Source organism: Acinetobacter sp. 102, assembly GCF_037028485.1.
Taxonomy (GTDB): domain Bacteria; phylum Pseudomonadota; class Gammaproteobacteria; order Pseudomonadales; family Moraxellaceae; genus Acinetobacter; species Acinetobacter higginsii.
Map to the genome: position 1 here is coordinate 1 of NZ_JAZEZK010000009.1, position 57,671 is coordinate 57,671.

Consider the following 57,671-nt stretch of genomic DNA (forward strand, 5'->3'; position numbering starts at 1 on the left):
CTTGAAAGTATGTCTTTAGTTGCTAGATTTTCTTCTACTAACATGAGAGGACCTTTTATCAACTTGGGTATTTAATAGTCTAGATAAAATATTTAAAATTTGTTAAATCCAAATATAATTATTATTAATAATCATATGTTTTAATATAACAAACGGTTAATTTTATATGAAATACAGAAGCTTGCTCGAGCGTTAAGGTTTTTTTAATAATTCTCTCAAAATATGTCGGAAGGTTTTGGCGTTTGTTTTTATTTTTATTGAATGTATTTTCTATTTAGGGAATATTTTATTTATGTCATCTAGCAGTTTTAACTTATTTTAGTCATGTGCTTAGATGTGTGTTGATTAAATTAAAGTTTATTTTTAAAAATCTTTATGGCGTAGTACAGTTTTCCAGTGCTATTTCAAATTTTTAATCATTTTTGTCTTATATCATTTTACTAAAATAGAAGTGTTCTCTGGTTTCTTGATATCCATACATATGCTTTGCTGCAGTAAAGAATTTAACTGTTTGAATTAGATATAAATCGAATCATCCAAATTTCAGCAAAGCTTAGCAAATAATAATATTTCATGTGAAATTTCAATCAGCATAGACTCATCCAAAGATAAATAACAACAACGTATTTATCAAAAGAATCAATTTTTCATTCGGATGTTTTCTTTGGATTGGCAGTATATACAGAGTGTGCTGCCGCAGTTCTATGCGGCCACCCTCATGACCTTAAAAATCTCCTTTATTGGTATCGTGTTATCTATTTTATTCGGGTTGATCTGTAGCGTAATCAGTACCTATCAGGTTCGGGTACTGAATAAAATTGTCAAAGTCTATATCGAGGTTTCCCGCAATACCCCCTTGCTCATTCAGCTGTTTTTTCTCTACTACGGTTTGCCCAAGATCGGCATCAAACTCGATGGATTCACCTGCGGTGTGATTGGTCTGACTTTTCTAGGTGGTAGCTATATGGCAGAAGCCTTTCGTGCAGGCTTACAGTCCGTTGCGCAAGGGCAGATTGATTCTGCTCGAAGTGTGGGTTTAAACGCCGTGCAAGTCTTTCAATATGTGGTATTTCCACAGGCATTGTCGCTGTCTATTCCTGCGATTGGAGCGAACTGCTTATTTCTCATTAAAGAAAGCTCGGTTTTGAGTGCAATAGCAGTGGTTGAATTACTGTTTGTGACTAAAGACTTGATTGGGATGGATTACAAAACCACAGAGGCTCTATTTCTATTAATCATGGCCTATCTGATTATCTTGTTACCTGTATCAGCTTTAACAAGTTATCTGGAATACCGCAGTCGGAAGGTGAGCCATGGGACTTGAGTATTTATTTCAACCGAGCCATGTCGAACGTTTGCTGTATGGCTTGCTGCAAACCATCGAAATTGCCTTTCTGTCCGTGTTTTTATCTGCCATTTTCGGGACAATTTTTGGGGTAATCATGACCTCAAAAAATGTGTTGGTCAAAATCCTGTGCCGTTTCTATCTGGAAACCATACGGATTGTGCCCATCCTCGTGCTTTTATTTGTCTTTTATTTTGGTTTCGCAACGTGGTTTAACTGGCAACTGTCATCATTTTGGGTCTGTATTTTTGTATTTACCTTGTGGGGAACTGCGGAAATGGGTGATCTGGTACGTGCTTCGATCACCTCAATTGATCAGCATCAACGGGATTCTGCCTATGCAGTAGGACTCAATCATCTACAAGCTTTAACTTATGTGATTTTCCCGCAAAGCTTAAAACGAGTGACCCCAGGAGCACTCAATTTGTTTACCCGCATGATCAAAACCAGTTCATTAGCGGTACTGATTGGGATGGTGGAAGTCTTAAAAGTAGGGCAGCAGATTATTGAAAACTCATTATTGACTGTGCCCAGCGCATCGCTGTGGATTTACGGTTTCATCTTTATTCTTTATTTCCTGATTTGTTATCCATTATCGCTTTTAGCAGCGCATTTAGAAAAAGTGTGGGAGAACGCATGACTTTGTTATCGATACAGCATTTACACAAGTTTTATAAACAAAGTCATATTTTGCATGGCATTGATTTAGACGTACAACAAGGTGAGGTAGTAGTGATTTTAGGACCATCGGGTTGTGGAAAAAGTACCTTGTTGCGCTGTATCAATGGGTTGGAACCGATTCAAGAAGGTGAAATTCACCTGAAAGATGTGGGTGTATTGGGGCAGGACTTATCGTGGGATAACGTGCGCCAACAGATCGGGATGGTGTTCCAGAACTATGAATTATTCAAGCACATGAATGTGATTGATAACATTCTGCTGGGTCCGCTAAAAGCGCAAAAACGTCAACGTGAGGAAGTAGAACAACTGGCAGATCAGTTGTTGCAGCGCGTAGGTTTACTGGATCGTAAATATGATTATCCCTCCAATTTATCGGGCGGTCAGAAACAGCGAATTGCCATCGTCCGAGCTTTAGTGATGAAACCGAAAGTGATTTTACTGGATGAAATTACTGCTGCCCTTGATCCTGAAATGGTGCGGGAAGTCCTAGATGTGGTGCTGAAACTGGCACAGGAAGGCATGACCATGTTGATTGTGACCCACGAAATGGGCTTTGCCCGCAAAGTGGCGGATCGCATTATTTTTATGGATAAGGGCAAGATCATTGAACAAAGCTCGCCAGAAGCATTTTTTCAGCATCCGCAGACAGAACGTGCGAGAACCTTTTTAAATATTTTGAATTATTAAAAGCTATAAGAGGACTTTATGAGATTGAATTTAGCAGTTGAGCAACAGCACTCTTTTTCAAAAATAAAAATGTTTGGTCTGGGCATCACCTGTGTACTGGTGGCAGGCGTGTTGACGGGCTGTAATCAACCAGCTCCCTCAGAACCCAAAGCTACGGCACAAGATACTTCACTGGAACAGATTCGGAAAAATGATGTCTTGCGAGTTGGTGTATTTGCCGACAATCCACCTTTTGGTTATGTCGATAGTGCGGGCAAAAATCAGGGCTTTGATGTGGCCTTAGCAAAGCGTGTCACTCAAGATTTACTGGGTGATGAAAATAAAATTCAGTTTGTGGTGGCAGAAGCAGCCAATCGGGTTGAGTTTTTAAAGTCAGATAAAGTCGATGTGGTTTTTGCCAGCTTTTCAGTGACGCCAGAACGGCAACAGGTGGTTGATTTTTCCGAGCCTTATTTAAAAGCCTCCTTAGGGATTGTTTCACCAAAAGCCAAAGTCATTACCGATGTTAAAAGTCTCGAAGGCAAAACTTTAATTGTGAATAAGGGCTCAAGCTCAGAGATCTATTTCAGTAAAAACTATCCCAAAATTAATTTATTGAAATTTGGACAAAATACCGATGCTTTCAATGCACTGATTGATGGTCGGGGTGATGCCATTTCCCAAGACAGTACCTATGCACTGGCATGGGCAGCCAAGAATCCGAATTATGTGGCGGGTATTCCACAAATTGGTAACGAGGATTTTATTGCAGCAGGCGTGAAGAAGGGCAATACCCAATTACTGCACTGGCTCAATGATGAAATCAAACAGCTCAGGGCGACAGGTGAAATTCAAAAGATTTATGACCAAACCTTGAAGCCGATTTATGGCGAAAAAGTGAATCCGAATATCTTTTTGGATGTCGATATTCCCAAGCAATAACAGATTTTTATAACGTTAAAAAATAGGTGAACTTATGCAAACAATAACATTTTCAAATATTCAAAAATTACTGTTGGCTTCTATATTTAGTTTAGGACTGACGGCATGTAATAAAAATCCACAGTCAGCAGAGAAATCGGCTGAGTCCTCAACGCAAGTCTCCAGCATTGAGCAGATCAAGAAAAATGGGGTGGTGCGTATTGGTGTGTTTAGCGATAAGCCACCGTTTGGTTATCTGGATGCACAAGGTAAAAATCAGGGCTTTGATGTTGAAATTGCCAAACATGTGGCCAAAGATTTATTGGGTGATGAAAATAAAGTCCAGTTCGTACTGACTGAGGCGGCCAATCGAGTTGAATATCTGAAAGCCAATAAAGTCGATATTATTTTTGCCAATTTCACTGTGACACCTGAACGTAAACAAGTGGTAGATTTTGCCAAGCCTTATTTAAAAGTCGCCTTGGGTGTGGTGTCCCCTAAAGACAAGCCGATTACCGATATTGCGCAGTTAAAAGATCAAACCTTATTGGTGAATAAGGGCACGACAGCGGACTCTTTCTTTAGCAAGCAACATCCAGAAATTAAGCTGCAAAAGTATGAGCAGAATACTGAAACTTTTGATGCCTTAAAAGATGGTCGTGGTACAGCGTTGGCCCATGACAATCTTTTAGTCTTAGCTTGGGCAAAAGAAAATCCAAATTATACCGTGGGTATTACCAATCTAGGTGAACAGGATTTAATTGCACCTGCAGTACAAAAAGGCAATAAAGAACTGTTGGATTGGTTAAATCAAGATTTGGAAAAACTCGCTAAACAAGGAGTCATCCATCAAGCTTATGAAAAGACTTTAAAACCTGTCTATGGCGATGGTATTCCTGCCAAAGACTTAATTATTGAATAATCATTTTCAATGAATCTGAAAGCCAAGCGAGGTTGAGTTTCGCTTGGTTTTTTTATGACTACAAATTGATGTGTATTACAAAGTATAGACAATGCTCAGAAAATCCGCCCCTTAGAATGAATAAAACACAGGGAACACATCAAATGCAAACCACAGAGATAGACTTTATCGTAAAAGATAGCATGACTGCATTGGCGTTTTATGAGCGGGTTTTTGAGGTCGAAAGAATTGAAGTCGGTGATTTTGTGCTTGGACAAAATAGTGTGATTATGAGTATTCATGGGGTTCATTTTCATATGCTGGATGAAAACCCAGATTTCCAATTGCTGGCACCTACCCAAGAAAGCTATATCCCGATTTGGTTTAATATTACCGTCACTGATATCGAGAAAACATTGCAGCAAGCGGTTGATGCGGGTGCAGCGGTGATTCAAGCAGTGCAGGTTATGCCTAAAATGGGCATCAAAAACGCGATGTTTAAAGATCCTTTTGGCTATATATGGTTATTACATCAGATACTTGAAGTCGTAGATTATGAGACTCGAGCTCAATTATTGGAGCAACAAGGTTTTCGGCGTAAATCTAGTTAATAAATCAGTTGATAAAAATGCGATGTCATACAGCAAGCCTCATATTTGTTGATGCTTGCTGTAGTTCGCTCATTTGATCTTTATTCTAAAAAGACTTGGTCAAGCTAAACACGGCGGCGGTTTTAACACCTTTTTTATTGCTATCGGAATAACCTATGTAATCTAGGTCGGTTCCAATCGCAGCCAGTTCCGCACTTAAGTTCATCGGTTTATAGCTATAATTTGCGCCAATTTTCCAGTCGAAGAAATGATCTTTTGCTTCTCCACCATAAATGGCTTGGTTGGCTTTGGAATAGCCTAAGTTTGCAACTGCACCAAAGTTGGTTTGTGCGATTGGAGTGGTATATAAAAGGTTAAAATACCAATTTTTGACATTTTCACCGACGCTTTGGCGAGTGGCTTTGCCTCCATATTGCGGGGTATAGCTCACACTTGGGCTAAAGCTATCATTATCGTTCAAAGCATTATTGATGATTAGTTTGAGATAATACTCATTATAATTTAAATCACTTTTACCGACATAATGATAACGCAGCATACCGATATCAAGAGTGGGTTGGAATTTCCCTAAGCTGATTGGAGTGGTATAGCCAATAAAAGGATCGAGTTCTAAGTGTGCTTCATCACCAAAATCGACATTCGAAGCAAAAGCCGTGGCATAGAATCCAGTGGAATGGTTTAAAAGAAAGTTGCCTTGCAACGCTGCATTACTTTTGGTTTGAGTTTGACCACGCCAGCGATATTCACTGGCCAAAGCGACATTCCCACTCAGCACTAAATTCGATGTTGCGGGCTGATCTGATGCTAACGCATCGTTTGAGGCTAAAACAGTTGTAAAAACCAGCACACAATGAAAACCTTTCATAACATCCTCAGCATATGAGTTAAATTTGATGTGATGTATATTAGGTTTTAATTAATTGATAAATAATAAATTGATCGTAAATTCTGCGTAAAGAAAGCATAAATTTTTAACGCATATTTTATAGGCTATAGATTCACTTTTAATACTTCTGTGGTACTGGTGCTTAAAAGATTTCCCTCATTTGAGGTGGGTAGCATCAATGGAACAGGTTTTCCTGTTGATTTTTCAATCAGGACAGAATGCGCTTCATTTTCCCCAAATAAATATTGTTCACCCCATTGGCGTAATGCAACCACAATCGGGAACAGCTGTTTTCCTTTATCCGTCAAAATATATTCTTGATAGGCTGTGCCATCAGACGCAGCTCGCAGTTCCAGAATTTCAGCATCAATTAATTTATGTAGTCTGTTGGACAAAATATTACGCGCAACACTCAGACTACGTTGTAGATCACCAAAGCGATGTATCCCATCCATCACATCTCGAATAATCAGCAATGACCAACGATCTCCAATCACATCAACACACCGTGCAACAGGGCAAGGTTCATCTACGGAAGTTTTATTTGGTGACATCGCATTCTCGGAACAGTTAGATCAGACTAGTTGCATTTTAAAACTAGATAGCTTATGGTTCAAGTAGTTTTAATTTGAAACTAGTTTGGCGCGACCATGAATAGTCCTTGCACGTCTGCTTTCTCACAAAATGAAAAGCAGTGTTTAATCCAGTCCAAAAAATTGCCGACTAGTTTGGTGTGGCTATTTGCCATTGCAAGTGGTCTGAGTGTTGCCAATGTTTATTATGCGCAACCATTGCTTGATGCAATTGCAACGGATTTGGAAATCAGTTATGCCGCTGTTGGCAGTGTCATTCTCGTGACTCAACTGGGTTGTGCGATCGCTTTATTGTTGTTAGTTCCATTGGGAGATCGAGTCGATCGTAGACGTTTAATGCTATTACAGCTATTTGGATTGGTGCTTGCATTGACCGCTGTAAGTATCACTAAAACGGCTGTAGGCATATTTGCAAGTATGTTTGCTGTTGGTATGTTAGGGACTGCCATGACGCAGGGACTGATTGCTTATGCTGCAAGTGTTGCTGAACTACATGAGCGTGGATATGTCGTAGGTATAGCACAAAGTGGCGTGTTTATTGGATTGTTATTATCACGTGTTTTTGCTGGAGGTGTGAGCGATTTAGCAGGATGGAGGAGCGTATATTTTTGTGCGGCAACACTGATGTTGATGATTGCATTCCCACTTTGGAAATCCTTGCCAGTACGGTCTAATACACAGAATACGTTGGCTTATCCTCGTTTGATTTTGTCGATGTTAAGTTTGCTTTATCACCATAAACTATTACAAATACGGGGCATATTGGCATTGCTGATGTTTGCAGTGTTTAATATTTTTTGGAGTGCATTGGCTTTATTGTTGAGTTCTCCTCCTTATCAGTATTCCCATACCGCGATTGGTGCATTTGGTTTGGTTGGGGTACTGGGTGCGTTAATGGCCACAAAAGCTGGGCAATGGTCAGATCAAGGCTTTGCACAAAGAACCAGTGCTTTTGCATTGCTTGTCATCTTATTGTCTTGGTTGGCATTCGCTCAAATGGAATACTCAATTGTGGCATTAATCATCGGTATTTTATTACTGGATCTGGGCGGGCAAGCTTTACATGTCACCAATCAAAGCATGATCTTACAAACTGGACAGGACAATCAAAGCCGCTTGATTGGGCTGTATATGTTGTTCTATGCCGCAGGCAGTGGATTAGGAGCAATCACAACAACCATCACCTATGCAAAAGCGGGATGGTATGGCGTTTGCCTACTGGGTGCCTGCGGAAGTCTAATGGCATTATTATTTTGGGGTTTAACACGGCATGTTAAATAGTCATTAGACACTGTGTAGAAATATAAGGTGAATTGAGAGATATTAATATCAGCATCAACATTATAGTAAATCACTCAATCCCGACTACAGTCGTGATATATGCAGTGGTCATTAAAATCACAAAGCCCAGAGACATTTCAAACAAAATCGCATAGCCCAATTGTTGTGCAAATTGAGGTTGCTGCAAACGAGGGGTGAAATACCATTTATTAAATGCAGCTAATAATAAAATGCTAAAAACAAATAACAGCTTAATAATAAAACCTTGTCCATATGGTGTAGCGATGAGGGCGTCAAAATCCTTAAACAAGAGCAGGGCAATGGTGATGCCGCATGCAATTAATATCGTAACAATAAAGGCTGCTATCCGCCCAAATAAATGCATCGATTGTTTTAATGGCAGCCCACTGATGCTGTGGCTGGTTTTCCAAAGCGGATATAAAGACCCCATCCATACAGACATGACCAGTACATGGATAATCAATAAGAACTGGGCAAAAATAGATAAATTGGTGACATGACCGAGTTGAGAAAAACTATACAGAATCAGTATAGTGGGTATCGCAAACAAGATGGTTTCAACGGTTTTGATTTCAGTACTTTTTTGATTGAGTTTAAATACGAGCAGCACGAGTATAAGGGCAAAGCTGATGATCCGAATTAGATGAATATGCCCAGTTGAGGTATTCAGTACAATATTGATATAGGTCGAATCGAACATACCCCATAGGCCTGTATTCGCAAAGCTACCAATTAAAAGTAACAAACCCAATGTGCTTGCGATCAATCCTAATACGGCACCGAGTGTCATATATTGGACAAGGCTACTTTTTATTGCCAAATAACGACCTAGCAGGAAGTAGCAGAAGGCTCCTCCGATGACCATAATCATGCCGAGGTAAAGGCTTACTTTGTTAAACCACGTTGCAAACATCCAATATGCAGACATTATTTTCTTCCTTTATATGAAAGGCTTGCCAACAGATCATGCTGACAAGCCGTTCATTTTTTTAATTGTATTTGGCTTATTTTAAAGTGAAGCTATATTCACCATTCATGTTATGGCCATCTTTTCCCATGGTGCTCCAAAGCACGGTATATTTGCCTTTTTTCAGTGTAGGGATGGCAATATCAAAGGTTTTTTTCAGGTCATGGCTGACTTTATAATTCAGCGGCAATTCTCGACGTTGTTCATCTAACACTTGAATTTTCATTAACATCACCTCATCAGCAAAATTAAGGCTTAGGTTTTTAGGTTGGGTTGAAACTGTGGTATTTGCAGCGGGTGTGGCACTGATCAAGCTCACATGTGCAAAGGCAGTTGATGTAGCGATGGTTAGGGTTGTGCCGACGATCAGGTTGCGCAACATGGTTTTACTGTTTTGCACAAAACTCATTTCTTATCCTCTTTGAAGCATGATGTATGGGAAATGGCACAATCCGCGCCATCTGGTTTTATGTTTGATTATCCAAGCAGCATCAGTACTTCTACGTGACAGGAAAATTACCTTTTTGTCATTTTGAAGGTTGTATGTTTGGCTTAAGGCTACGAATTACAATCGGCAGCGCAAGCAGATAAATCATGACTACGATCAGCCAGATTGCACCTGGCCATTTAGCTTGAAATTGAAAATACAGCGTAGAAAATAGCAGTGGTGCAAACATTGAGGCCAAACTGATTGTCGATGCAATAATGCCTTGAAACTGACCTTGTTGTTGTGGTGAGACTTTTTGTGAAACTAAGGCTTGTAAAGAGGGTGTACCGATACTGCCTAGGGCGAAAATTGGCATGATGGCAAAAATCATCCAACCTTGTTGAGCAAAGGCCATAACCCCTAAGGCAATACAGCTACAGCTCATACCAATGAAGATTGTATTTCGATTGCCGAAGTATCTTGAGGCATGCTGAGGAACAAAAGCCTGAACTAACATCTGACATAAACCAAACATTCCCAGAGAAAGACCGATCCAGAAACCATTCCATTGAAAGGCTGCATGTCCCCATAAAGCCCAGCAAACTGCATAGGCTTCACCTGTACCGCAAAATATAAAAAAGGTGGCAATCAAGGGCAGTACATTGGGGATAGATCGAAGTGAGATAAAAGCTTTAAATGGATTGAGTGTCATTGCAGATTCTTTCTGAGGGTGATCTGCTGTTTTTGATTCAGGTAGCGCCGAATAGGCCAATAAAAAGTTGAGACCTGTCAGTATGGCTGCAATCAAAAAGGGAAGTCTGAGCCAGTATGCGCTAAGCAAACCACCCAGGATTGGCCCAATAATAAAACCTGCGCCAAACATCGTGCTCATTAAGCCAAAATGTTTTGCACGCTGTTCTGGTTTTGAGATATCCACCAGATAAGCAGACGCAACAGACATATTGGCACTGCTCATGCCTGCAATGGTACGGCCGATCAATAACAGCATGAGGCTATGTGAAAAGGTTAATAATACATAGTTGATCGCTGAACCTGCCAGTGACAGCAGCAGAATTGGGCGCCGTCCAAACTTGTCACTTAATGTACCGAGCATGGGGGAAAAGATAAATTGCATGGCGGCATAGAGACTACCGAGCAGACCGATGTACAGCGCAGTTTGGTGAGTATGGCTAATATCTTGAACTAAGGCAGGTAAAATTGGAAAAATAAGCCCGATTCCGATTGCATCTAAAGCAATGGTCGAAAAGATAATAAATAGAGAGCGATTCATAAAGCGTCCTATCGAAAAAGCAGGTACAGCAATGCTGCGAAAACCTGTTAACGATGCCTGATAACAACTCAAGCCCTGATGAACGCTGACCGAATCTTAATGATAAGGATATGTGTCGATAAGATATTTTTAATGAAAAACTATCTGTATCAATTTTTCGCGGTTTTTTTTATCGTAACAATGAAGATGAATGAATATAACAATCCACACATCTGTTGAAAATTTTAGCACCTAACGGTGAAGATAAACAAGATCGTGCTTATTTATGGGAGCAAATGCAGCAGGCACGTTGGCATGCTGCATCTGCTGATGAAATAATTATTTTTTGGTATTCGGTAAAAATGCTGTCATAAAACCTAAGAGTGGTAGGAAAGAGCAGAGCTTATACACCCATACAATGCCATGGGTATCAGCCAAGTGACCGAGACCTGCTGCGCCAATTCCACCAATACCGAACATAAGACCAAACATCAAACCAGCAACCATACCGACACGACCGGGTACTGCTTCTTGTGCATAGACCACTAAGGCTGAAAAGGCTGAGGACATGACTAAACCAATAATAATGACCAGAATTGCCGTGCCAGTTAAGCCGACATAAGGCAACATCAGCGCAAATGGGGCAATGCCTAAGAATGACACCCAAATCACAGCTTTACGTCCAATACGGTCTCCAACTGGACCTCCAGCAAAAGTACCTAATGCTACTGCGCCTAAAAAAATAAATAGATACAGCTGAGAGGTCTGAATCGAAACATTAAAGCGTTCAATCAGGTAGAAAGTGAAATAATTGGTAATGGCCGCGATATAGATAAACTTGGCAAACATCAACACACAAATCACGGCCATGGCCTGAATCACTTGTTTACGGGTCAAGGTAGAAATGGCAGGTTGACTGGCAACACGCTGCACAGGTGTCTGCTTGACCACCCATTTGGTCACACGTAATAAAACAAATATGGCCAAAGCAGCAACCAAAACAAATAAACCAATCGCCCCTTGTCCATTCGGGATAATCACAGCCGCAGCCATTAATGGCCCAATCGCAGAACCAGTATTGCCGCCAACCTGAAACATGGATTGAGCTGTACCAAAACGCCCACCCGATGCGGTACGGGCGATGCGAGAGGCTTCTGGGTGGAAGGTTGATGAGCCTACCCCAATTAGTGCAGCAGCAAACAATAAGCCTTGAAAGCTTGCTGCAATTGCCATCAAACCAATACCAAGCAGTGTGGCTGCCATGCCTAAAGGCAATAAATAGGGCTTTGGATGCTTATCGGTATATAGGCCAATCCAAGGTTGTAATAAAGAGGCGGTGATTTGATAGACCAAGGCAATCCAGCCAATTTCAGCAAAACTTAAAGAGAATTCGGCCTTTAACATCGGATAACTTGCAGTCACCACGGCTTGAATCGAATCATTTAGCAGATGGGCAAACGCAACTGCGCCGACAACGCGTAATACGAACTTCTGGGGTTGATCATTGGGTGGAAATTGCGCTTGTGGAAATGCATTCTCAAGAGTGCCTGTATTGCTTGCCATGATTGCTCCAACACGTTGTATCAGCTTAAATGATGATGCTGAAAGAGGTTTGTTTTTCAGTGCATTTATCCTAAACTGAACAGAAATCGGCCCACAATCATATTTGGGACAGATAGTATCGAGTTCAGGCCATTTTCAGGGATGAGGGCAATGCGCAATATTCAGGTCAATGATTTTCAGGATGTGCCGCGGAATGTGATGGCAACGGGCAATGACTATCCCGATGGTCATCTTCTGCCGAGCCATCGACATCGCAGAGGCCAATGTCTATATGCCATTACTGGAGTACTTACGGTGATCACCCATAGGGGAAGTTGGGTGGTTCCCCCGAAGCGCGCCCTCTGGATTCCTGCAGGGATTGATCATGAAGTGCACATGGGCGGGATCACCAAAACACGCAGTGCCTATATTCTTCCACAAGCTGCAATGCAGGCAGATTTACCCAGCCATTGTGCAGTGATCAACGTATCGCCGTTATTGCATGAGCTACTGTCTACCGCAGTTGATCTCCCTGCGGAATATCAATTGGGTGGGCGAGATGATTATTTGATGCGTTTGATTATTGAAGAAATTGCACTGATGCCTGAACTGCCTTTAAATGCGCCCTTACCACAAGAGCCGCGTTTAGCTGCTTTGTGCCTGCAATTGTTGAAGACACCGAGCTTGGAGGATGATCTTGATCATATTGCAGCGCAGGTGGGGATGAGTCGCCGTAACTTCACCCGAATTTTTCGGCAGCAAACTGGGATGAGTTTTAGCAACTGGCGGCAGCAAGCCTGTTTACTCAATGCGTTGACCCGAATGGAATTGGGCCAATCCATTACCAGTGTGGCAATGGAGCTAGGTTATAGCAGCAGCAGTGCTTTTACTGCAGCCTTTAAACGTTCTTTAGGCGCGGCACCACGTTTTTATTTACAAGGAAAATAAGCAAGGAATTGGCAGGATTGTGTTAATTTAGTTTGAATAACGGCCATTATTTCACTTTCGTTCATCGTGGGTGGTGAACACTATTTATACGATAATATTATGATTTCATTATTAAAACGCTTAGCTTTATCTCATCAAGGTTTAGAACAAAATAATAAATTTGGTGAGGGCTTATCTGGAACACAACAAGCGATTGAACATCTGGGTTATGTGCAAATAGATACCATTTCCGTGGTGGAACGTGCCCATCATCATGTGTTGTGGAGTCGGGTGCCGAATTATCAATTGGGTCATTTAAATCAACTGGTACAAGATCAGCTTGTTTTTGAGCATTGGGCGCATGCGGCTTCTTATTTACCGATGCGAGATTATCGCTATGCCATGCTTTTGATGAATGCGGTGCGTAATGGGGAAAGTCGTTACTTCTCAAGAGGCGATCAGCAACTAATGCAGGAGATTCTGGCGCAGGTGAAAGCTGAAGGCAGAATCCGACTTAGAAATATGGAAAAAGGCAAACGGGAAGGTGCCGCAGGTTGGTGGAATGCAGGGCCAAGCCGCAAGGCGATTGAGCAGTTATTCATGCAAGGCGATTTAATGATCTGTGAACGCAATGGCATGGAAAAAGTCTATGATCTGACTGAACGTTGCATACCACAGGGCATTGATCTAAGCACACCGACTTTACAGGAATATGCACAGTATTTATTGGATACAGCTATACGTGCTCATGGCGTATTTACATGGAAGCAATTACTGCATTTGAAAACCAATAAGGATTTACGTGAAATTATGCGTAAATTACTTGATGAACAGATTGATGCTGGCGTGATCAAGCTGATTAAGCTTGAAAATGGACAACCGATTTATGTGGCCAGCGCCGTGTTAGCGCATGAACCGAACATCCAAGCAGAGGTCAAAATATTGTCTCCCTTCGATAATCTGGTGATTCATCGTGAGCGTTTAAGCGGCTTGTTTGGATTTGATTATCGCATTGAATGCTATGTGCCTGCAGCCAAAAGACAATACGGTTATTTCTGCTTACCGCTACTTTATGCAGATGATTTTGTGGGGCAAATTGATTGCAAAGTGCATCGTCGTGAAAAGCGATTAGAAGTGATTAGTTTGCATGTGCAAGAGGCTAAACTGCAGGATCGAGATTTATTTTTGCTTGCACTCAAACGAGAGTTACAACGTTTCGCTCAGTTTAATCAATGTACGAGTATTGACCTAGATAAGATCAAGATGGGATAGGGCGAGTCATCAATTCTTGATGCTCGCCGTTTTTTCTCAGTAGTCACTTCGCTTTAGAACGCTGCGAGTCCTGTTTGGGCACGACCTAAGATCAAAGCATGCACATCATGGGTGCCTTCATAAGTATTCACGACTTCAAGATTGACCAAATGACGGGCAACACCAAATTCATCACTAATTCCATTTCCGCCCAACATATCTCGTGCCAAACGGGCAATCTCCAAGGCCTTACCACAATTATTGCGTTTAATCAGAGAGGTCGCTTCCACTGAGGCAATACCGTCATCTTTCATTCGACCAAAGCGAAGGGCAAGCTGTAGGCCGAGCGCAATTTCTGTTTGCATATCGGCTAATTTTTTTTGAATCAGTTGGTTGGCAGCCAGTGCTTTACCAAATTGTTTTCGATCTAGGGTGTATTGGCGTGCAGTATGCCAGCAAAACTCGGCTGCACCCATGGCGCCCCAAGCAATACCATAACGGGCACTGTTCAAGCAGGTGAAAGGGCCTTTTAAGCCACGAACCTCTGGAAATGCATTTTCTTCAGGCACAAAGACTTGATCCATCACAATTTCACCCGTAATAGATGCTCTTAAGCCGACTTTACCGTGAATTGCAGGCGCAGAAAGCCCTTGCCAACCTTTTTCTAAAATAAAGCCACGAATCGGGCCGACATTTCCTTCAGGTGAAAGCTCTTTAGCCCACACCACAAATACATCCGCAATTGGACTGTTGGTAATCCACATTTTGGCGCCAGTTAAGCGGTAGCCACCTGCTACTTTTTTGGCGCGACAGGCCATACTGCCTGGATCTGAACCATGATCGGGTTCGGTTAGACCAAAACAGCCAATCCATTCACCTGTTGCAAGTTTGGGTAAATATTTTTGCTTTTGCTGTTCAGTCCCGAATTCATGAATGGGAACCATCACCAAAGAACTTTGCACACTGGCCATTGAGCGATAGCCAGAGTCCACGCGTTCAATTTCACGGGCAATCAGTCCATAACTCACATAATTTAATCCTGCACCACCATATTGTTCTGGGATGGTGGGTCCGAGCAGGCCTAATTCACCCATTTCTCTAAAGATATGCGGATCGGTTGTTTCATGGCGGAATTGATTTAGTACCCGTGGCATTAACTGGTCTTGGCAGAATGCATGAGCTGTATCACGGATCATGCGCTCTTCTTCGCTTAGTTGCTGCTCAATTAAAAATGGATCATCCCAGCGAAATTCAACACGGCTCATTCTTTATTCCTTCATCATTGTTCTAGCAAGTTCTTATCATTTTTCTCAGCTGAGCTGTTTGGTGAACTCAGCTTAAGTCGAAATACTTTAACGTATTTGGGATGTGCTGCAATTAAATTTTAATCAGCTGACCAAGCATCTCCTCAGAAATTGGATCTGCTCAGCCAGTGATTGATGGTACTTAGACTTTGTTGGTGAGATCGGCGGATAGCTCATCCCAACGTTGATTTGCGCTTTGCATCGCCTGCATTTTGATATGTCCAAAGCCACGGACTTCAGCCGGTAGTTCGGCAATCTGTTGTGCAACAGATAAATTATAGCTGTTTGGTGATGAGATCAGGGTTTCAACAAAGGCGATGTAGCGATCACGCCATGCATGTTCATGTTGACGTTCTTGTTGACGTGCAAATGGATCAAAGAAACTTTCGCGCAGCCACTGTAAACGCGCCAGCAACATCATTGGAAAGCGCATCCAGTAACCAAAGATACGTTTACGCACATTGGTTCCCAATGTCGGTGGAGCAAGATGATAAGAGAGACGTACACCACTTCCGAATTGCGACTCAATGGATTTTTTAAAGTTTGCACCTGTCAGTAAACGTGCCACTTCATATTCATCTTTATAGGCCATGACACGATACAGTTGAGTTGCGATGGTTTTTGCCAGTGCTTCAGGCAGTACTTTAGCAACCTGTTCCAATAACATACGATATTGATTGGCATAGGCTTCATTCCAATAGTCTTGCAAACGTATCGTGTGATCATAGATCAGTTCAGCCAGTGTTTGTGGCGCATTACTTTTTGGTAAGCTGTCGATTAAATGGGTGATTAGGCTTGGGTCACTGGCAAGGTGGCATCCAATACGGAAGGCTTCAAGGTTTTTATCAATCGCCGTGCCATTCAGTTGAATGGCTTTTTCAATACTTTCACGTAACAGTGGAATTTGCCCTGATTGCCATGCCATCCCTAAGAGCAGTTGATTGGCATAGATCGCATCACCTAAAAGCTGTGTTGCGATTCGTGCGGCAGGTAAGGAGAGTAGATTTTCTTTGTGGACACGACCACGCAGACGATCAATCAAATCATGAATCGGTGCATACCAGTCACGTTTGTTAATAAAGTCAGAGGTGGGTGAACCATCTTCATTGACGATCACCATCGCATCTTGTTTTAAACGTGATAGCGCGGCATTACTGCCCGCCACAATGGCATCGGCACCAATCAATAGATCACATTGATGTTCTGGAATTTTAGTTGAGGAAATTTGCGCATCATCTGCGGCAATTTGAATATAGGAATACACCGTACCGCCTTTTTGCGCCAGTCCCGCCATATCCATGACACGGGTGGCTTTGCCTTCCAAATGTGCGGCCATGCCCAGTAAAGCCCCAACAGTAACTACACCTGTACCGCCAATACCACCGACCATAATACGATTTGGTGTATCAGCCAGTTGAGGAATTAAGGGACGTTCAGGCCAACCTGTCGCAAAACCTTCAAACTTGGCAGGGCGTTTCATATCACGGGTATGCACGGTGACAAAGCTTGGGCAGAAGCCTTCCACACAGGTGAAGTCTTTATTACAGCTGCTTTGGTTAATTTGACGTTTGGTGCCCAAAGCGGTTTCTACTGGTTCAATTGAAAGACAATTTGATTTTTTAGAACAATCGCCACAACCTTCACAGATATCGCTATTGATATAAAGACGTTCAGCAGGGTCAGGATAAGCATCACGTTTACGGCGACGGCGTTTTTCACTGGCACAGGTTTGCACATAGATTAAAGCGGTGACACCCGAAATATCACGTAACTCACGTTGTACTGCATCAAGATCATTGCGATGGCGGATTTCGACATGCGGTGCAAGGTGTTCTTCGGCATGGATCAGCTCAGGTTCATCGGTCACGATAACCTGTTTTTTAATGCCTTCTGCATCGAGCTGGCGAGTCAGTTGCGCGACACTCAAATGTCCATCAACATGCTGACCACCGGTCATGGCAACCGCATCGTTATAGAGGATTTTATAGGTGATATTGATATTGGCTGCAATAGCTTGTCGAATCGCCAGATAGCCTGAATGGAAGTAGGTGCCATCACCGAGATTGGCAAAAATATGCTTTTCATTGGTGAAATGTGATGCACCCGCCCAACTCACACCTTCACCACCCATTTGCGAGAAGGTTTCGGTGCCGCGATCCAGTGACACTGCAATATAGTGGCAACCGATGCCACCCAGTGCACGACTGCCTTCTGGTACGACGGTTGAGGTATTATGTGGACAACCGCTACAGAAATACGGTTTACGCTCGGCCAAATCCAGTACGCGGCGTGATTCTTGCTCAGCTTTATGCAGTAAATCGACTCGACTCAGGATTTGCCGTCTTAAACTTTCAGGCAAATCTAACTGTAAAAACCGTGTTGCCAACATTTTAGCAATCGGTTCAGGTTGGAACTCGTAATGCCCAATCAGCGGTGCTTCTTCAAATGAGGTACTCCATTCACCTTTGCCATGGATCGCTTTGCCGATTACATGTGGACGTTGCTCATCAGGCAGAGAATATAATTCATCTTTAATTTGTGCTTCCAGAATCGGACGTTTTTCTTCGACCACAATCAGTTCTTGTAAACCATCAGCAAATTCACGCAGACCTTGTGGTTCCAAAGGCCAGATTAAACCGACTTGATAGACCCGCAGACCAAGTTGTTGCGCTGTTTCATTTTCAATGCCGAGAATGCGCAAGGCTTCAATGGTATCCAGATAACCCTTACCACTGGCTGCAATACCAATACGGGCATGCCCACACGGCCATGTGATCTGATTCAGTTGATTGGCACGCGCATAGGCCAATACCGCGGGTAAGCGATATTGATAGAGTCGTTGTTCTTGTTGGATGCCATGATCTGGCCAGCGAATATGGATGCCGTCGGCAGGCAGCTCGATTTCAGGTAAAACAGGTGTGACACGATCTAGGTCGACAATGACTGAAGCCGAAGTTTCAACAATTTCACTGACCAGTTTCATTGAGGTCCAAACCCCAGCAAAACGTGACATGGCAATCGCATGGACGCCCAAATCGAGAATATGTTGCACCGAAGTTGGATAGAAAATTGGAATGCCACAACCCATCATCACATGTTCAGATTGGTGTGGAACGGTGGATGATTTACAGGAATGGTCATCACCAAACAGGGCAACCACGCCACTATGTTCGGCAGTTCCTGCAAGGTTGGCATGGCGGAGTACATCGCCTGAGCGGTCTACACCTGGGCCTTTACCATACCACCATGCGCTCACACCATCATATTTGCCTTGATCTGCAAGGTTGGCTTGTTGCGTGCCCCAAATGGCAGTCGCTGCAAGGTCTTCATTGATACCAGGTTGAAAGACGACATGGTGATCTTTAAGCAGGCCTCCAATTTGCCAAAGAAAATTATCATAATTCCCGACAGGGGAACCGCGATAACCTGAAATAAAACCGGCAGTGTGCAACCCGTTCAATTCATCTCGGCGAGTCTGTGCTAGAGGTAACCGAACCAGTGCCTGAATGCCTGTCATGTAGGCCGAACCGTGATCACTGATATATTTATCATCCAGTGATACATCTTTAGTAGCGATCATTTTTGAAGTAACTTTTGTCGCTATATTCATTTATGTCTCCTTAGAATTGTGTGTAGTTTTGACTACTTTCTTTTTTCAACATCCGGTTGAATATTTGGAGTAAGTACATATTTTTAAAAAGACTGATCAGCGGCGTTCGCTAAAAAAAACTGCTCAATCAATGTACATATTTGTCATTGTGGTTGATCCAGACTGGTGCAACAATGCGTAATTTAGAAAAAGATATTTACGTTATGCGCAAAAATCTTGATGGTGGACTTTTACATGCAATGCATGCCTTCCTGAAAGTGATTGATAGTGGGAGTTTCACGGCTGCCGCTGAACAGATGGAACTGACAACTGCGCAAGTTTCGCGATTAATTAGCGAATTAGAAGGGCGTTTAGGTACAAAACTACTACAACGATCAACCCGCCAGCATGCCTTGACCGAAATTGGTGCAAACTATGCCGAGCAGTGTCGCCAAGTACTGGCGATGGTCGAGGAATCCGAAGCACAAGCCATGGGCATGGCCGCCAGACCGCAGGGTCGATTGCGGGTATTGAGTATGGCCAGTTTTGGTCATCATTATCTGGCACCGATGATGGCGGAGTTCTGTCAAACTTATCCTGAACTTACGGTTGAATATCGAACTTCGCAAAATGTGCCTGATTTGTTAGGTAAGGGCATTGATGTCAGCCTGTATCTCACCGAGTCATTGGCAGATTCACGGTTTGTGGCACGTCGAATCGGTACCATCTTCTCGGTGCTCTGTGCTTCGCCTGCATACTTGGAAAAGTATGGCGAACCTCAAACACTGGAAGATTTACAGAAGCATGCCTGCTTACGTTTGGTTAATCCGTCCATTACCCCACAATGGCATTTGGTCAGTGAAAATAGCTGTTCTTACCAGATTGATATCAATGGTCCCTTGATTGCTGATACCCCTGAGTTGTTGCTGGATGTGGTACAACAGGATATGGGCATTGCATTATTACCGACCTTCTCATCGATTGATGCGATTCGGGCAGGGCGACTGCGCCGTATTTTACCTGCTTGGCGCTCACCTGATATTGGAGTCTATACCTTATTGCCATCGCGTCATTTTGTGGATGCAAAAACACGGGCATGGCTGGAGTGGGTCGAGCAGCATATTTCGCCAAAAATACAGCAAGATACGGATTATTTTTTATAACTAATCTGAGAGAGCGTTAGAAAAAGAATAATAAGGATTAAAATAAAAAATGCTTCTTTAAAAGGAGGCATTTTGTACAGAGATAAACACTATATTTAAATAAATCGCATAGACGAGTCTCGTCCCACGATCGACATGGAACGAGAAAAAGGTGAGACCTAATCAGCTGAGCAAGCTTCATTGATTAAGCTTGTTGCTAAACGATGAGTGAATTCGAATCTAGGTATCACTAAGCACACTTTGTTTGCCAGTAGGCATTGCTGTAATTGGATAAGCTTTTTCGCTTTAAGACATGGCTAATATTTTGGCTGGCTTGCATCAGTTTTTCTAAATCAATCCCCGTTTCAAAGCCCATATGGGAGAGTAAATAAAACAGATCTTCAGTCGCAACATTGCCAGAAGCGCCTTTGGCATAAGGGCAGCCACCCAGTCCCGCAAGGGATGAATCAAACACACGAATGCCTTGTTGTAAGGACTGGTAAATATTGGCAATCGCCATGCCATAGGTATTGTGAAAATGACCCGCTAAAACGGTGCTATCAAGTTCAGCCAGACAGGCTTCCCAAACTTGCTTTACCCGATCTGGTGTGGCAGTCCCAATGGTTTCACCCAAAGAGACTTCATAGCAACCCATGTCATACAGTCGTTTAACCACGTTGACCACTTGCTCTGGTGCAATTGCACCTTCATAAGGACAATCGACGACACAAGAGACATAACCACGGACACGGATATGCTGCGCTTTGGCTGCACGTAGCACATCAGCGAATTTTTCAAAGCTCTCGTCGATTGAGCAGTTGATATTTTTACGGGTAAAGCTTTCAGAAGCTGCGGTAAATACCGCAACCTCCTTGCATCCCACTGCCTGAGCAGCTTCAAAACCTTTGATATTAGGGGTGAGCAGGCTTAAATTCAGATCGGTACCTTGTGGGAGCTGCTTAAACAGTTCATCGCTTTGTGCCATTTGCGGCACCCATTTAGCAGATACACAGGAACCCACTTCAATCGATTTTAGTCCAGCATTTATCAGATCATGAATGAAGTTTAGACGTTGTTCGACGGTCAACGCCTGTTTTTCATTTTGCAGACCGTCTCGGGGGCCAACTTCCACGATTTTGACAAACTCACTCATGCAACTTCCTCCTGTAAAGGCTGAAATTCCACCAGTTCATCGCCAGCTTTGACCTGATCACCAACCTGAAAATACGCATCAACAATCACGCCATCTTGTGGTGCACGGATGGTGTATTCCATTTTCATGGCTTCAAGCGTCATCAAGATATCGTCTTTTTTGACACTATGATTAGCACCGACCAGAACCTGTGTTACCACACCCGGCATGGGTGCTTTGAGATGGCCTTGATCTGCTTGGCTATCCTCTTGATGATAATCTTGGCGAATATAGGCAAATTTATGGCTTTGTCCCATATGGAATAGGGTAATGCCTTGTTGACTCTGGTTAAATGACAGCTTTTGTTGGGTACCATTGAGATGAATCACCGCTGTGTGTGCATCCAATAATTGTCCAGAAATCTGGTAACTTTCACCGTTATATTCAGCATTAAAACCGTGTTCTGCCGCACTTAGCTTGATTTGAATAGTCTGATCTAGATAGTTCAGTTTGATGGTTTGTTTAAAGGCAATATTTAAACGCCATAGCGGTTGTGCTTGCCATAACTGTTTTTGGCTAGAGCGGTTATGATTGAGTTTGCTTAAAAACTCGATAAAGGCTGTGGCGACCACCAATTCAGGTTTAATCTGTTCAGGCTGGAACAAGAAATCATGTTCACGTTGAATCAGATTGGTATCCAGTTTGGCTTGTTTAAATGAATCACAGCGTACAATTTTTTCCAAAAAGGCAATGTTATTCCCTAAACCATCGACGTGGAATTGACTGAGTGCATGTTGCATTTGGATCAAAGCCGCTTCACGGTTTTTGCCCCATACAATCAATTTGGCAATCATTGGGTCGTAATAGGTGGTGATTTCATCACCTTCAACAATGCCGCTGTCAACACGGACAGATTGGTTTTGCGTTGGGTAGTGTAGATAGTCAATTTTGCCGATGGCAGGTAAGAAGCCTTTTTCGGGTTCTTCGGCATAGATACGTGCTTCAAGCGCATGACCATGAATCTGTAATTGATGTTGCAGTTTTGGTAGTGGTTCACCATCGGCGACACGCAGTTGCCATTCCACCAGATCTTCACCGGTAATCATTTCGGTAACGGGATGTTCTACTTGTAGACGGGTATTCATTTCCATGAAATAGGCGGTGCCGTCCTGTTCCACAATAAACTCAACTGTACCCGCACCAACGTAATCCACTGCACGGGCAGCATCAATCGCAGCTTGACGCATGGCATCCAATTTTTCAGCAGGCATTTGTGGTGCAGGGGCTTCTTCTAGTACTTTTTGATGACGACGTTGTACTGAACAATCACGTTCAAACAGATGCACATAGTTACCATGCGTATCGCCAAAGACCTGTACTTCAATATGACGTGGCTGAATCACATAGCGTTCAATCAGGACATCATCGTTGCCAAAGCTGGATTTAGCTTCACGTTTACACGAGGCTAAGGACTGCAAGAAATCTTCACTGCGTTCGACCAAGCTCATGCCTTTACCGCCGCCGCCAGCACTGGCTTTGATCAGTACTGGATAGCCAATTGCATCGGCTTGCTGTTTCAAAAACTCAGCCTCTTGGTTGGTGCCGTGATAACCCGGTGTTAATGGCACACCTGCTTTTTCCATTAAGGCTTTAGAGGTGGCTTTGAGACCCATGGCTAAAATGGCATCCACGGGTGGGCCAATAAAGCAAATATTGTGTTGCTGGCAAGCGAGGGCAAATTGGTCATTTTCGGACAAGAAACCGTAACCCGGGTGAATCGCTTGGCTGCCCGTATTAATCGCCGCCTGAATAATACGATCGACTTGTAAATAACTTTGTGTGGCAGGGGATTGCCCAATATAAATCGCTTCATCGGCCAATTTAACATGCTGTGCATTGGCATCTGCATCTGAATACACCGCAACCGTTGCAATACCAAGTTTTTTTGCAGTACGAATCACACGGCAGGCAATCTCGCCACGGTTCGCAATTAAAATCTTTTCAAACATTGTGATCGTCCTGAATTGTTGTTATTGGGAGGTGGAAGTCCACACAGGTTGTTGTTTATTTAAAAAGGCATTCAAACCTTCTTTGGCTTCGCTGCCTTGACGAACTTGAGCAATATGCTGTGCAGTCTGCTGGAGTAAATCATCACTCATCGTTTGGTGGCTGACCATCTGAATTAACTGTTTCGATGCAGCCTGTGCCTGTGGTCCGCCGAGTAATAGTGCATCTATAATCTCTTGAACTTTCTGGTCTAAGTCTTCGGCATCAGCGACTTCATGGGCCAAGCCAATCTGTTTGGCGTCACGTGCTGAAATACGCTCTGCCGTCAAGAAGTAACGTGAAGCTTGCCGAGCACCAATGGCACGAATTACATAGGGACTGATGGTAGATGGTGCAAGGCCGAGTCGAACTTCTGAAGTCGCAAATTTGGCGTCAGTACTGGCAATACAAATATCACAGGCCGATGCCAAACCCATACCACCGCCAAAGGCAATGCCATGCACACGCGCAAGTGTCGGTTGCTTTAAGGTCGCGAGAGCATTTAGCATCTGTGCAAGTTTGAGCGCATCGGCTTCGTTTTCTGCTGAAGAGGCTTGACCCGCCTGTTTCATCCAGTTCAGGTCGGCACCTGCTGAAAAGCTTTTGCCACGTCCAGCCAAGACCACCACACGCACATCATCACGCTGATTTAAGCTGGTAAAGCAGGCATGTAATTCTTCAATCACCGTAGTATTAAAGGCATTGTGCAGTTCAGGTCGGTTTAGCCAAACATAGGCCACTTGACCGTGTTGTTCCAGTTGTAAAAATTGATAGCTCATAGACACCTCTTACATGCGGAACACGCCGAACTTGGTCGGCTGAATTGGTGCATTCAGCGCAGCAGCAAGGCTCAGCCCCAGCACATGACGGGTTTGAGCAGGGTCAATCACGCCGTCATCCCAAAGGCGGGCAGAGGCATAATATGGATGCCCTTGATGCTCATATTGTTCACGAATCGGTTGTTTAAATTGATCTTCTTCCTGTGCTGACCATTGCGCGCCTTTTTGTTCAATCTGATCACGTTTTAAGGTTGATAGCACGCTGGCAGCCTGTTCGCCACCCATCACCGAAATACGCGAGTTCGGCCATGTCCATAAAAAGCGTGGGGAATAGGCACGTCCACACATGCCATAGTTACCTGCACCAAAAGAACCCCCAATAATCAGGGTGAGTTTTGGTACATTGGCTGTCGCTACCGCCATCACCAACTTGGCACCATTTTTGGCAATGCCTTCATTCTCATATTGACGACCGACCATAAAGCCAGTGATGTTTTGGATAAATAGCAATGGGATATTACGTTGAGTACATAGCTCGATAAAGTGTGCGCCTTTTTGTGCAGATTCAGAAAAGAGAATGCCGTTATTGGCAATGATGCCGACAGGCATGCCGTAAAGTGAAGCAAAACCTGTAATTAAAGTGGAACCAAAACGTGCTTTAAATTCATCAAAACGTGAACCATCAACAATACGTGCAATCACTTCACGTACATCGAAAGGTTTACGCGCATCACTTGGCACAACGCCATAGAGTTCGTTGGCATCAAATAGCGGTTCATCAATCTGCTTGTTTAATTCATTTGGCTTTTTATTCAGATTGGCAACGATATTACGGGCAATCGCAAGCGCGTGTTCATCATTTTCCGCCAAATGATCGGCAACCCCTGATAGGCGGGTATGTACATCACCACCACCCAAATCTTCACTGCTGACCACTTCACCCGTTGCGGCTTTGACCAATGGCGGGCCACCGAGGAAAATCGTACCTTGATTACGTACAATAATCGTTTCATCCGACATGGCAGGGACATAAGCACCACCAGCGGTACAGCTGCCCATCACTACCGCAATTTGGGCGATACCTTGGCTCGACATACGTGCCTGATTATAGAAAATACGCCCGAAATGATCTCGGTCAGGAAACACCTCATCTTGCATCGGTAAGAATGCACCGCCCGAATCCACCAGATAAATACACGGCAAGTGATTTTGCTCAGCAATTTCCTGCGCACGTAAATGCTTTTTCACCGTCAATGGATAATAGGTACCACCTTTGACGGTTGCATCATTGGCGACAATCATGCAGGTCACACCATTGACTTGGCCAATACCAGCGATCACACCCGCAGCAGGAATATCATCTTCATACACCTTGTAAGCAGCCAATTGACCAATTTCTAAAAAAGCAGTGCCGGCATCAATCAATTGATCAATACGATCACGTGGTAAAAGTTTGCCTCTGGCCAAATGTTTTTGGCGGGCATTTTCGCCACCACCGAGTGCGACTTTTTGAGCCACTTGTTTCAGATCGCTGACCAATGTTTGCATGGCATGTTGATTGGTTTTGAAGTCTTCACTTCGAACATTAATTTTGCTGTGTAATTGGTTCATAAGCTGCATCCTGAATTATGGTTATTATTTGGTTTCATTAAACAGTTCGCGGCCGATCAGCATGCGGCGAATTTCCGAAGTTCCTGCACCAATTTCATAAAGTTTGGCATCACGCCATAAACGACCAGCCGAAAATTCATTGATATAACCATTACCACCGAGAGTTTGAATGGTTTCACCTGCCATCCATGTGGCTTTTTCTGCTGCATATAAAATCGCACTGGCTGCATCTTTGCGTAAGCTACGGTCATGGTCGGCTTTGTCACAGGCCGCACCAACCGCATAAACTAAGGCTTTACAAGCCAACCAAGTGGAATACATATCCGCCAGTTTGCCTTGCATCAATTGAAATTCACCCAAAGCTTGCCCAAATTGTTCACGTTCATGCAGGTAGGGAATCACCACATCCAGACAGGCATCCATAATCCCGAGTGGGCCAGCGCTGAGCACCGCACGCTCATAATCCAGACCGCTCATCAGTACTTTGGCACCGTTGCCAACGCCACCAAGTACGTTTTCAGCAGGCACTTCTACATTGTCAAAAAATAGTGGATAGGTATTAGAGCCACGCATCCCGAGTTTGTCTAAATGCTTACCATGACTAAAGCCAGGCATGTCTTTTTCGATCAGGAAGGCAGTCATGCCTTTGGCACCAGCATGTGGATCTGTTTTGGCATACACCACCAGTACATCAGCATCACCGCCATTGGTGATCCACATTTTTGAACCATTGAGAACAAAGTGATCGCCTTTTTGTTCAGCACGTAGTTTCATACTGACCACATCCGAACCTGCATTGGGTTCAGACATCGCCAAAGCACCGACAAAGTCACCTGAAATCAGCTTGGGTAAATATTTCTGCTTTTGTTGCTCACTGCCATTACGGTTGATCTGGTTAATACACAAGTTAGAATGCGCACCGTAAGAAAGACCAATAGAGGCGGATGCACGTGAAATTTCTTGCAACACGATGATATGTGCTAGATAGCCTAGATTGGTGCCGCCATATTCTTCAGAAACGGTTAAGCCCATCAATCCCATATCTCCAAATTTTTTCCAGAGATGGGCAGGGAATACATTGTCCTGATCGACTTGTTGTGCAATAGGTGCAATTTCCTTTGCACAAAATGCAGCAACTGAATCTTGTAGAGCAATTAACGTTTCATCCAGACCAAAGTTCAAGCTACGTAGGTTCATTATGTTGTCATCCCAGTGATTATATTTGTTGTTCCATTAAGCGTTGTTGTGTGTGCTTAGGAACTACCTTACAATGAATTTTTAAAAAAGTGAATAGTGATTCATAAAATGATTTACAATTCACTTTATTTGTTAGAGAATAAAATTTATGAGCTATAAACGATCAACTTTAATGCAGGAGCGGATGGAGCAAAATCGTAAATCGATTTTGAGTTCAGCCAGAAAATTAATTTCAGAGGGAGGGTTCAAAGACGCACAGATACAAACCATTGCTGAGCAAGCAGGGGTCTCAAGTGGTCTGGTGTATCGCTACTTTGACAATAAAAGTCAGGTGTTAATTGAGGTCTTGTCAGAAGCCATCAATACCGAACTGTTGGTGATTGATGCCATCACAGAAAGTGATCTGACCGCACAACAAAAATTGCACAAGGCAGTCGCGACCTTTGTAAAACGGGCCTTGAACAGTCCGCAGCTGGCATATGCACTCATGTTTGAACCAGTGGATTCAACTGTTGAACATGAGCGTTTTCGGGTAAAGCAGTTGATTAAACAAAGTATTAAAAAAATCCTTGCAGATGGAAATGCAAGTGGCGAGTTTGTTCTGGATGACTTAAACACAACAGCCATGTGTGTGGTCGGGGCAATGACCTATGTGGTGGTTGAACCGTTGGATCCAGCACAAAATACCAAGTTTGATCATGCGCACAAAGACTATTTTTCCAAACAGATTGCTGATTTTTGTGTGGATGCAGTACAGAAAAAGTAGGGCAGACAAAACGGTTTAACATCACAACAACAGGCAGTTTGAAGAGTAGTTGCAGTTACAACAATTAGATCAGGTAAGAACAGAATTAAAAAAGAATCAAGGAGAATGATTCAATGCAACATGTACGGTTAAGCTATGCCTCTGGAACCAGCTCGCAGCCCCTGTTGGGGATGACGATTGGAGATAAATTTGATCAAGTCTGCCAGCAATATGCTGAGCAAGAGGCGATTGTCAGTTCACATCAGAACCGACGCTTAAGCTACAAAGAACTACAGCATGAAGTGAATGCATTTGCCTGTAGTCTGCTCAAGCTGGGTTTGAAAAAAGGCGATCGCTTGGCGATCTGGTCGCCGAATTGTGTGGAATGGACCGTGACTCAATTTGCCGCATTTAAAGCAGGCATTATTTTGGTGAATCTAAATACTGCTTATAAAAGTCATGAACTGGAATATGTACTCAATAAAGTCTCCTGCAAAGGCTTGATTATTGCCTCACAATTTAAGACCACAGATTATCAAGAATTGTTGACTAAGATTGCACCTGAACTCGCATCCAGCCTCGATAAGGTATTGAATGCAGCGCGGTTACCGCATTTAAAATATGTCATTAAAATTGATGAGCAGCAGCACACCGGTATTCATCGTTTTAGCGATTTACTCGACGTCCCAAATCAATCTCAGCTCGATGAATTACAACGCTTAGCCAAGCAGTTGCAGTTTGATGAAACCATTAATATCCAATTTACCTCAGGCACAACAGGCAATCCGAAAGGGACCATGTTGACGCATCATAACATCCTGAATAATGGCTATTTTGTCGGTGAAGGCATTGGTTTAACCCCCCAAGATCGAGTCTGTATCTCGGTGCCTTTATTCCATTGTTTTGGCATGGTGATGGGCAATCTGGCCTGTATTACTCATGGTGCAACCATGGTTTATCCTGCTTCAGTCTTTAATCCATTAGAAACCTTAAAAACCATTGAGCAGGAAAAATGTACGGCAGCCTATGGTGTGCCGACCATGTTTATTGCCATTTTGGAACATGAGCAATTTGCCGAATTTGATTTGAGCAGTTTAAGAACGGGCATTATGGCAGGCAGTCCATGTCCGAGAGAAATTATGCAGCGTGTGATTGACCGTATGCATATGTCCGAAATCACCATCTGTTATGGCATGACTGAAACCTCTCCAGTTAGTGTGCAGAGTTATATTGATGATTCAATTGATAAACGCGTTAGTACGGTTGGGCATGTTCATCCACATTTGGAAGTCAAAATTGTCGATTTAGAAGGCGAAATTGTGCCGCAAGGAACACTGGGTGAACTTTGCGTACGTGGTTATTCGGTCATGGCGGGATATTGGGATGAGCCTGAAAAAACCAAAGAAGTCATCGACACAGCGGGCTGGATGCATACGGGTGATATTGCTGAAATGGACAGTGAGGGCTTTGTCAAAATCAAAGGTCGGATTAAAGATGTCGTCATTCGCGGTGGTGAAAACCTGTTTCCTAAAGAAATTGAAGACTTTTTATATACCCATCCCGATGTCTGTGATGTGCAAGTGATTGGTTTACCCGACATGCGTTATGGTGAAGAGCTCTGTGCCTGCATCATTTTACACGAGCACCATCAAAGCAATGAAGACAGTATTCGTAGTTTTTGCAAAGAGCATATTTCACATAATAAAGTGCCACGTTACGTTAAGTTTTTTGATGAGTTCCCAATGACAGCATCAGGAAAAGCTCAGAAATTTAAATTGCAGGAAATCATGCGGGTAGAGCTGAATTTGACTGCTGAAATATTTGATTAAAACCGTATTCCTCCTCTGTGTCTTGCAACTGAGGAGGAGCTTTGATGTCGTGGTTGTTCTCTAAACATAGGATGTCAGGATCAATAAATGAAGATTAGAAATGATTGGTCACGTGCAGAAATACAGGCTTTTTATGAGCAGCCATTGTTAGATTTGCTGTTTCAGGCACAACAGTTACACCGACAATATTTTGCTGCGAATACGATTCAGGTCAGTATTTTGCTGTCTATTAAAACTGGTAAATGCCCAGAAGATTGTAAGTATTGTTCGCAATCGGCGCGTTATGATTCAAAACTGGAAGCAAAAAAACGCATTGCCGTCGAGAAAGTCATTCAAGAGGCACAAAAGTCCAAAGCCTCAGGTGCATCTCGTTTTTGTATGGGTGCTGCATGGCGCAATCCGCATGAGCGCGATATGCCTTATGTACTGGACATGGTACGCGAAGTCAAAGCTTTGGGACTGGAAACCTGTATGACGTTGGGTATGTTGAATGCCTCTCAGGCGGAGCGTTTAAAAGAGGCTGGTCTGGATTATTACAACCATAATCTGGATACCTCGCGGGAATATTATTCCCACATTATCAGCACCCGAACTTTTGATGATCGACTGGATACACTAGACCATGTTCGTCAGGCAGGCTTGAAAGTCTGTAGTGGTGGGATTGTCGGTTTAGGTGAAAGCCGAGAGGATCGGATTGGTCTTTTACACGAGTTAGCAACTTTGCCGCTACATCCCGAGTCTGTACCGATCAATATGCTCGTGCCGATAGAAGGGACTCCACTGGCTCAAGTAGAGAAACTGGATGTGATTGAATGGATTCGGACCATTGCGGTGGCACGATTAATCATGCCGCAAAGTTACATTCGACTCTCCGCAGGCCGTGAAGCATTAACCGATTCAGATCAAGCTCTGGCATTTATGGCAGGTGCCAATTCGATCTTCTCAGGTGAAAAGCTGTTAACCACTGCCAATGCGGGTGAAAATCGTGATCACGCTTTATTTCAAAAATTGGGCTTAAGTATCGAAGCGAGCAAACCTTCTATAAAGCCGTTATCCGTTGATGCGATGCTGACCGTTTAAGGCTTTTAAAAATAGAGGATCAAATGGCGAAAGATTTTAATAGTCAAAAAGTAGTGGAACGCTATGACGATCATATCCGTCGTCTGATTCCAGGTTATGAGCTGATGCATCAACAAGTGGATGCGATTTTACAATCCGCTTTAAGTGCAGACGCGCAGATTTTAATTGTTGGTTGTGGCACAGGCTATGAGCTTGAATATTTATTGAAACGGCATCCGACGTGGACTTTTACGGCTGTTGATCCTTCTTTGAGTATGTTGCAGAAAGCACAAGCCCTCATTCAGGCACTGGGTCAGTCCGAGCGGGTGCAATTTATTCATGGCGAAACAGCAGCATTGCCTACACAGCCAAAATTTGATGCGGCCTTGTCAATTTTAGTGGCACATTTTGTACCGCATGCGCTTAAACCGAGTTTCTTTGCTGAAATATCACAGCGATTAAAAGCGGATGGATTGCTCATGACTTATGACCTGATGGCCTGTGAAGAACCTCAACAATTGAAAGCATTGCCACTGCTGTGTCAGAGCAATGGTCTGAGTGCCGAGCAGAGCCATGCCATGATGGAGCGTTTAGCACAAGACTTTTTCACGCTCACTTTTGACGCCTATCGGCAACTTCTTTGCAGTACTGGTTTTCAACAAGTGCATTGCTTTAGCCAAGTTTTAACTTATCAGGGACTGATTGCCCAGAAAAAACAGGAGGAGATTTTGACCTCGGAACTTTCTGGCAAGGCTGTTTTCACTCAACAAGGAATTCAACATTAAAACAGCAACTTAATTTTTAGCTTCTAACCGATGTTTTTTAACAGTGGCTGAACTTGCCGCTGCAAGGTTCTGTTGTCTTTAAGAAAAGTGGCTACTCACTTAGATAGGAGGTGAAGTTTAAATAAATCAATGGTTTGAATTTTTAGAATAAAAAATGTGATGTGGTACATCTGTGCGACAAAGGAAAAACACAAACAAAGAATGATCTTAAACCGGGTTTTAAGATCAGCCGAAAAGGAAATTGATTTTAATGAAAAAGTTTATTTTAACGGTACAAAAAAGCATATTGGCAACGGCGGTTTTAACGGCCATGTCCTCTGCTTATTCGGGAACTGAGAGTGCTGAAATTGCACAACTCAGACAAGAAGTTCAAGAGTTGCGCGCCATGCTGCAACAGTATGTAAAACAACCTGCTCAGACACAATCGACAGCTCCAGTTGCCGTAGCTGCTGCGCCACAGGTGACGGAAGCACAAGCTCCAAAACTGAATATCAGCAAAGGCGGGGCTGAAGTCAATTTATATGGTTATCTCCGTGCCGATGCTTCTTATCAGGCCAAGGGTGCATCGACCATGTATAACAATATCAGTGGCGTACCACTGGAACATACTGCCGAGGAAGCTCAACAAAAAGACCGCTTGCACTCAACCGTCAATGTCACCCGTTTGGGTTTAAATTTTAAAACACCTACAACTGTAGGTGATGTTGGTGGCAAGCTGGAAATGGATTTTTTTGGCGGCAGCACACGTGATCAATTCCGTATTCGTCATGCCTATTTAACCTTTGATAAATGGTTGATCGGTCAGACTTGGTCAACCTTTATTGCACCTGAATATTATCCAGAAACCATTGATGCGGGAACCTATGTCGGTGGGGCATTACAACGTTCACCTTTGGTACGTTATAGCGATAATTTATCGGCCAATACCAGTTTTGCTGTCGCGATTGAAGATCCTAAATATACCGCAACCTCTGACCCTGATAATGAAATGCGTTTGCCTGCTTTAGTTGGGCGGTTGAACCATAAATTTGCCAATGGTTCACTGTTGTCAGGTCGTACTTTTATGGCCGAGAAAAAAACCAGCAATGATGAGGAATGGGCATGGGGTGTAGGGCTCGGCGGTAAATATCAGCTGACACCACAAACTTTCTTAAAAGCCGATTATTACCATGTTAAAGGTGATGGCCGCTTCCTGCTTTGGACCAATAACAGCTATGTAATTGATGATAAAAATCATATTCAGAGCAATGAATTCGATACCATTTCTGCCGGTCTGACCCATCAGTTTAATTCGAAGCTTCGCTCAACCTTGGGCTACGGCTATATGAAAGCCAAGGATGACAATACTTTCGCTGAAATTCAAAAAAATAATGCAACTCAAAACAAGGAACTTTGGCAGGGCTGGATCAATGCCATGTACAACCCGTATAAACCCATCACCTTGGGGGTGGAATATGTCTATGGTGAGCGTGAAACCTTTGACGGCAGTAACGGGATCGATAACCGCTTCAATATGATGGCGAGTTATGACTTTTAAGTAAGACCTTGAATAATCTGTTTTTTCTTTAGGGTGCAGTATGTCGTTTTAAAAATGAACAAGAATTTATCTCATAGAGGAGATGATTAAATGGCAACATCGACGTTGAATGTCAATGCAATTATTGACCAAGCAAAATTTACGCCTTTTCACTGGAGCATTTTGCTTTGGTGCTTATTGATTATTATTTTTGATGGTTATGACCTGGTTATTTATGGTGTGGTTTTACCCGTATTGATGCAGGAGTGGTCACTGACAGCAGTGCAGGCGGGTATGTTGGCCAGTACTGCTTTATGTGGAATGATGTTTGGAGCCATGCTATTCGGGGCGCTGGCAGATAAAATCGGTCGCAAAAATGTGATCTTGATTTGTGTGACTTTTTTTAGTGGTTTTACCTTTTGGGGTGCATTTGCATCGACGCCTTTTGAGTTTGGGATTTTAAGATTTTTAGCTGGTTTAGGCATTGGCGGGGTGATGCCGAATCTGGTGGCTTTGACCTCTGAATACGCACCGAAACGGATACGTAGTACCTTGGTTGGGAGCATGTTTAGTGGCTATGCCATTGGTGGAATTATTTCGGCATTGTTGGGCAGTTATTTAGTCGAAAGCCAAGGCTGGCAAATCATGTTCTTGATCGCAGGTATTCCATTATTGTTGTTACCGATTTTATGGAAGTTCTTACCTGAGTCACTGACCTTTTTAGTGAAAAGCGGTAAGACTGAACAAGCCCATGCCATCATTCAAAAAATTGCACCAGAGCAGGCATTAAGCAGTGAGACACGCTTATGCTTGAATGACGATCATCTGGATACAGGCAGTTCTGCCAAAGCTTTATTTCAACATGGTCGTGCTTTAAGTACGCTGATGTTCTGGCTATTATTCTTTATGTGCTTGTTGATGGTTTATGCATTGAGTAGTTGGTTGCCAAAACTGATGCTGGCAGCAGGCTATTCTTTGGGTAAAAGTATCTTATTCCTATTGGCTTTGAATGTCGGGGCCATGCTTGGGGCAATTTTTGGTGGGATACTGTCAGATAAATTCCACTTAAAGCCTGTGATTTTAACCATGTTTGTGGCAGGAGTCTTTGCCTTGGTCGGACTAGGTTATAACTCGCCAGCCTATATTTTATATGGTTTGGTGACGATTGCGGGTGCTGCAACTATTGGTACATCCATCTTACTTTATAGTTATGTAGCGCAATTCTATCCATTGAGTGTGCGCTCGACAGGGATTGGTTGTGCATCTGCAGTTGGTCGAATTGGTGCTATTGTCGGGCCGATTCTAACAGGGATGCTGCTGACCTTAGGTCTACCGCATAAGCTGAACTTTGTGATGATTGCCATCCCTGCGATTATTGCAATTTTTGCGGTGCTGGTGCTGAAACGGCATGAGTCAGACAGTGGAAGTAAAAGCACAGTCAATCCAGCGACAAACATCGCTGAAACAGGTGAAGCATAGCAATGCATCCTGATTGATAAAACAAAGTCGATGCGCCCAACGCATCGACTTTTGTATTCTGCCTTTGCTTAAGTCAACGGCATGATTCTGGTTTTCAGGATATCCATAAAGGTTTTTAAAATCATATTGTAGTTTTTGCCTTTATGGGTGATCAGACAGATCGGGGTACTGTAATGCATCACGTCCTGTAAAATAGGCTGCATAAAACCATCTTGCACCCATTTCCTTGCATAATGATCAGGTAAAAAACCGAGAAATTTTCCGGTTAAGATCAGAAATGCGATCCCTTCACGGTCACTGGCGGTTGCTGAACAATCCAGAAGTTGATGTAATTTTGTTGCCTCTGCTGTCGTTGCATAATTGGGCAATACCGCATGCCACTGTTTTAAGTCCGCTGTTTGTATGTCACCTAAATGTTGAAATAGCGGGTGATTTTTACCACAGTAGAGCAAAGACTTTTCGCTATATAAATCAAAATAATCTAAGCCAGATAATGGCGTGACCAAAGGGATTGCACCTGCATGTAAGCGATTGTCCAAGACACGACATTCAATATCGGACAAGGTACTCATACTGATGTTAATCACCACTTCTGGATTTTCATCCGCCAATAGCGCAAGGGTATTGGTGATATAGGCGCTAGGCATGGTGACTAAATTATTAATAATCCCAATATTAAATTCACCTTTGAGTTGATTATGCATTTGATTGATTTTGGCTCGAAAGTCTTCAATCGAAGCATTCAACACTTCAATATATTCCAGAATTTCACGACCATCATCGGTCAGGGCAAAGCCCGCTCGACCTCTTTGACACAGCCGAATTCCGAGCCGATTTTCCAGATCACTCATATGCAGACTAATCGCAGAACGACTGATGCCAAGTAGACTTTCCGCAGCGCTAAAGCTGTGGCAGTCACACACCGTTTTAAAAATTTTGAGCAGTTTTATATCAAAATCAGTCACTTGATTTAATTTTTTAGGCTTCATTTAGTTTTGCTTTTTTATATCTAAACTCAAGACAATTTGAATTTATCAAAACTATAACGCGCTGTACACTCCAAACATAAACCCAAAACAAGAAGAGTGATTATGTTTGATATCGACACCACAAATGACCGTGATGATGCATTGGAAGCTAGTCCGTCAGACGTTGCTATAAAGTTAAATTATCAAGCACATTGGATGCCGTTTACCGCCAATCGTAACTTTCATCAAGACCCACGCATTATCGTGGCTGCCAAAGGTTCGTCTTTGATTGACAGTACAGGACGTGAGATTTATGACTCATTGTCAGGTTTGTGGACCTGCGGTGCGGGGCATAGCTTGCCTGAAATCCAGCAAGCCGTAACTCGTCAATTGGCAAAACTGGATTATTCACCTGCATTTCAATTCGGACACCCATTATCTTTTCAATTGGCTGAAAAAATTGTGCAGCACATGCCTGAAAAGCTACAGCATGTATTTTTTACCGATTCTGGCTCTGAGTCAGCAGATACTGCGATCAAAATGGCAAGAGCTTATTGGCGGATTAAAGGTCAACCGAGCAAAACCAAATTGATTGGACGGGCACGTGGCTACCATGGTGTCAACGTGGCAGGCACCAGTCTGGGCGGTATTGGTGGCAATCGTAAAATGTTTGGTCAATTGATGGATGTAGATCATTTACCGCATACCTTGCAACCGCATCTGAGTTTTAGCAAAGGTTGTGCCGAAACGGGTGGAATTGAGCTGGCTGATGAAATGCTCAAGTTGATTGAGCTACATGATGCATCGAATATTGCCGCAGTGATTGTTGAACCTGTTTCTGGTTCGGCGGGTTGTATTGTGCCACCGACAGGTTATTTAAAACGCCTGCGAGAAATCTGTGATCAACACAATATCCTGCTGATCTTTGATGAAGTAATTACGGGCTTTGGCCGTATGGGCACATGGACAGCAGCAGAATATTTCGATGTAATACCTGATCTGCTGACTTTTGCCAAACAAATTACCAATGGTGCCATTCCATTAGGCGGCGTTGTCGCAAGTCGCGAAATCTATGATGCCTTTATGCAACAAGACTTGCCTGAACATGCGGTTGAATTTACCCACGGCTATACCTATTCAGGGCACCCCGTTGCCTGTGCGGCTGCTTTAGCCACTTTAGATGTATTGGAAAATCAAAATCTGATTACTCAATCTGCGGCTTTGGCTCCAAGTTTTGAAAAACTGATTCATGAATTAAAAGGTGTACCGAATGTGATTGATATTCGCAATTGCGGTTTGATTGGGGCGCTACAGCTTGCGCCACGAGATGGAGATACCACCATTCGTGGATTTGAAATCGGTATGAAGTTGTGGAAAGCCGGTTTCTATGTGCGTTTTGGCGGAGACACCATTCAATTTGGTCCAATGTTTAACAGCACCGAAGCGCAATTATCAGGCTTGATCAATGCTGTAGGTGAAACCCTTTATCAAGTGAAATAAAGCTTGGCTGAGTACCCGCCAAAAGCAAACGGAAAATAAGATACAGAGACAAGGAATACAGATGAATAATTTAGAACATTTTAATGCCAATGCGTTCAGCAATACGGATTCAGCTCCAGCCTCAACCCCTCAATTGATTGGGCATTTTATTCAAGGTGGTTTGGTCACCAAATCCAGTCGAAAACAAGCGGTCTATAATCCTGCAACCGGTGAGATCAGCAAAGAAGTGGCATTGGCGGATACAGCGCTAGTGAATCAGGTGGTGCAGGTTGCAGAACAGGCATTCCCTGCATGGCGCGATACACCCGTGATCAAACGGGCGCGGGTGATGTTTAAGTTCAAACAATTACTTGAAGAAAATGCTGAAACCCTGTGTGAATTGATCGGGCAAGAGCATGGCAAGATTTGCCATGATGCCAAAGGTGAATTGCAGCGTGGCATTGAAAATGTGGAATATGCCTGTGGTGCACCTGAGTTTTTAAAAGGCGAATATTCTAAGAATGTTGGTCCAGATATTGATTCTTGGAGTGAGTTTCAACCTTTAGGTGTGGTTGCAGGGATTACCCCTTTTAATTTCCCTGCAATGGTGCCGTTGTGGATGTTCCCGATGGCGATTGTGTGTGGCAATTGCTTTATTTTAAAGCCTTCGGAAAAGGCTCCTTCAGCCGCACTCTATTTGGCTGAGTTACTTAAACAGGCGGGCTTGCCAGATGGCGTGTTTAATGTGGTCAATGGTGATAAAGAAGCCGTCGATGCTTTACTGCATCATCCCAAAATCCAAGCCATCAGTTTTGTGGGGTCAACGCCAATTGCAGAATATATTTATCGGACTGCCACCTCGACAGGAAAACGCTGTCAGGCCTTAGGTGGTGCAAAAAACCACGCCATTATTATGCCCGATGCCGATATTGATAATGTGGTGACCTCCTTATTAGGTGCAGCCTTTGGTTCATCGGGTGAGCGTTGTATGGCCTTGTCTGTTGCGGTGGCCATTGGCGATGAAGTGGCCGATGTGGTGATTGCCAAGCTCAAACAAGAAATGCAGCAATTGAAGTTTGGTCATTATGCCGATGCCAGTAATGACTTTGGACCGCTCATTTCGCAAGCACATAAACAGAAGGTACAAGCTTATATCCAAAGTGCAGAGCAACAAGGTGCTAAAATTGTGGTGGATGGACGTGACGCCAAACCTGTCGGTTATGAACATGGATTCTTTGTCGGGCCGACCCTGATTGATCAAATTTCAGCAGAGATGACCAGCTATCAGCAAGAAATTTTTGGGCCTGTATTACAGGTGATCCGTGTCGAGAGCATGCAAGAAGCCATGCAGTTGATCAATGACCATGAATATGGCAATGGCACCTGTATTTATACTCGCGATGGCGAAGCGGCGCGTTATTTTAGCAATAATATCGAAGTGGGCATGGTCGGGATCAATGTGCCATTACCTGTACCTGTTGCCTATCACAGTTTTGGCGGCTGGAAGCGTTCACTGTTTGGTGATTTATATGCCTATGGGCCAGATGGCGTGCGTTTCTATACCCGCCGTAAAACCATCACCCAACGTTGGCCATCCGCACAGATTCGTGAGGCGAAACAATTTGCCATGCCAACTTTAAATTAATTTTTGCTCAAGGGGAGACCATTGGTTTTCCCTTTTTATTTTTATAGGAATTTAAACATGTAATTAACGGTTTTTTAAGACGTATTTTTAAGGAATAAAATATGAATAGCGCAAAAACAACAAAATTAGGTGAAGGACTTTCGAACCGCCATGTCACTATGATCAGTATTGGTGGTGTGATTGGTGCAGGTTTATTTGTCGGTTCATCCGCTGCAATTGCCAAAGCAGGTCCCGCTGCTGTACTAGCTTATATTATTACCAGTATTCTGGTTTTTTTAGTCATGCGTATGCTCGGTGAAATGGCCGTTGCACAGCCTGACACAGGTTCATTTTCAACGTATGCCCGTAAAGCAATTGGTCCTTGGGCAGGTTTTAGTGTGGGCTGGCTGTATTGGTGGTTCTGGGTTTTGGTGATTCCAATTGAAGCCATTGCAGGTGCCGAAATTCTGCATGCTTGGTTTCCACAGGTATCCAGTGCCATTTATGCCTTTGCATTTATTATCTTACTGAGTTTAGCCAACTTCTTTAGCACCAAAAGTTTTGGCGAGTTTGAGTTTTGGTTTGCGCTGATTAAAGTGATTGCGATACTTGTATTTATTGTGATTGGTGCATCTGCCGTATTTGGACTGTGGCCTTTAGCCAAAGATGTCAGTGGTGTGGGCAATCTTTTTTCAAATGGCGGCTTTATGCCACATGGTATGGGCGGTGTGCTATCTGCGATTTTGATCTCGGCATTTTCCTTCTTTGGCATTGAAATTCTTTCGATTGCTGCGGCGGAGTCTAAAAATCCTGAAGAGAAAATCAAACGGGCAACCAATTTAGTCCTGTATCGGATTATCTTATTCTTCGTGGTTTCAATTTTCCTCGCGGTTGCCTTGGTCGATTGGCGTTCACCTGACTTACAAAAATTAGGCACCTTTCAGTATGTCTTGGTCAGTTTGAATATTCCTCAAACCAAGTTAATTATGGATACTGTGGTATTTATTGCCGTGGCGAGTTGTATGAATGCGGCTGTCTATACCTCTTCTCGTATGCTATTTGCATTGGGTGCCCGTCAAGAAGCACCCCAAATGGTCACCAAAATTAATGCAGCTGGTGTCCCGACCATCGCGGTATTTGCTTCGACATTGATTGGATTGATTTGTTGTGCAGTCAATTATTTATTTCCTGGACAAGTATTTGGATTTCTGCTGTCAACCACAGGTTCGATTGCATTGGTGGTTTACTTGGTGATTGCGGTATCACAGCTCCGTTTGCGTACTCAATTAGACAAAGTTGGGGCTGCTGTGCCTTTTAAAATGTGGTTATTTCCATGGCTGACTTGGTTTGTGATTGTGGTGATTATGAGTGTACTGGGTTATATGTTCCTGTCACCTCAATATAGCTATGAAACCACTTTATCTTTGAGCGTAACCTTCATTGTCGTGATCTGTGGACTGATCGTGACCCGAAAGAAGAAAAGTAGTCGAACAGTAGCGTTGCACCTAGACTGATCGAACAGCATGACAAGGCCTATGCGTTGAAGTTTAGGCCTTATTATTTTTATAGGAGAAATAGGAGCAACCCGCACACGAGAGCATGATGATGGCAATGCCCGTGATTTGATACGGGTTGAGATGTTCTTTTAAGATCAGCCAACCAGCAAGGGCACTGACCGCAGGAGAGGCACTTAGTAAAATTCCAAATACTTTCGGTTCGAGTTTTTTCATTGCAAAAATATCTAGCAAAAATGGAATGGTACTGGAAAGTAGCGATACCAAAACACAGAGCAGCAAAATCCAATAAGAATGGAACAGCTGATTCAGATCAGAGATGCCAAAGGGTAGCGCAAATAGAGTTGCTACCAACATGCCTATCGCCACCGTATTGCTGCCGCCTTTGGCGACTTTAGTACCGTAAATGATATACATGCCCCAACAGAATGCTGCGGCAAGCGCATAAAACATGCCGATATAACTGAAATTCTGATTGGCACTACCCAAAGGTAATAACATCAGACCCATAAATGACAAGATACCCCAGAGTAAATCCTGTTTCTGTTTTGACATGATAATGGCAACGGTGAGTGGACCCAAGACTTCAATTGAAATGGCAATACCAATCGACAAATGGGAAAATGCCTTATAGATCAAAAGATTCATTAAACTCAGAATCAGCCCATAAATGATCAGGTTTTTCCAATCCATCTGGGAATGCAAGCTACGCCAAGGTTTGAAAATCATCCATAACAATAGTGCCGAGAAACTTAAACGAATCAGGGCAACTCCTTCAGCACCAAAGATCGGAAATAGAATTTTTGCAATCGCAGCCCCAATTTGTACCGAGGCAAGTGATAGGCATGCTGCAGCCAAAGCAAATTCTTGTTTATTCTGAACAGACGCACGCATGTCGATGACCTAGAGCTTGATCATGAGATTTTAGTTCTTGAAGGATGATTAAATTGCGCTTATTGATTGAAGTCTGTGGGTTATTCACTCTATTATCGAAGAAAAATGAGGAATTAATTCATGGCAGAACTTTCACTCGATCACTTTGATTATGCAATTTTAAGAATATTGCAGCAGGACAATAAAACTTCACATCGGCAGATTTCGGAACAGATTGGTCTATCTCAGGCATCGGTACAACGGCGTATTGTTCGAATGGAACAGGAAGCCATTATTGAAAAGAATTGTGCGGTACTGAATCCAAAGCGATTTGGAGAGAAGGTGACATCGATCATTGAAGTCCGTTTAAGCGAGGATCGTTCCGTGGTGATGGATCGGGCCAAGCAATACTTTGCTAGTGTAGACGAGATTCAGCAATGTTATTTCGTCAATGGCGGGGTGTCTTTTATCATGATTATGCTCTCCAATAACCTATCTCATTTTGAAGCCTTAGTCAGAAAGCATTTTGCCGATAATCAAGATGTAAAAACCTATCGGACCTTAATCGTTTTAGATCGGGTCAAAGTCAGTTTAGATCTTTGTTTTTAGTTCAGATTAAACTGCTGATTCAGTGTCACTTGGTTGAGGTGTGAATCCATACAAGAGTGTTGCCTAGACCTTCTAAACCAAGTGCTATTTTACTGTGATCAACGGTTCTGTGGAAAAAGCTCAACAGCATTTTCAATCAAGCATTGACGTAAAATACTAAAAGCAAAAGTCATGTCCTGTTCTTGCACACAGGCAAATCCAAGCAATAGGCCCGATTGAACTGGGGTATCGACACCTGAATAATATTGTGACAATGGACGAACATTCACCCCGCGCGACAGTGCCAGTGCAGATATTTCAACATCATTGGCGTGATCAGGTAATTTGAGTACCAGATGCAGTCCAGCATCATGATTAAACGCATGTACAAACACATCGCCGAGATAGCGGTGAATCAGTTCAATCAGAAACTTCCGTCTTTTACTATACAGCAGACGCATCCGGCGGATATGTGCTGCATAATGTCCTTCACGAATAAATTCGGCTAAGGCGCGTTGAGTGAGTAAGTGACCGCCTCGATACAGTTCAGCCGAAATTGTGCGTAAGGGCTGTACCAGTTGTTTCGGAACGACCATATAGCCAATACGCAAGGCAGGGTAAATAGTTTTACTAAAGGTTCCAATATAAATCACAGGCGGATTGTCTTCCAAGCCCTGTAACGATGGATAAGGCTGACCTGAAAAACGGAACTCACTGTCGTAGTCATCTTCAATAATCCAGCTACCATGCTGTTGAGCCAAATCCAGCAATTTTCTACGTCTAGGTAAACTGAGATGCGAACCCAAAGGATATTGATGAGACGGGGTGACGAAAATCAGGCGCGGTGGGGTAGCTGGATGTTCTTCTGGAATAATGCCTTCGGCATCGACAGGCATTGGAACAATATTGAGGCCATTGATACGCAGAATATTCTTGGCACCCCAATAGCCCGGATTTTCAATCCAGACATGATCATTTAAATCACATAAAGCGCGTGACACCAGATCAACCGCCTGATGGATACCTTCGGTAATAATAATCTGGTCTGTTTCACAATTGACTGAACGGGCAATGCGCAAATAATCCGCCAATGCATGGCGTAATTCCATACATCCTCCAGCATTGCTGTAGATCAAATTGGCAATTTCAGGCTGGCGACTGAGACGCGATTTGATCCGATTAAATTCGGCATGTGGAAATTCGGTGACATCAGGCGCACCGGGGACAAAGGCACCCCACTGATACGGGGAGGCAGCGGCATGTTGCAGCAAACTCGCCCCACGCTGAGGAAGCGTTCGTGTTGTATCTTCTGTGCTTGCAGCAGCATAGCTTGGTGTAGTGCTGACCTGAATATAACTTTCAGGTAGTGTCTCTGAGACCCAAGTGCCTCGACCGGTATGCGCTTGAATATAACCTTCAGCACGTAATTGCTCATAGGCATTGAGCACGGTATTACGTGAAACGTGCAGCTCATTGGCCAAATCACGTGATGCTGGAAGACGAGTATTGGGTGCAAGAATGCCTTCCAAAATGGCATCTCTTAAACAATGAAAAACCCGAGCGGGTAAAGTCCCTTCACTGGCCTGTTGTAAATGCTGTAACAGGTAGTCTCCTAACAGGGTACGCAATTGGCTCTCTCCTTTAGTCCAAAAGTGGCTCTCGTCTATTCCTTATAAAAGGTACACATTAAGTACCCATAGCGCATTTTAGCCTTGTTTCAGCAATACATTGCCATGAAGCAATTTAAATGCCCAAAAAGATTATTGTTTTGTCGTATAGAGGTAACAAAATGGATGCAAAGCATATTGCAATAAATGCTCGTAAACAGCAAGCAACCCCACGCGGTGTTGGCGTGATGTGCCAATGGTATGCTGAACGTGCGAGCAATGCGACTTTGTGGGATACGGAAGGAAACGAATATATTGATTTTGCCGGTGGAATTGCAGTTTTAAATACGGGGCATCGCCATCCAAAAGTCATCACAGCAGTGGCTGAACAACTGAATAAATTTACCCATACGGCCTATCAAATTGTACCGTATGAAAGTTATGTGTCTTTAGCCGAGCGGATCAATGCCCGTGCGCCGATTGAAGGCCCTGCCAAAACAGCATTTTTTACCACAGGCGCTGAAGCTGTTGAAAATGCAGTGAAGATTGCGCGTGCTGCAACGGGTCGTCATGGCATTATCACCTTTGGTGGTGGTTTCCACGGTCGTACTTTTATGACTATGGCGATGACAGGCAAAACAGCCCCTTATAAACGTGACTTTGGTGTCATGACCGCAGGCGTATTCCATGCCCGTTATCCAGTGGCGTCTAAAGGAATCTCTGTGAATGATGCCTTGATTAGCCTGGAAGAAATTTTTAGTGAAGATATTGCGGCACATGATGTGGCTGCAATTGTGCTAGAGCCTGTACAAGGTGAAGGCGGATTTAATGTTGCACCAGTTGAGTTTATGCAGCAACTGCGCAAGATTTGTGATGAACACGGTATTTTGTTAATTGCAGATGAAGTACAAACCGGTTTTGCGCGCACTGGGCAGCTGTTTGCGATGCAGCATTATCCAGTCAAAGCAGATTTGATTACCATGGCAAAAAGCTTGGGTGGTGGTTTTCCACTGTCGGGTGTGGTCGGTCGTGCTGAGGTGATGGATGCACCGAACCCAGGCGGTTTAGGCGGTACTTATGCGGGTAACCCACTTGCCATTGCCGCAGCCAATGCCGTGATCGATGTGATTGAAGATGAACAGTTATGTGAACGTGCCAATGTACTCGGTGATGAATTAGTAGAAATGCTCAAAGCGGCACAAAAATATTCAAATGATATTATTGATATTCGTGCATTGGGTTCGATGGTGGCGGTTGAGTTTGGTGATCATGTCACGGGGCAACCGAAACCAGAAGTGGCGAAAGCCATTCAGCAATATGCCATGGAGCAGGGCTTGTTGCTTTTAACCTGTGGCAAGCATGGCAACGTGATTCGTTTCTTATATCCATTGACGATTCCTGTGGTTCAGTTCAATCAAGCGCTGGTGATTATTCAAGATGCAATTGCAGCGCAACAACCTGCTTTACAAAAGCTCGCAGGAGCTGAAGCATGATTGATCTCAACTTGCAGGCTCTATTAAAGCATCCAGATATTCGTTTTGATGCGGCGCCAACTGAACATTATTTTGTAGTGGATGATGCGGCGACAGGACAAGCTTTGGCTTGGGTCAAAGCATCTGACCCAGCCGACGTTGAAGCCGCGATTGCGCGTTCAGCCATCGCTCAAGCTCAATGGCAGCAGCAGACTGCTTTGGTACGTGCTGATATTCTACTGGTGTGGTATCAGCTGATTTTGCAACAGCGTGAAGCTTTGGCACAAATCTTAACCGCAGAACAAGGAAAATCACTGGCAGAAGCACGTGGCGAAATTACTTATGCTGCTTCGTTCATTCGTTGGTTTGCAGAGCAGGCGCGTCGTGTCGATGGTTCCGTGTTAACACCTGTCCAATCGCAACAGCGTTTGATTGTACTTAAGCAAGCGATTGGAGTGACCGCAGCGATTACGCCGTGGAATTTCCCAGCCGCAATGATCACTCGCAAAATTGCACCTGCTTTGGCTGCGGGATGTTCGATGTTGGTCAAACCAGCGGAACAGACTCCGTTAACTGCCTATGCTTTGGCGGTACTGGCAGAGCAGGCAGGTTTACCTGCTGATCTATTTATTTTGATCAGTGGTGATGCGGTGGCTGTCGGGCAAACTTTATGTGCAAGTGATACGGTTCGTAAACTCAGCTTTACAGGTTCAACCGATGTTGGTCGTATTTTGATGAAACAATGTGCACCGACCATCAAAAAGCTTTCTTTAGAGCTGGGTGGTAATGCCCCTGTAATTATTTTTGATGATGCAGATGTTGAGCGCGCGGTGCAGGGCATTATGGTCAGCAAGTTCCGTAACAGCGGACAAACCTGTGTCTGTGCCAACCGTATCTATGTTCAGGACGGGATTTATGATGCGATTTGTGAGCGCTTAAAAATCGCCGTTGAACAGCAACTTCGTGTCGGCGATGGACGTGAAGAAGGGGTGACGCAGGGGCCATTGATTGATCAAGACGCAGTTGAAAAAGTGCAATCACATATTGCCGATGCGGTGAGTCAGGGTGCTTCGGTTGTTATCGGTGGCCAAGCGCATGCCTTGGGGAAAACCTTCTTTGAACCGACCATCTTAAGAGATGTTACTCAGCAGATGAAAGTTGCCAAAGAAGAAACCTTTGGTCCATTAGCGCCGTTATTCCGCTTTAATGATGAAGCTGAGGCGGTTGCAATGGCCAATGATACGGAGTTTGGCTTGGCGAGTTATATTTTTACCCAAGACATGGCACGCCAATGGCGGGTAGGTGAAGCACTGCAATATGGTATGGTCGGTGTGAATACAGGACTGATTTCCAATGAGGTTGCACCTTTTGGTGGAATTAAACAGTCCGGCTTAGGTCGTGAAGGTTCACAATTTGGGATTGAGGAATATCTGGAACTGAAATATATGTGTGTCGATATTTCTTAATTGAAAATGGTTGATGGTCTGAACGAGCGTACTCCTTTCTTCAGACCTTTTTATCCATTCAAGCACTTCAGCGATGAGGTGCTTTTTGTATTGAAAATGCGGGGTAATTTTTGAGATCTATTGCATCTCGATTTTCATGCTTATTTAAATGGTACCTATGTTTTCAACCAAATTGGTTCTCGGTTTTATTCAAAAATCACAGACAATGAAAAGTGCAAAAATAAATATGGATAATGGAATAACGGACTTATGAAAAAGAAATTATGGTTAGGACTCAGCGTTTGTATGATGACCTTCGGGACTCAGGCACAAACACCACAAGCGGATATCATTGTGATGAATGCAGATATCCGAACTTCAAATCCAGCCAAACCGAAAGCACAAGCATTTGCAATTAAAGATGGCAAGTTTCTGGCTGTTGGTAATAATGCCTTTATTCAAAATATGGCAAGTCCAAAAACACAGGTGATTGATGCCCAAGGCAAAACAGTCCTACCTGGTTTGACCGATGCACATACTCATTTATTAGGTGGTCTGGAACTTTGGGAAGGTGTGGATCTATTTGGGATCACCGATCGGCAAGAATGGTTTAAATTGATTGCCAAACGAGATAAAGAACTTGCGAAAGATGCGTGGTTGGTCGGTGGGCGTTGGGATGTTAGCGCCATGAAGGACAATCGTATGCCAACACGTCAGGAGCTGGATGCAATTGTGCCTGATCGACCTGTGGTGTTACAGGATATTGATTATCATACCGTTTGGGTAAACAGCAAGGCGATGCAATTGCTGGGAATCGATAAAAATACCAAAGCACCAGAAGGCGGCGAGATTGTTAAAGATCCACAAACAGGCGAGCCGACAGGAATCTTTAAAGAAACGGCAGCCAATCAACTGATCTTAGCCAGCCCGCAATATACAAAAGCATTACTCTCAGGCAAAGCCGCAATCCCAGTGGTTGAAAAAATCGTTGCTCATTTTAACAGCTTGGGAATAACCTCCGTACATGATATGTGGGCTGAACTCGCTACGGTATATCCTGCTTTACTTGAGTCACAGAAACAGTTACCGATGCGTATTCGTTTTGGATTAATGGCTGGGGAAGATCAGGCAACGCTGGCACAACTGCAAAGCTATGCCAAACAACGGGATCAACTGAATCAACGTTTTATCCAAAAAGAGCAGCAGTGGCAGAAAGGGCCGCAGTTTCGTTTTGGTTATATGAAATATTTTGTTGATGGTACGCTAATGAGCTATACCGCTGCACTGAATGAACCTTATGCTGATCGACACCATTTCAACATCGAGCCCATTACCTCACAACCAAAATTGAATGATATCGTGAAAAATGCCAATGACGTGGGCTTTCCTGTGGCGATCCATGCCATCGGTGATAAAAGTGTAGATATGGCATTGAATGCGATTGAAAACAGCCCGAAACATCGCCAACTGCTGAATCGGATTGAACATATTGAAGTTACCACTAAAACGGCAATTCCTCGTTTTGCTGAATTAGGCGTTGTTGCTTCCATGCAGCCAGACCATGCGATTGCTGGTAATTATCAGGAGTCGCGTCTCGGTGAAGCACGAATGCCGTATAGCTATGCTTGGCAGTCGTTATTGAGTAGTGGTGCATCGATGGTGTTGGGCAGCGACTGGCCAACGGCCCCTGAAAATCCAATGCTACAGTTAAGTGATGTCGTGTTCCGCGAATATAACGGCAAGACCCGTTATAGCGATAATGCCTTGAGTTTAGATGAAGCCTTGTATGCCTATACCCAAGCACCCGCCAATGTTGCAGGCTGGGGCAATGAAATTGGCAGTATTAGTGTAGGAAAGTGGGCAGATTTTGTGGTTTTACAAGGGGCTTTGCAAACGCCATTAAATAAAGACATTAAGGATTGGAAAGTGGCTCAAACTTGGTTTGCGGGTGAAAAAGTTTATGACGGCAAGCTGAACAGTAAATAATAAATTGAGTGAAATAAAAAAAGCCTGCGGGCTTTTTTTTTATTTTTAGCGACTTGATTTTAAATCATGGCTAAACGCATTTTGCTTAAAAAATAAATGGTTCCTATATTTTTATTTAAATTGGTTCTCGGTTTTATTTCAAAATTAAAGACAATGAAAATTCAAGAATAATCATGTACTAATGGAATAAGTGAATGATAAAAAATACAGTGCTGCTAGGGATTTTCACATCAGCAATATTTTCAACAATCAATGTGCAAGCCGCAGAACCTAAAGCGTTTAAGGATCAGTTTGCTGTGAGTGGTTCGCTGGCATTTCTAACGGAATACTACTGGCGCGGCACAACCCAGACGCAGGGTAAGCCTGCTGTTCAGGGGACTTTAAGAGCAGATCATGATTCAGGTTTATACGCACAGCTTTTTGCCTCGAATATACAACTCGATATCGGTAGCAGTGTCGAGTTCGACTATTACCTTGGCTATGATTACCAATTCAATGATCATTTAAAGTTGAATCTCCAATATTTGGATGTCAATTACCCCGGTGAAGATAAAACCTTACCACGGGTTGATTTTGAGGAGTATTCAATTGGGTTGTTTGCATCAGGGCTATTGAATCAACAAGATCAACTGAATCTCTCATTTTATTATTCACCAGACTACACCCTAGAAACAGGGAAGATGCTGCGTTATGAGGTCGGTTATCGCTATCCTGTTGCTGACCAATGGCATGCTTATGCACAGGCTGCCTATAACCAGTTCTCAAGTAACGAGGCCTATGAATTATTGTGGGCGACTGATGAAAAGAAACATTTTTATGATTATAAAATAGGCGTCGATTTTAACTATCAAGATTTTATTTTTGATCTGTATTATGCCGATGGCAATGTGAATAAGGCCTTGAAAAATGCCGATTCAACTGTGGTGTTTAGCTTGACGAGAACATTCTAATTGATCACTTTAAGATTTATAAAATCTACTTCTGTAAAATAAACAGCCTTAGGTCCAATGTTTTGAAAATATAGATGAACTCATCTTTTTTTTAGCATAGACCTGAGGCTTTTTTTATTATGATGAGAAGAGAAAATAATAAAGTCATCATCATATTTTTCCACCTAATAAGACCAACATGTTTTACCTATAAAACAGAAAAATAAGGGTAGGAGCCAATTCAAATTTAAAGCTGATTTACAGTGGTTTAATAATAGGCAATTGAGCACTTTAAAAAATATAATTTTATTCTTTTTTGTGTTGTTTATTTAATTGAAAAATAATGCTTTTTAAAGTTTTACTGAGTCGCTGTGAAATTGGTTCCTAAAGCAGTGCTGAAATTGGTACTCGTCTTTTCTTGAATTATTTATCAAAGTGGAAGATATAGAGGAAGACTCCAAAAGATATTTAAAAAAGGATGTATAAGACAATGAGAGTGAATGCAGAACGGTTGTGGCAGATGCTCATGGAGATGGCAAAAATTGGTGCGACTGATCAGGGTGGCAATACCCGTTTAGCACTCAGTGATGAAGATATTGCAGGTCGAGCCTTACTGCTGGAATGGGCAGAAAAAATCAATCTTTCAGTTCATTATGATGAAGTCGGAAATCTGATTTTACGCCGTGCGGGTCGAAATGAAAGTGCGTTACCGATAGTGATGGGGAGTCATCTTGATACACAACCTAAAGGCGGTCGCTTTGATGGAATTTATGGCGTGCTGGCAGGTATGGAGGTTTTACAGCGTTTAGCCGAAGAAAAAATAAGTACGGAACATCCATTTGAGCTTGTGGTTTGGATGAATGAAGAGGGTGCACGTTTTACCCCAGCGATGATGGGTTCAGCGGCTTTCGCGGGTGTTATTCCCAAGCAACAAATTTATGACAGCACAGATAAGCAAGGTGTTTCCGTTTTTTCGGAACTGGTGCGTACAGGACAACTTGGCAATTACCCATTGGCTCGTCCATTCCAAGCCTATTACGAAGCGCATATCGAGCAAGGCCCTGTACTGGAAAAAAATGAGATTTCGATTGGTGTGGTGACGGGTGGACAAGCGATTCTCTGGCTGGATGTTGAAACCAAAGGTCGTGCTGCACACGCAGGCACTACGCCAATGAATCTGCGTAAAGACACCATGGTCGGGACTGCTGAAATGATTGTGGCTTTAGAGCAATGCATTTTGGAGCAATTCCCAGAAGGTTTGGTGACTTTTGGTGAAATGCAGGTCGCGAATTCGTCACGTAATACCATTCCTGGTCAAATCCAGTGGACCATTGACTTACGTAATCCAGATGATGCCCAGCTCAAAGCGATGGAACAAGCAACGCATCAGCTATTGCATTCCCTCGCAGCACAACGAGATTTAGAGATCAGCATTTCACAACATTGGTTAAGCCCAGCGACTTATTTTGATCGTACTTGTGTTGCAACTGTACAAGATGCTGTGGACAGTTTGGGATATAGCAATCAGACCATTGTCAGCGGCGCAGGCCATGATGCAATCAACATTGCCAAACACTGCCCGACGACCATGATTTTTATTCCATGTATCAATGGACTCAGCCATAACGAAGCAGAAGACATTTATGCGAATGACGCTGCACAAGGTGCTGATGTATTGCTGAATGCCATTCTAAATTATGACAAACAACATGCTGCTCAAGCTTCATCAGCGCATGCAGCAACCATTTAACGATTATAGCCAAGAGCAAAATGTAGGAAATGCAGGCTTCTAAAAGAAGTACTGCGAATATTGAGGACGGACAACGATGAACTCTAAATTACCAGTAGAAATTGATATTCAAGATATCTGGCAAAAAGATAAAGACCATGTGATTCACCCATGGACAGATTTTTCGACATTTAAAGACGAAGGCTCTTTAATTATGTCTAAAGGCGAAAATGTCTATGTCTATGATGCACATGGCAATAAATACCTAGATGGTATCGGTGGCTTATGGTGTGTCAATGTCGGCTATGGACGTAAAGAAATTGCAGATGCGGTTGCTGAACAAATTATGCAATTGCCTTATTACTCTCCATTTGGACATCAAACCACTGCGCCAGCAGCGAAGTTGGCTGCCAAACTGGCAGAGTTAGCACCGGGTAACTTAAACCATGTGTTCTATGGTTGTGGTGGTTCGGTTGCCAATGATACCGCTGTGCGTTTGATTCATCATTATTTTTATCAAATTGGCAAGCCATCTAAGAAAAAACTGATTGCACGTAAGGATGCTTATCACGGCAGTACTTATATCAGTATGACGTTAACAGGGATTGAAGCTGATCATGTTGGTTTTGAGATTCACAATCAATTAGTCCATCACGTTTCATGCCCGAACCCATACCGTAAGCCTGAATCTCAATCAATGGAAGATTTCTGTAATGAAAAAGTGCAGGAACTGGAAGATACGATTCTGGAGTTAGGCCCAGATAACGTTGCAGCATTCTTTGCTGAGCCAATTATGGGTGCAGGCGGGGTGATTGTTCCACCAGAAGGCTACCATGCCAAGACCTTAGCCGTGTGTAAAAAGTACAACGTGTTGTATGTGTCTGATGAAGTGGTGACTGCATTTGGTCGTTTGGGGCATATGTTTGCTTCAGAGGCGGTATTTGGCATCGTTCCAGACATCATTACTTGTGCCAAAGGCTTGTCTTCAGGTTACTTGCCATTAGGCGCAACCATTATCTCTGATGAAATTTATGATGCGATCAGCAAGCCACACCATGAAGGTGGTCTGTTAACCCATGGTTTCACTTATTCAGGTCATCCAGTGAGCTGTGTTGCTGCACTGAAAAATATTGAAATCATTGAAAAAGAAAATATTTGTGAGCATGTGCAAGACATGGGCGCTTATTTTGAGGAACAGTTAAAAACTTTGGCTGATCTTGAAATCGTCGGTGAAGTACGTGGCAAAAAATTCATGATGTGTATTGAAAACTTGCGTAATAAACAAACCAAAGAACTCTTCGATCGTTCGGTAGGTGTTGGAAAACGTATTGCCAATCATTGTCAAAAATTAGGTCTGATCGTGCGTCCAGTCGGTCACATGAATGTGTTGTCTCCACCACTGATCTTGACCCGTGAGCAAGTTGATTTTGCAGTGAAGACGTTGCGTCATGCAATTCAAAATACCATTCAAGAGCTTAAAGCCGAAGGGCATCTATAAGCTGAAAAATCAGTGTTTATTTCCCCTAGTTTCAACTTGCCTTAAGGGGTGAGTTGAGCTCCTCAACCTCAACAGGCTGAGGTGAAACAAAAGACATGGACCGAAATGGCTGAGTAATTAAGGTCGATACCGTTTTAAGTTGCACTGAAATAATGGCAATCATAAAGATTAAAGCAGATGTATCACCTGAAGGCGAGTAAGCAGATGAAGAATTATATCAATGGAAAGTGGCAGGCAACCACAGGTACAGCACAGATTGCAGTCATCAACCCGAATAATGAAGCGCAGATTTTGGATTATACCGCTGCTTCTACACAAGATGTTGATGCGGCTGTTGCTGCTGCGAATCAGGCGCTTGATACTTGGAGTATGACTACACCTCAACAACGAGCAGAATGGTTAAACAAAATCGCTGACCAGCTTGACACTGAGAAAACTCGCCTGATTGAACTTTCGCATCGAAATAATGGCAAGTCATCTGAACAAGCGCAGGTGGATGTTGAAAATAGTATCAAGTGCTATCGCTATTATGCAGATTTAGTGCAGAGCATGGCGTTTAGTCAAACCACGCAATGCGAGGATGGGACTGAACTCACCCATCAACAGAACCCTGTGGGCGTGGTTGCATTAATTACGCCGTGGAATTTTCCGTTAATCACTAGCGCATGGAAAATTGCACCTGCTTTAGCAGCAGGTTGTAGCATTGTTTTTAAACCCTCTGAACTGGTGCCTTTACCTGAATATGCCTTTACTGAAATTTTAGATCAAATCCAGTTTCCACAAGGGGTGTTTAACCTGATTCTTGGGGATGCTGTCGCAGCACAACATTTGGTGGTGCATGCGGATGTGCAAAAAGTCTCCTTTACGGGCAGCACTGAAGTTGGAATTCATGTGATGCAGGCTGCCGCGCCCTCTGTCAAACGTGTGACTTTGGAACTCGGTGGAAAATCACCGATTTTAATTCTGGAAGATGCTGATTTAGATGAAGCAGTCGATAAAGCATTGGGTGGCATGTTCTATAACAGCGGTCAAATGTGTTCAGCGACATCACGCTTATTGGTGCATCAATCAATTGCCGAACCTTTCTACCGAAAATTGAAAGTCGCCGTAGAGTCGATGCAGCTTGGCGCGGATCTTACCGGACCCTTAGCGATGGGGCCGATGACCACGCAAAAGCAATTCAATAAAGTGCATGAATACTTAGGCATAGCGCAGCAAGAGCAACTGCAATCCTTGATTGATCTGAATCAAATTACTTTACCGAGCAAAGGTTTCTTTATTCAGCCACACGTTTTTATTGATGTGCCTACTGAGAGTCGACTGTGGAAAGAAGAAATTTTTGGTCCTGTGATGTGTTGCCGTAGTTTTGCAACCGAGGATGAGGCTGTGCGCTTAGCCAATGATTCTGAGTTTGGTTTAGCTGCAACCATCATGACAGGTTCTGTGGAGCACGGTAAAAAAATTGCTAAACGCTTGCGTTCAGGCCACATCTGGATCAATTCATTCCAGATGATTCAGCCAGGCTCATTGTGGGGTGGTTTTAAAAAGAGTGGCATTGGGCGTGAACTCGGTGAGTCTGGCATTCAAAGTTATTTAGAGGAAAACGTCATTACGATTTAACCATTTTAAACAGGTTATTGGATCGAGAAAGGGACTTCTCTTTTCAATACAACGCCGACTCGGTGAAAAAAACAATGCACTAAATAAGAGTTTGCATTGATGTAGGAGAAATATGCATGGAAAGCGATAATAATCGGAAAGGGCTTTCACTTTGGCAAGTCGTTGTCATTGGTGTGGCTTATATGGCGCCCGCAACGGTATTTGATACCTTTGGTATTATTTCCAGAGTGACAGAAGGACGTGTCCCACTGGCCTATGTTTTGGCGTTGATTGCAATGCTGTTAACCGCTTTCAGTTATGCACGATTCAGTAAATTGTCACCCAAGTCTGGATCTGCTTATACCTATACAACAGATACCTGTGGCAAGACTGCGGGCTTTTTTGTGGGCTGGTGTTCACTGATTGATTATCTGCTGATCCCGCTGGTCAATGTGCTATTGGCATCTTTCTATCTGAATGCATTGATGCCTGATATCTCCTATACCGGATGGGTGCTCATCATGGTGGGGCTGTTAACCTTAATTAATAGTTTCCGCATCAATATTCTCGCCAATTTTAGTTTCATCTTTATTCTGGCCACGGTTGCCATGATGCTGGTGTTTATCTTTTTGGTGGTCACAGGCATTGGTAATTCTCACGGCTATGGCAGTGTGGTGACGCTCACACCACTATTGAATGGCAATCCTGAATATCTAACCTTACTGACAGGTGTCTCACTGGTTTGTTTCTCATATTTAGGTTTTGATGCTGTTTCTACCTTAGCGCATGAAAGCAAGAACCCAACCAAGACCATTCCGCGCGCAATCATACTCACCACCTTATTGGGCGGGATTATCTTTATTACGGTGTCTTGGTTTGTGCAATTGTCTTTCCCTTCACTGGAACAGTTTAAAAATCCAGATGAAGCTTTACCTGAAATTGCACTCTATGTCGGTGGGGTATTCTTCCAGTCTGCCTTATTAACTGTACAAATCATGAATGCTTTTGCATCAGGTTTGGCCTCGCATGCCAGCGCATCGCGGTTGCTGTATATCATGGGCCGAGATGGGGTATTTAACCAAAAAGTTTTTGGTTCCGTGAATGCTCGATTAGGCACACCTTTATATTCGATCTTTTTTGTCGGCATGATTTCGTTGCTCGCGATTGTCGTGGACTTAGCAACAGTCGTCAGTCTGGTGAGTTTTGGTGCCTTGATTGCCTTTACCATGGTGAACTTTTCGGTATTTATGAAATTTTTCGTGATTCGCAAAGAACGGGCTGGATTTAAAAATATTTTCTTCAATTTATTGCTGCCATTGGCTTCGGTGCTGTGTTTATTAGGGTTGTGGTTACATCTCGAAAAATCAGCTTTGGAGTTTGGCGGAATATGGTTAGCCACAGGTGTTTTGCTTTTACTTTATAAGAAATTGAGAAAGCAGCCGATTTCCTTTGGTGCAACCACCTGAAGGTTTACTCAGTTAAAAAATATTTCTAAGGATTTAAAAGTTGTGGAAAAACAGGATATGCAACAAACAATGAATACACCAAAGCAAGATGGTTTTCAGATGCCGGGTGAATGGTCGCCTCAAGAAGCGGTGTGGATGATTTGGCCTTATCGTACCGATAACTGGCGCGCCAATGGACAACCCGCTCAACAGGCTTTCGCTCAAGTTGCTGCGGCAATTGCTCAAACCACCCCCGTGTTTATGGCAGTACCCTCTGCTGAAATGGATAAAGCCCGTCAAACGATGCCAGTGCAAGTGACATTGGTTGAAATGGAAAGTGATGATGCGTGGACGCGTGATACGGGGCCAAGTATTGTCAAGAATGCTAAGGGAGAACGAAAAGGGATTAGTTGGGTGTTTAATGCGTGGGGCGGCGAAAATGGTGGCTTATACTTTCCATGGGATCAAGATCAATTGATCGCTCAGCAGATTTCAGCACGACATGATCTTGAAACCTATTCGACCTCTCTCATTTTGGAAGGTGGTGCGATTCATGTCGATGGTGAAGGGACATTATTGACGACCTCAGAGTGTTTGCTTAATCCAAACCGAAATCCAGATCTGACGCAGACTGAAATTGAAAATACCCTCAAAGAATGTCTTGGTGTAAGCCAATTTATCTGGTTACCTGAAGGGGTATTCAATGATGAAACTGATGGGCATGTCGATAATATGTGCTGTTTCGTGCGCCCTGGTGAAGTTGCGTTACATTGGACAGATGATCTTCAAGACCCACAATATGCACGATCTGTCGCGGCATTAACGGTGCTGGAAAATAGCAAAGACGCACAAGGACGAAGTTTAAAAGTATGGAAGTTACCATCACCAGGACCTTTATATGCCAGTGAAAATGAAACCATTGATGTTGAAAAAGGCAATGCCATTGAACGTTTTGAAGGTAATCGTCTAGCGGGCTCATATGTGAATTATCTGATCAGTAATCAACAGATCATTTTCCCTTTACTGGATGAACGCACCGATGAGGAAGCTAAAGCCTTATTCCAGCAGATGTATCCTGATTATTTAATTACGGGTGTTCCTGCACGTGAGATTTTATTAGGCGGTGGCAATATTCACTGTATTACCCAGCAAATCCCAGCATAAATTTTAGCAAAGACAGCGATATAGGTGCTATATCGCTGTCAGGAGGAATCTAAACGGTTTTTAACTGGCAAGTTTTAAGGTAATGACACCCGTGACAATGACACCAACATAAAAAAACTTTTCCACGCTTTTTCGTTCACCCCAAAAGAAAATGCCCATTAAAATGGTACCGATCACACCGATACCTGTATAAACGGCATAAGAAATTGAAACATCAATGTTTTTCATCGCCATATGTAATAAAAACAGCGAAGCTGAAAGTGACACAATGTAGAGTGGAATCGCAGTTCGGTATTTTTTATGAATCAGGTCACGAATACTTTTCACGACAAATATTTCTAATATCCCAGATGCAATTAACAATAGCCAGCTCATGCTTTAGTCTCCGATCTGTTTTAATTTGACCACACCAATAATGATCATCACAATTGCAATCGCGGAAATAAAATTGACTGGATTCTCAATAACATAAGTGTCAAATAGAAAAGTTCCTAAGGTTCCAAGAACAACAAAAAATACATAGGCATAAGAGGGCTTCATTTTTTTTGCTGCTAGGAATAAAAATAGGAAACTTCCGACAATAAAGAAAACCGTAAATGACCATTCAAATAAGTTTCGAGAATACTTCAGGCCAATGGCCCAAAGTATTTCGAATGAACTCGCAATGAATAAATATAACCAAGCCATAAGAACTAACCGTAAGTAGATTAATAAACAAAAAAGCAATCTATGCAGATGCTATTTGGGAATTTGTTGGGTAATACAGTGAATATTGCCGCCACCTAATAAGATTTCTCTCGCGGGAACGCCAGTAATTTGATAATCAGGATACATTTTGTGGAACAAAATATAAGCTTGATCATCGGTTCTTTCATCCAGTAAGGGAAAGATAATCTGCTGATTACTGATCAGATAATTCACATATGATCCCGCTAGACGATTACCTTCAAAACGTTCAATGGCATTGCCTTTTTCAACATCAATGGTTTCATTTTCACTGGCATACAAAGGTCCTGGCGCGGGTAATTTCCATACCTTCAGTTTTCTGCCTTTTGCATCAGTAACGGATTCGAGAATGTCTAATGCCTGTCTTGAACTTGCATATTGTGGATCATTCTGATCATCTGTCCAGTGTAGTGCCACTTCGCCCGGACGGACAAAGCAACACATGTTGTCGATATGCCCATCGGTCTCATCGTTATACACACCCAATGGCAACCAAATGAATTTCTTAATACCGAGTAAGGT

At 43.2% G+C, this 57,671-nt stretch carries 47 protein-coding genes and 1 pseudogene (1 of these 48 running past the window's edge); 29 read left to right on the forward strand and 19 right to left on the reverse strand.

What is annotated here, in order from left to right; all coding sequences use genetic code 11:
* Positions 1-664: 664 nt before the first annotated feature.
* From WA352_RS10370 to WA352_RS10395, 6 genes are all read left to right on the forward strand, one after another.
* On the forward strand, positions 665-1,324 hold the full coding sequence (locus tag WA352_RS10370; protein WP_336142487.1) for an amino acid ABC transporter permease: 660 nt from the start codon (positions 665-667) through the stop codon (positions 1,322-1,324).
* On the forward strand, positions 1,314-1,985 hold the full coding sequence (locus tag WA352_RS10375; RefSeq protein ID WP_336142489.1) for an amino acid ABC transporter permease: 672 nt from the start codon (positions 1,314-1,316) through the stop codon (positions 1,983-1,985). The genes WA352_RS10370 and WA352_RS10375 overlap by 11 nt, the downstream gene beginning before the upstream one ends.
* Entirely contained in the window at positions 1,982-2,713 is a 732-nt protein-coding gene (locus WA352_RS10380) for an amino acid ABC transporter ATP-binding protein (RefSeq protein ID WP_336142491.1), read from the forward strand. Before WA352_RS10375 ends, WA352_RS10380 begins: the two co-directional genes overlap by 4 nt.
* A gap of 18 nt (positions 2,714-2,731) precedes the next feature.
* Positions 2,732-3,634: a transporter substrate-binding domain-containing protein gene (locus tag WA352_RS10385; RefSeq protein WP_004808155.1), complete on the forward strand. Its 903-nt coding sequence runs from the start codon at positions 2,732-2,734 to the stop codon at positions 3,632-3,634.
* 34 nt (positions 3,635-3,668) lie between these two features.
* The gene (locus tag WA352_RS10390) at positions 3,669-4,535 is read left to right on the forward strand and encodes a cysteine ABC transporter substrate-binding protein (protein WP_004808153.1); all 867 of its coding nucleotides are present in this window, start codon (positions 3,669-3,671) and stop codon (positions 4,533-4,535) included.
* Positions 4,536-4,678: 143 nt separating this feature from the next.
* A complete protein-coding gene (locus tag WA352_RS10395) occupies positions 4,679-5,125 on the forward strand; it encodes a VOC family protein (RefSeq protein ID WP_336142494.1) in 447 nt (148 codons plus the stop codon).
* Positions 5,126-5,210: 85 nt separating this feature from the next.
* Here the strand turns inward: WA352_RS10395 and WA352_RS10400 are convergent, their stop codons facing one another.
* Both WA352_RS10400 and WA352_RS10405 read right to left on the reverse strand, forming a co-directional pair.
* A complete protein-coding gene (locus tag WA352_RS10400; RefSeq protein ID WP_336142496.1) occupies positions 5,211-5,990 on the reverse strand; it encodes a TorF family putative porin in 780 nt (259 codons plus the stop codon).
* 125 nt (positions 5,991-6,115) lie between these two features.
* Entirely contained in the window at positions 6,116-6,565 is a 450-nt protein-coding gene (locus WA352_RS10405) for a winged helix-turn-helix transcriptional regulator (protein ID WP_336142497.1), read from the reverse strand.
* A gap of 96 nt (positions 6,566-6,661) precedes the next feature.
* On the opposite strand from WA352_RS10405, the gene WA352_RS10410 reads away from it, so the two are divergent.
* Positions 6,662-7,885: an MFS transporter gene (locus WA352_RS10410; protein WP_336142499.1), complete on the forward strand. Its 1,224-nt coding sequence runs from the start codon at positions 6,662-6,664 to the stop codon at positions 7,883-7,885.
* Between the two features lie 70 nt (positions 7,886-7,955).
* Here the strand turns inward: WA352_RS10410 and WA352_RS10415 are convergent, their stop codons facing one another.
* From WA352_RS10415 to WA352_RS10430, 4 genes are all read right to left on the reverse strand, one after another.
* Positions 7,956-8,834 carry a copper resistance D family protein gene (locus WA352_RS10415; protein WP_336142500.1) on the reverse strand — a complete coding sequence of 293 codons (879 nt, stop codon included), beginning with the start codon at positions 8,832-8,834 and terminating at the stop codon, positions 7,956-7,958.
* A gap of 76 nt (positions 8,835-8,910) precedes the next feature.
* Entirely contained in the window at positions 8,911-9,282 is a 372-nt protein-coding gene (locus WA352_RS10420; RefSeq protein WP_336142501.1) for a copper resistance CopC family protein, read from the reverse strand.
* Positions 9,283-9,400: 118 nt separating this feature from the next.
* Positions 9,401-10,591 carry a TCR/Tet family MFS transporter gene (locus WA352_RS10425; protein ID WP_336142503.1) on the reverse strand — a complete coding sequence of 397 codons (1,191 nt, stop codon included), beginning with the start codon at positions 10,589-10,591 and terminating at the stop codon, positions 9,401-9,403.
* A gap of 318 nt (positions 10,592-10,909) precedes the next feature.
* A complete protein-coding gene (locus WA352_RS10430) occupies positions 10,910-12,133 on the reverse strand; it encodes an MFS transporter (RefSeq protein WP_336142506.1) in 1,224 nt (407 codons plus the stop codon).
* A 150-nt stretch (positions 12,134-12,283) separates the two neighbouring features.
* Between WA352_RS10430 and WA352_RS10435 the strand changes: the two genes are divergently transcribed.
* Together WA352_RS10435 and WA352_RS10440 are read left to right on the forward strand one after the other, a co-directional pair.
* On the forward strand, positions 12,284-13,060 hold the full coding sequence (locus WA352_RS10435) for an AraC family transcriptional regulator (RefSeq protein ID WP_336142507.1): 777 nt from the start codon (positions 12,284-12,286) through the stop codon (positions 13,058-13,060).
* A gap of 99 nt (positions 13,061-13,159) precedes the next feature.
* Positions 13,160-14,311 carry a winged helix-turn-helix domain-containing protein gene (locus tag WA352_RS10440; protein ID WP_336142509.1) on the forward strand — a complete coding sequence of 384 codons (1,152 nt, stop codon included), beginning with the start codon at positions 13,160-13,162 and terminating at the stop codon, positions 14,309-14,311.
* A gap of 53 nt (positions 14,312-14,364) precedes the next feature.
* Here WA352_RS10440 and WA352_RS10445 read toward each other — a convergent pair whose 3' ends face one another.
* Both WA352_RS10445 and WA352_RS10450 read right to left on the reverse strand, forming a co-directional pair.
* The gene (locus WA352_RS10445) at positions 14,365-15,555 is read right to left on the reverse strand and encodes an acyl-CoA dehydrogenase (protein ID WP_336142511.1); all 1,191 of its coding nucleotides are present in this window, start codon (positions 15,553-15,555) and stop codon (positions 14,365-14,367) included.
* Positions 15,556-15,736: 181 nt separating this feature from the next.
* Positions 15,737-19,204, reverse strand: coding sequence for an indolepyruvate ferredoxin oxidoreductase family protein (locus WA352_RS10450; RefSeq protein WP_336142514.1), 3,468 nt, complete (start codon positions 19,202-19,204; stop codon positions 15,737-15,739).
* Between the two features lie 203 nt (positions 19,205-19,407).
* On the opposite strand from WA352_RS10450, the gene WA352_RS10455 reads away from it, so the two are divergent.
* On the forward strand, positions 19,408-20,346 hold the full coding sequence (locus WA352_RS10455) for a LysR family transcriptional regulator (protein ID WP_336142651.1): 939 nt from the start codon (positions 19,408-19,410) through the stop codon (positions 20,344-20,346).
* A 229-nt stretch (positions 20,347-20,575) separates the two neighbouring features.
* On the opposite strand, the gene WA352_RS10460 is transcribed toward WA352_RS10455, so the two are convergent.
* The 5 genes and pseudogenes from WA352_RS10460 to WA352_RS10480 form a co-directional block, all read right to left on the reverse strand.
* Entirely contained in the window at positions 20,576-21,478 is a 903-nt protein-coding gene (locus WA352_RS10460) for a hydroxymethylglutaryl-CoA lyase (RefSeq protein WP_336142516.1), read from the reverse strand.
* The gene (locus tag WA352_RS10465) at positions 21,475-23,466 is read right to left on the reverse strand and encodes an acetyl/propionyl/methylcrotonyl-CoA carboxylase subunit alpha (protein ID WP_336142518.1); all 1,992 of its coding nucleotides are present in this window, start codon (positions 23,464-23,466) and stop codon (positions 21,475-21,477) included. Before WA352_RS10465 ends, WA352_RS10460 begins: the two co-directional genes overlap by 4 nt.
* Positions 23,448-24,282 (reverse strand): annotated as a pseudogene (locus WA352_RS10470) (enoyl-CoA hydratase/isomerase family protein). The gene WA352_RS10465 and the pseudogene WA352_RS10470 overlap by 19 nt, the downstream one beginning before the upstream one ends.
* Positions 24,283-24,291: 9 nt before the next feature.
* On the reverse strand, positions 24,292-25,893 hold the full coding sequence (locus WA352_RS10475; RefSeq protein ID WP_336142524.1) for a carboxyl transferase domain-containing protein: 1,602 nt from the start codon (positions 25,891-25,893) through the stop codon (positions 24,292-24,294).
* 24 nt (positions 25,894-25,917) lie between these two features.
* Entirely contained in the window at positions 25,918-27,090 is a 1,173-nt protein-coding gene (locus WA352_RS10480; RefSeq protein ID WP_016163257.1) for an isovaleryl-CoA dehydrogenase, read from the reverse strand.
* Positions 27,091-27,238: 148 nt separating this feature from the next.
* On the opposite strand from WA352_RS10480, the gene WA352_RS10485 reads away from it, so the two are divergent.
* The 6 genes from WA352_RS10485 to WA352_RS10510 all read left to right on the forward strand — a co-directional run bounded on the left by WA352_RS10485 (position 27,239) and on the right by WA352_RS10510 (position 34,503).
* Positions 27,239-27,856, forward strand: coding sequence for a TetR/AcrR family transcriptional regulator (locus WA352_RS10485; RefSeq protein ID WP_004652888.1), 618 nt, complete (start codon positions 27,239-27,241; stop codon positions 27,854-27,856).
* Positions 27,857-27,969: 113 nt separating this feature from the next.
* Entirely contained in the window at positions 27,970-29,664 is a 1,695-nt protein-coding gene (locus WA352_RS10490; protein WP_336142525.1) for an AMP-binding protein, read from the forward strand.
* Positions 29,665-29,751: 87 nt separating this feature from the next.
* On the forward strand, positions 29,752-30,744 hold the full coding sequence (bioB, locus tag WA352_RS10495; RefSeq protein WP_336142527.1) for a biotin synthase BioB: 993 nt from the start codon (positions 29,752-29,754) through the stop codon (positions 30,742-30,744).
* A gap of 23 nt (positions 30,745-30,767) precedes the next feature.
* A complete protein-coding gene (locus WA352_RS10500; RefSeq protein WP_336142528.1) occupies positions 30,768-31,508 on the forward strand; it encodes an SAM-dependent methyltransferase in 741 nt (246 codons plus the stop codon).
* A gap of 250 nt (positions 31,509-31,758) precedes the next feature.
* Positions 31,759-33,045 (forward strand): DcaP family trimeric outer membrane transporter, encoded by a 1,287-nt coding sequence (locus WA352_RS10505; protein ID WP_336142530.1) that lies wholly within the window; start codon positions 31,759-31,761, stop codon positions 33,043-33,045.
* Positions 33,046-33,135: 90 nt separating this feature from the next.
* Entirely contained in the window at positions 33,136-34,503 is a 1,368-nt protein-coding gene (locus WA352_RS10510) for an MFS transporter (protein ID WP_336142532.1), read from the forward strand.
* Positions 34,504-34,571: 68 nt separating this feature from the next.
* On the opposite strand, the gene WA352_RS10515 is transcribed toward WA352_RS10510, so the two are convergent.
* Positions 34,572-35,492 carry a LysR family transcriptional regulator gene (locus WA352_RS10515; RefSeq protein ID WP_171548406.1) on the reverse strand — a complete coding sequence of 307 codons (921 nt, stop codon included), beginning with the start codon at positions 35,490-35,492 and terminating at the stop codon, positions 34,572-34,574.
* A 96-nt stretch (positions 35,493-35,588) separates the two neighbouring features.
* On the opposite strand from WA352_RS10515, the gene WA352_RS10520 reads away from it, so the two are divergent.
* The 3 genes from WA352_RS10520 (at position 35,589) to WA352_RS10530 (ending at position 40,088) form a co-directional block, all read left to right on the forward strand.
* Positions 35,589-36,971, forward strand: a complete 1,383-nt coding sequence (locus WA352_RS10520) for an aspartate aminotransferase family protein (protein ID WP_336142536.1) — start codon at positions 35,589-35,591, stop codon at positions 36,969-36,971.
* 61 nt (positions 36,972-37,032) lie between these two features.
* Entirely contained in the window at positions 37,033-38,595 is a 1,563-nt protein-coding gene (locus WA352_RS10525) for a CoA-acylating methylmalonate-semialdehyde dehydrogenase (protein ID WP_336142537.1), read from the forward strand.
* A gap of 101 nt (positions 38,596-38,696) precedes the next feature.
* Positions 38,697-40,088: an amino acid permease gene (locus tag WA352_RS10530; protein ID WP_336142538.1), complete on the forward strand. Its 1,392-nt coding sequence runs from the start codon at positions 38,697-38,699 to the stop codon at positions 40,086-40,088.
* A gap of 33 nt (positions 40,089-40,121) precedes the next feature.
* Here the strand turns inward: WA352_RS10530 and WA352_RS10535 are convergent, their stop codons facing one another.
* Positions 40,122-40,982: an EamA family transporter gene (locus WA352_RS10535; protein ID WP_336142539.1), complete on the reverse strand. Its 861-nt coding sequence runs from the start codon at positions 40,980-40,982 to the stop codon at positions 40,122-40,124.
* Positions 40,983-41,102: 120 nt separating this feature from the next.
* On the opposite strand from WA352_RS10535, the gene WA352_RS10540 reads away from it, so the two are divergent.
* Positions 41,103-41,570, forward strand: a complete 468-nt coding sequence (locus WA352_RS10540; protein WP_336142541.1) for an Lrp/AsnC family transcriptional regulator — start codon at positions 41,103-41,105, stop codon at positions 41,568-41,570.
* Positions 41,571-41,668: 98 nt separating this feature from the next.
* On the opposite strand, the gene pdxR is transcribed toward WA352_RS10540, so the two are convergent.
* The gene (pdxR, locus tag WA352_RS10545; RefSeq protein WP_336142542.1) at positions 41,669-43,177 is read right to left on the reverse strand and encodes a MocR-like pyridoxine biosynthesis transcription factor PdxR; all 1,509 of its coding nucleotides are present in this window, start codon (positions 43,175-43,177) and stop codon (positions 41,669-41,671) included.
* A 161-nt stretch (positions 43,178-43,338) separates the two neighbouring features.
* On the opposite strand from pdxR, the gene WA352_RS10550 reads away from it, so the two are divergent.
* The 9 genes from WA352_RS10550 (at position 43,339) to aguA (WA352_RS10590) (ending at position 56,423) form a co-directional block, all read left to right on the forward strand.
* Complete coding sequence (locus WA352_RS10550) at positions 43,339-44,649, forward strand: 4-aminobutyrate--2-oxoglutarate transaminase (RefSeq protein ID WP_336142544.1); 1,311 nt, start codon at positions 43,339-43,341, stop codon at positions 44,647-44,649.
* The gene (locus WA352_RS10555; protein WP_336142546.1) at positions 44,646-46,094 is read left to right on the forward strand and encodes an NAD-dependent succinate-semialdehyde dehydrogenase; all 1,449 of its coding nucleotides are present in this window, start codon (positions 44,646-44,648) and stop codon (positions 46,092-46,094) included. The genes WA352_RS10550 and WA352_RS10555 overlap by 4 nt, the downstream gene beginning before the upstream one ends.
* A gap of 249 nt (positions 46,095-46,343) precedes the next feature.
* The gene (locus WA352_RS10560; RefSeq protein ID WP_336142550.1) at positions 46,344-48,059 is read left to right on the forward strand and encodes an amidohydrolase; all 1,716 of its coding nucleotides are present in this window, start codon (positions 46,344-46,346) and stop codon (positions 48,057-48,059) included.
* A gap of 194 nt (positions 48,060-48,253) precedes the next feature.
* On the forward strand, positions 48,254-49,009 hold the full coding sequence (locus WA352_RS10565) for a TorF family putative porin (protein WP_336142552.1): 756 nt from the start codon (positions 48,254-48,256) through the stop codon (positions 49,007-49,009).
* 469 nt (positions 49,010-49,478) lie between these two features.
* Entirely contained in the window at positions 49,479-50,738 is a 1,260-nt protein-coding gene (locus WA352_RS10570) for a Zn-dependent hydrolase (RefSeq protein WP_336142554.1), read from the forward strand.
* Positions 50,739-50,814: 76 nt separating this feature from the next.
* Positions 50,815-52,215 (forward strand): aminotransferase, encoded by a 1,401-nt coding sequence (locus WA352_RS10575; protein ID WP_004808078.1) that lies wholly within the window; start codon positions 50,815-50,817, stop codon positions 52,213-52,215.
* Between the two features lie 204 nt (positions 52,216-52,419).
* Entirely contained in the window at positions 52,420-53,835 is a 1,416-nt protein-coding gene (locus WA352_RS10580) for an aldehyde dehydrogenase family protein (RefSeq protein WP_336142556.1), read from the forward strand.
* 116 nt (positions 53,836-53,951) lie between these two features.
* Positions 53,952-55,280, forward strand: a complete 1,329-nt coding sequence (locus WA352_RS10585; protein WP_336142557.1) for an APC family permease — start codon at positions 53,952-53,954, stop codon at positions 55,278-55,280.
* 57 nt (positions 55,281-55,337) lie between these two features.
* On the forward strand, positions 55,338-56,423 hold the full coding sequence (aguA, locus tag WA352_RS10590; RefSeq protein ID WP_336142559.1) for an agmatine deiminase: 1,086 nt from the start codon (positions 55,338-55,340) through the stop codon (positions 56,421-56,423).
* 60 nt (positions 56,424-56,483) lie between these two features.
* Here the strand turns inward: aguA (WA352_RS10590) and WA352_RS10595 are convergent, their stop codons facing one another.
* The 3 genes in view from WA352_RS10595 to aguA (WA352_RS10605) are tightly spaced (at most 51 nt apart) and all read right to left on the reverse strand, a layout consistent with a single transcriptional unit that may run on beyond the window.
* Positions 56,484-56,798 (reverse strand): DMT family transporter, encoded by a 315-nt coding sequence (locus WA352_RS10595; RefSeq protein WP_016163282.1) that lies wholly within the window; start codon positions 56,796-56,798, stop codon positions 56,484-56,486.
* A 3-nt stretch (positions 56,799-56,801) separates the two neighbouring features.
* On the reverse strand, positions 56,802-57,110 hold the full coding sequence (locus WA352_RS10600) for a DMT family transporter (RefSeq protein WP_336142563.1): 309 nt from the start codon (positions 57,108-57,110) through the stop codon (positions 56,802-56,804).
* A 51-nt stretch (positions 57,111-57,161) separates the two neighbouring features.
* Positions 57,162-57,671, reverse strand: partial view of an agmatine deiminase gene (gene aguA / locus WA352_RS10605; RefSeq protein ID WP_336142564.1) — the final stretch only. 582 nt of this gene lie beyond the right edge of the window; the window shows 510 of its 1,092 coding nt (coding positions 583-1,092); its start codon lies beyond the right edge, outside the window; it ends in the stop codon at positions 57,162-57,164.

Excerpts from the sequence above, each read along its gene's own strand:
- aguA (WP_336142559.1), top strand. The coding sequence starts at position 55,338 with ATGCAACAAACAATGAATACACCAAAGCAAGATGGTTTTCAGATGCCG.
- WA352_RS10475 (WP_336142524.1), bottom strand. The coding sequence starts at position 25,893 with ATGAACCAATTACACAGCAAAATTAATGTTCGAAGTGAAGACTTCAAA.
- WA352_RS10430 (WP_336142506.1), bottom strand. The coding sequence starts at position 12,133 with ATGGCAAGCAATACAGGCACTCTTGAGAATGCATTTCCACAAGCGCAA.
- WA352_RS10480 (WP_016163257.1), bottom strand. The coding sequence starts at position 27,090 with ATGAACCTACGTAGCTTGAACTTTGGTCTGGATGAAACGTTAATTGCT.
- WA352_RS10435 (WP_336142507.1), top strand. The coding sequence starts at position 12,284 with ATGCGCAATATTCAGGTCAATGATTTTCAGGATGTGCCGCGGAATGTG.
- WA352_RS10405 (WP_336142497.1), bottom strand. The coding sequence starts at position 6,565 with ATGTCACCAAATAAAACTTCCGTAGATGAACCTTGCCCTGTTGCACGG.
- WA352_RS10535 (WP_336142539.1), bottom strand. The coding sequence starts at position 40,982 with ATGCGTGCGTCTGTTCAGAATAAACAAGAATTTGCTTTGGCTGCAGCA.
- WA352_RS10530 (WP_336142538.1), top strand. The coding sequence starts at position 38,697 with ATGAATAGCGCAAAAACAACAAAATTAGGTGAAGGACTTTCGAACCGC.
- WA352_RS10580 (WP_336142556.1), top strand. The coding sequence starts at position 52,420 with ATGAAGAATTATATCAATGGAAAGTGGCAGGCAACCACAGGTACAGCA.
- WA352_RS10540 (WP_336142541.1), top strand. The coding sequence starts at position 41,103 with ATGGCAGAACTTTCACTCGATCACTTTGATTATGCAATTTTAAGAATA.
- WA352_RS10395 (WP_336142494.1), top strand. The coding sequence starts at position 4,679 with ATGCAAACCACAGAGATAGACTTTATCGTAAAAGATAGCATGACTGCA.
- WA352_RS10490 (WP_336142525.1), top strand. The coding sequence starts at position 27,970 with ATGCAACATGTACGGTTAAGCTATGCCTCTGGAACCAGCTCGCAGCCC.
- WA352_RS10595 (WP_016163282.1), bottom strand. The coding sequence starts at position 56,798 with ATGAGCTGGCTATTGTTAATTGCATCTGGGATATTAGAAATATTTGTC.
- WA352_RS10575 (WP_004808078.1), top strand. The coding sequence starts at position 50,815 with ATGAACTCTAAATTACCAGTAGAAATTGATATTCAAGATATCTGGCAA.
- bioB (WP_336142527.1), top strand. The coding sequence starts at position 29,752 with ATGAAGATTAGAAATGATTGGTCACGTGCAGAAATACAGGCTTTTTAT.
- WA352_RS10375 (WP_336142489.1), top strand. The coding sequence starts at position 1,314 with ATGGGACTTGAGTATTTATTTCAACCGAGCCATGTCGAACGTTTGCTG.
- WA352_RS10485 (WP_004652888.1), top strand. The coding sequence starts at position 27,239 with ATGAGCTATAAACGATCAACTTTAATGCAGGAGCGGATGGAGCAAAAT.
- WA352_RS10450 (WP_336142514.1), bottom strand. The coding sequence starts at position 19,204 with ATGAATATAGCGACAAAAGTTACTTCAAAAATGATCGCTACTAAAGAT.
- WA352_RS10390 (WP_004808153.1), top strand. The coding sequence starts at position 3,669 with ATGCAAACAATAACATTTTCAAATATTCAAAAATTACTGTTGGCTTCT.
- WA352_RS10500 (WP_336142528.1), top strand. The coding sequence starts at position 30,768 with ATGGCGAAAGATTTTAATAGTCAAAAAGTAGTGGAACGCTATGACGAT.
- WA352_RS10445 (WP_336142511.1), bottom strand. The coding sequence starts at position 15,555 with ATGAGCCGTGTTGAATTTCGCTGGGATGATCCATTTTTAATTGAGCAG.
- WA352_RS10550 (WP_336142544.1), top strand. The coding sequence starts at position 43,339 with ATGGATGCAAAGCATATTGCAATAAATGCTCGTAAACAGCAAGCAACC.
- WA352_RS10440 (WP_336142509.1), top strand. The coding sequence starts at position 13,160 with ATGATTTCATTATTAAAACGCTTAGCTTTATCTCATCAAGGTTTAGAA.
- WA352_RS10410 (WP_336142499.1), top strand. The coding sequence starts at position 6,662 with ATGAATAGTCCTTGCACGTCTGCTTTCTCACAAAATGAAAAGCAGTGT.
- WA352_RS10570 (WP_336142554.1), top strand. The coding sequence starts at position 49,479 with ATGAGAGTGAATGCAGAACGGTTGTGGCAGATGCTCATGGAGATGGCA.
- WA352_RS10505 (WP_336142530.1), top strand. The coding sequence starts at position 31,759 with ATGAAAAAGTTTATTTTAACGGTACAAAAAAGCATATTGGCAACGGCG.
- WA352_RS10425 (WP_336142503.1), bottom strand. The coding sequence starts at position 10,591 with ATGAATCGCTCTCTATTTATTATCTTTTCGACCATTGCTTTAGATGCA.
- WA352_RS10460 (WP_336142516.1), bottom strand. The coding sequence starts at position 21,478 with ATGAGTGAGTTTGTCAAAATCGTGGAAGTTGGCCCCCGAGACGGTCTG.
- WA352_RS10515 (WP_171548406.1), bottom strand. The coding sequence starts at position 35,492 with ATGAAGCCTAAAAAATTAAATCAAGTGACTGATTTTGATATAAAACTG.
- WA352_RS10565 (WP_336142552.1), top strand. The coding sequence starts at position 48,254 with ATGATAAAAAATACAGTGCTGCTAGGGATTTTCACATCAGCAATATTT.
- WA352_RS10600 (WP_336142563.1), bottom strand. The coding sequence starts at position 57,110 with ATGGCTTGGTTATATTTATTCATTGCGAGTTCATTCGAAATACTTTGG.
- WA352_RS10400 (WP_336142496.1), bottom strand. The coding sequence starts at position 5,990 with ATGAAAGGTTTTCATTGTGTGCTGGTTTTTACAACTGTTTTAGCCTCA.
- WA352_RS10560 (WP_336142550.1), top strand. The coding sequence starts at position 46,344 with ATGAAAAAGAAATTATGGTTAGGACTCAGCGTTTGTATGATGACCTTC.
- WA352_RS10415 (WP_336142500.1), bottom strand. The coding sequence starts at position 8,834 with ATGTCTGCATATTGGATGTTTGCAACGTGGTTTAACAAAGTAAGCCTT.
- WA352_RS10555 (WP_336142546.1), top strand. The coding sequence starts at position 44,646 with ATGATTGATCTCAACTTGCAGGCTCTATTAAAGCATCCAGATATTCGT.
- WA352_RS10385 (WP_004808155.1), top strand. The coding sequence starts at position 2,732 with ATGAGATTGAATTTAGCAGTTGAGCAACAGCACTCTTTTTCAAAAATA.
- WA352_RS10525 (WP_336142537.1), top strand. The coding sequence starts at position 37,033 with ATGAATAATTTAGAACATTTTAATGCCAATGCGTTCAGCAATACGGAT.
- WA352_RS10420 (WP_336142501.1), bottom strand. The coding sequence starts at position 9,282 with ATGAGTTTTGTGCAAAACAGTAAAACCATGTTGCGCAACCTGATCGTC.
- WA352_RS10455 (WP_336142651.1), top strand. The coding sequence starts at position 19,408 with ATGCGCAAAAATCTTGATGGTGGACTTTTACATGCAATGCATGCCTTC.
- WA352_RS10585 (WP_336142557.1), top strand. The coding sequence starts at position 53,952 with ATGGAAAGCGATAATAATCGGAAAGGGCTTTCACTTTGGCAAGTCGTT.
- WA352_RS10380 (WP_336142491.1), top strand. The coding sequence starts at position 1,982 with ATGACTTTGTTATCGATACAGCATTTACACAAGTTTTATAAACAAAGT.
- WA352_RS10465 (WP_336142518.1), bottom strand. The coding sequence starts at position 23,466 with ATGTTTGAAAAGATTTTAATTGCGAACCGTGGCGAGATTGCCTGCCGT.
- WA352_RS10510 (WP_336142532.1), top strand. The coding sequence starts at position 33,136 with ATGGCAACATCGACGTTGAATGTCAATGCAATTATTGACCAAGCAAAA.